At 73.6% G+C, this 56272-nt stretch carries 47 protein-coding genes and 3 tRNA genes (2 of these 50 only partly in view); 18 read left to right on the top strand and 32 right to left on the bottom strand.

Annotated features, from left to right (window positions below; translation table 11 throughout):
- Both AB0E83_RS02405 and AB0E83_RS02400 read left to right on the top strand, forming a co-directional pair.
- Window positions 1-961 carry the 3' portion of a sensor domain-containing protein gene (locus AB0E83_RS02405; protein WP_362104589.1) on the top strand. It extends 335 nt beyond the left edge of the window, so 961 of the gene's 1296 nt are visible here — the last part of the coding sequence; the start codon falls outside the window, past its left edge; it ends in the stop codon at window positions 959-961.
- Window positions 901-1554: a response regulator transcription factor gene (locus tag AB0E83_RS02400; protein WP_362104587.1), complete on the top strand. Its 654-nt coding sequence runs from the start codon at window positions 901-903 to the stop codon at window positions 1552-1554. The genes AB0E83_RS02405 and AB0E83_RS02400 overlap by 61 nt, the downstream gene beginning before the upstream one ends.
- A gap of 60 nt (window positions 1555-1614) precedes the next feature.
- Here AB0E83_RS02400 and AB0E83_RS02395 read toward each other — a convergent pair.
- Together AB0E83_RS02395 and AB0E83_RS02390 are read right to left on the bottom strand one after the other, a co-directional pair.
- Window positions 1615-1688: transfer RNA gene (locus AB0E83_RS02395), tRNA-Lys, on the bottom strand.
- Between the two features lie 75 nt (window positions 1689-1763).
- Window positions 1764-2522 carry an IclR family transcriptional regulator C-terminal domain-containing protein gene (locus tag AB0E83_RS02390; RefSeq protein WP_362104585.1) on the bottom strand — a complete coding sequence of 253 codons (759 nt, stop codon included), beginning with the start codon at window positions 2520-2522 and terminating at the stop codon, window positions 1764-1766.
- A gap of 375 nt (window positions 2523-2897) precedes the next feature.
- Here AB0E83_RS02390 and AB0E83_RS02385 point away from each other — a divergent pair, with 375 nt between their 5' ends.
- Both AB0E83_RS02385 and AB0E83_RS02380 read left to right on the top strand, forming a co-directional pair.
- Complete coding sequence (locus AB0E83_RS02385) at window positions 2898-4007, top strand: LLM class flavin-dependent oxidoreductase (protein WP_362104583.1); 1110 nt, start codon at window positions 2898-2900, stop codon at window positions 4005-4007.
- 254 nt (window positions 4008-4261) lie between these two features.
- The gene (locus AB0E83_RS02380; RefSeq protein ID WP_362104582.1) at window positions 4262-5938 is read left to right on the top strand and encodes a glycosyl hydrolase family 18 protein; all 1677 of its coding nucleotides are present in this window, start codon (window positions 4262-4264) and stop codon (window positions 5936-5938) included.
- A gap of 93 nt (window positions 5939-6031) precedes the next feature.
- Here the strand turns inward: AB0E83_RS02380 and AB0E83_RS02375 are convergent, their stop codons facing one another.
- Entirely contained in the window at window positions 6032-7927 is a 1896-nt protein-coding gene (locus tag AB0E83_RS02375) for an EAL domain-containing protein (RefSeq protein WP_362104580.1), read from the bottom strand.
- Between the two features lie 355 nt (window positions 7928-8282).
- On the opposite strand from AB0E83_RS02375, the gene AB0E83_RS02370 reads away from it, so the two are divergent.
- Window positions 8283-9533 (top strand): M6 family metalloprotease domain-containing protein, encoded by a 1251-nt coding sequence (locus AB0E83_RS02370; protein ID WP_362104615.1) that lies wholly within the window; start codon window positions 8283-8285, stop codon window positions 9531-9533.
- Window positions 9534-9607: 74 nt separating this feature from the next.
- On the opposite strand, the gene AB0E83_RS02365 is transcribed toward AB0E83_RS02370, so the two are convergent.
- From AB0E83_RS02365 to AB0E83_RS02350, 4 genes are all read right to left on the bottom strand, one after another.
- Window positions 9608-9681: transfer RNA gene (locus AB0E83_RS02365), tRNA-Lys, on the bottom strand.
- The gene (locus tag AB0E83_RS02360; RefSeq protein ID WP_362104578.1) at window positions 9672-10313 is read right to left on the bottom strand and encodes a hypothetical protein; all 642 of its coding nucleotides are present in this window, start codon (window positions 10311-10313) and stop codon (window positions 9672-9674) included. The genes AB0E83_RS02365 and AB0E83_RS02360 overlap by 10 nt, the downstream gene beginning before the upstream one ends.
- Window positions 10314-10620: 307 nt before the next feature.
- Window positions 10621-10977 carry a hypothetical protein gene (locus tag AB0E83_RS02355; protein ID WP_031014634.1) on the bottom strand — a complete coding sequence of 119 codons (357 nt, stop codon included), beginning with the start codon at window positions 10975-10977 and terminating at the stop codon, window positions 10621-10623.
- Between the two features lie 92 nt (window positions 10978-11069).
- On the bottom strand, window positions 11070-11684 hold the full coding sequence (locus AB0E83_RS02350) for a TetR/AcrR family transcriptional regulator (protein ID WP_362104576.1): 615 nt from the start codon (window positions 11682-11684) through the stop codon (window positions 11070-11072).
- Between the two features lie 81 nt (window positions 11685-11765).
- Here AB0E83_RS02350 and AB0E83_RS02345 point away from each other — a divergent pair, with 81 nt between their 5' ends.
- On the top strand, window positions 11766-12392 hold the full coding sequence (locus AB0E83_RS02345; RefSeq protein WP_362104574.1) for a peroxiredoxin-like family protein: 627 nt from the start codon (window positions 11766-11768) through the stop codon (window positions 12390-12392).
- Between the two features lie 31 nt (window positions 12393-12423).
- On the opposite strand, the gene AB0E83_RS02340 is transcribed toward AB0E83_RS02345, so the two are convergent.
- Window positions 12424-12840 carry an SH3 domain-containing protein gene (locus tag AB0E83_RS02340; protein WP_362104572.1) on the bottom strand — a complete coding sequence of 139 codons (417 nt, stop codon included), beginning with the start codon at window positions 12838-12840 and terminating at the stop codon, window positions 12424-12426.
- 143 nt (window positions 12841-12983) lie between these two features.
- Between AB0E83_RS02340 and AB0E83_RS02335 the strand changes: the two genes are divergently transcribed.
- Entirely contained in the window at window positions 12984-13985 is a 1002-nt protein-coding gene (locus tag AB0E83_RS02335) for a helix-turn-helix domain-containing protein (protein WP_362104570.1), read from the top strand.
- Window positions 13986-13987: 2 nt separating this feature from the next.
- On the opposite strand, the gene AB0E83_RS02330 is transcribed toward AB0E83_RS02335, so the two are convergent.
- The 3 genes from AB0E83_RS02330 to AB0E83_RS02320 are packed head-to-tail and all read right to left on the bottom strand — an operon-like array spanning window position 13988 to window position 18053.
- Window positions 13988-15319 carry an AAA domain-containing protein gene (locus tag AB0E83_RS02330; RefSeq protein WP_362104569.1) on the bottom strand — a complete coding sequence of 444 codons (1332 nt, stop codon included), beginning with the start codon at window positions 15317-15319 and terminating at the stop codon, window positions 13988-13990.
- Entirely contained in the window at window positions 15316-16905 is a 1590-nt protein-coding gene (locus AB0E83_RS02325) for a hypothetical protein (protein WP_362104567.1), read from the bottom strand. Before AB0E83_RS02325 ends, AB0E83_RS02330 begins: the two co-directional genes overlap by 4 nt.
- Entirely contained in the window at window positions 16896-18053 is a 1158-nt protein-coding gene (locus AB0E83_RS02320) for a hypothetical protein (protein WP_362104566.1), read from the bottom strand. The genes AB0E83_RS02325 and AB0E83_RS02320 overlap by 10 nt, the downstream gene beginning before the upstream one ends.
- A 135-nt stretch (window positions 18054-18188) precedes the next feature.
- Here AB0E83_RS02320 and AB0E83_RS02315 point away from each other — a divergent pair, with 135 nt between their 5' ends.
- Window positions 18189-18785 (top strand): histidine phosphatase family protein, encoded by a 597-nt coding sequence (locus AB0E83_RS02315; protein ID WP_362104564.1) that lies wholly within the window; start codon window positions 18189-18191, stop codon window positions 18783-18785.
- 259 nt (window positions 18786-19044) lie between these two features.
- On the opposite strand, the gene AB0E83_RS02310 is transcribed toward AB0E83_RS02315, so the two are convergent.
- Window positions 19045-20331 (bottom strand): tetratricopeptide repeat protein, encoded by a 1287-nt coding sequence (locus AB0E83_RS02310; RefSeq protein WP_362104562.1) that lies wholly within the window; start codon window positions 20329-20331, stop codon window positions 19045-19047.
- Between the two features lie 224 nt (window positions 20332-20555).
- Between AB0E83_RS02310 and AB0E83_RS02305 the strand changes: the two genes are divergently transcribed.
- Together AB0E83_RS02305 and AB0E83_RS02300 are read left to right on the top strand one after the other, a co-directional pair.
- The gene (locus tag AB0E83_RS02305) at window positions 20556-20996 is read left to right on the top strand and encodes a hypothetical protein (protein ID WP_362104560.1); all 441 of its coding nucleotides are present in this window, start codon (window positions 20556-20558) and stop codon (window positions 20994-20996) included.
- 42 nt (window positions 20997-21038) lie between these two features.
- Window positions 21039-21899, top strand: coding sequence for a fused MFS/spermidine synthase (locus tag AB0E83_RS02300; RefSeq protein ID WP_362104558.1), 861 nt, complete (start codon window positions 21039-21041; stop codon window positions 21897-21899).
- Between the two features lie 24 nt (window positions 21900-21923).
- Here AB0E83_RS02300 and AB0E83_RS02295 read toward each other — a convergent pair whose 3' ends face one another.
- On the bottom strand, window positions 21924-22514 hold the full coding sequence (locus AB0E83_RS02295) for a hypothetical protein (RefSeq protein WP_362104556.1): 591 nt from the start codon (window positions 22512-22514) through the stop codon (window positions 21924-21926).
- Window positions 22515-22593: 79 nt separating this feature from the next.
- Between AB0E83_RS02295 and AB0E83_RS02290 the strand changes: the two genes are divergently transcribed.
- The 3 genes from AB0E83_RS02290 to AB0E83_RS02280 all read left to right on the top strand — a co-directional run bounded on the left by AB0E83_RS02290 (window position 22594) and on the right by AB0E83_RS02280 (window position 26370).
- Complete coding sequence (locus tag AB0E83_RS02290; RefSeq protein WP_362104554.1) at window positions 22594-23295, top strand: response regulator transcription factor; 702 nt, start codon at window positions 22594-22596, stop codon at window positions 23293-23295.
- Between the two features lie 16 nt (window positions 23296-23311).
- Window positions 23312-24703 (top strand): HAMP domain-containing sensor histidine kinase, encoded by a 1392-nt coding sequence (locus AB0E83_RS02285; RefSeq protein WP_362104552.1) that lies wholly within the window; start codon window positions 23312-23314, stop codon window positions 24701-24703.
- A 137-nt stretch (window positions 24704-24840) separates the two neighbouring features.
- Window positions 24841-26370, top strand: a complete 1530-nt coding sequence (locus tag AB0E83_RS02280; protein ID WP_362104550.1) for a cellulose binding domain-containing protein — start codon at window positions 24841-24843, stop codon at window positions 26368-26370.
- Window positions 26371-26455: 85 nt separating this feature from the next.
- Here AB0E83_RS02280 and AB0E83_RS02275 read toward each other — a convergent pair whose 3' ends face one another.
- The 6 genes from AB0E83_RS02275 to AB0E83_RS02250 all read right to left on the bottom strand — a co-directional run bounded on the left by AB0E83_RS02275 (window position 26456) and on the right by AB0E83_RS02250 (window position 34823).
- Window positions 26456-28105, bottom strand: coding sequence for a bifunctional aspartate transaminase/aspartate 4-decarboxylase (locus tag AB0E83_RS02275; protein WP_362104548.1), 1650 nt, complete (start codon window positions 28103-28105; stop codon window positions 26456-26458).
- Between the two features lie 19 nt (window positions 28106-28124).
- On the bottom strand, window positions 28125-29828 hold the full coding sequence (aspT, locus tag AB0E83_RS02270; RefSeq protein ID WP_362104546.1) for an aspartate-alanine antiporter: 1704 nt from the start codon (window positions 29826-29828) through the stop codon (window positions 28125-28127).
- An 18-nt stretch (window positions 29829-29846) separates the two neighbouring features.
- A complete protein-coding gene (gene aspT / locus AB0E83_RS02265) occupies window positions 29847-31529 on the bottom strand; it encodes an aspartate-alanine antiporter (protein ID WP_362104544.1) in 1683 nt (560 codons plus the stop codon).
- A gap of 125 nt (window positions 31530-31654) precedes the next feature.
- The gene (locus tag AB0E83_RS02260) at window positions 31655-32503 is read right to left on the bottom strand and encodes a carbohydrate ABC transporter permease (protein WP_362104542.1); all 849 of its coding nucleotides are present in this window, start codon (window positions 32501-32503) and stop codon (window positions 31655-31657) included.
- Complete coding sequence (locus AB0E83_RS02255) at window positions 32500-33474, bottom strand: sugar ABC transporter permease (RefSeq protein WP_362104540.1); 975 nt, start codon at window positions 33472-33474, stop codon at window positions 32500-32502. The genes AB0E83_RS02260 and AB0E83_RS02255 overlap by 4 nt, the downstream gene beginning before the upstream one ends.
- A 5-nt stretch (window positions 33475-33479) precedes the next feature.
- Window positions 33480-34823, bottom strand: coding sequence for an extracellular solute-binding protein (locus tag AB0E83_RS02250; RefSeq protein ID WP_362104539.1), 1344 nt, complete (start codon window positions 34821-34823; stop codon window positions 33480-33482).
- A 192-nt stretch (window positions 34824-35015) separates the two neighbouring features.
- Here AB0E83_RS02250 and AB0E83_RS02245 point away from each other — a divergent pair, with 192 nt between their 5' ends.
- Entirely contained in the window at window positions 35016-37682 is a 2667-nt protein-coding gene (locus tag AB0E83_RS02245; RefSeq protein ID WP_362104537.1) for a cellulose binding domain-containing protein, read from the top strand.
- A gap of 57 nt (window positions 37683-37739) precedes the next feature.
- Here AB0E83_RS02245 and AB0E83_RS02240 read toward each other — a convergent pair.
- The 4 genes from AB0E83_RS02240 to AB0E83_RS02225 form a co-directional block, all read right to left on the bottom strand.
- A tRNA-His gene (locus AB0E83_RS02240) sits at window positions 37740-37812 on the bottom strand.
- Between the two features lie 120 nt (window positions 37813-37932).
- Entirely contained in the window at window positions 37933-38535 is a 603-nt protein-coding gene (orn, locus tag AB0E83_RS02235) for an oligoribonuclease (protein ID WP_362104535.1), read from the bottom strand.
- A gap of 117 nt (window positions 38536-38652) precedes the next feature.
- A complete protein-coding gene (locus AB0E83_RS02230) occupies window positions 38653-39822 on the bottom strand; it encodes a helix-turn-helix domain-containing protein (protein WP_362104533.1) in 1170 nt (389 codons plus the stop codon).
- Window positions 39823-40240: 418 nt separating this feature from the next.
- Complete coding sequence (locus AB0E83_RS02225; RefSeq protein WP_362104531.1) at window positions 40241-40636, bottom strand: hypothetical protein; 396 nt, start codon at window positions 40634-40636, stop codon at window positions 40241-40243.
- Window positions 40637-41024: 388 nt separating this feature from the next.
- Between AB0E83_RS02225 and AB0E83_RS02220 the strand changes: the two genes are divergently transcribed.
- Both AB0E83_RS02220 and AB0E83_RS02215 read left to right on the top strand, forming a co-directional pair.
- On the top strand, window positions 41025-41546 hold the full coding sequence (locus tag AB0E83_RS02220) for a universal stress protein (RefSeq protein WP_123452601.1): 522 nt from the start codon (window positions 41025-41027) through the stop codon (window positions 41544-41546).
- A 163-nt stretch (window positions 41547-41709) separates the two neighbouring features.
- A complete protein-coding gene (locus tag AB0E83_RS02215) occupies window positions 41710-42273 on the top strand; it encodes a GPR1/FUN34/YaaH family transporter (protein ID WP_362104529.1) in 564 nt (187 codons plus the stop codon).
- Between the two features lie 161 nt (window positions 42274-42434).
- On the opposite strand, the gene glmS is transcribed toward AB0E83_RS02215, so the two are convergent.
- Both glmS and AB0E83_RS02205 read right to left on the bottom strand, forming a co-directional pair.
- Window positions 42435-44252 carry a glutamine--fructose-6-phosphate transaminase (isomerizing) gene (glmS, locus tag AB0E83_RS02210; RefSeq protein ID WP_362104527.1) on the bottom strand — a complete coding sequence of 606 codons (1818 nt, stop codon included), beginning with the start codon at window positions 44250-44252 and terminating at the stop codon, window positions 42435-42437.
- A 58-nt stretch (window positions 44253-44310) separates the two neighbouring features.
- Window positions 44311-44586, bottom strand: coding sequence for a hypothetical protein (locus tag AB0E83_RS02205; protein WP_030324756.1), 276 nt, complete (start codon window positions 44584-44586; stop codon window positions 44311-44313).
- A 166-nt stretch (window positions 44587-44752) separates the two neighbouring features.
- Between AB0E83_RS02205 and AB0E83_RS02200 the strand changes: the two genes are divergently transcribed.
- Window positions 44753-46375, top strand: a complete 1623-nt coding sequence (locus AB0E83_RS02200) for a beta-N-acetylhexosaminidase (protein ID WP_362104525.1) — start codon at window positions 44753-44755, stop codon at window positions 46373-46375.
- 62 nt (window positions 46376-46437) lie between these two features.
- Here AB0E83_RS02200 and AB0E83_RS02195 read toward each other — a convergent pair whose 3' ends face one another.
- From AB0E83_RS02195 to AB0E83_RS02170, 6 genes are all read right to left on the bottom strand, one after another.
- Entirely contained in the window at window positions 46438-48225 is a 1788-nt protein-coding gene (locus AB0E83_RS02195) for an IucA/IucC family siderophore biosynthesis protein (protein WP_362104523.1), read from the bottom strand.
- Complete coding sequence (locus AB0E83_RS02190) at window positions 48222-48752, bottom strand: GNAT family N-acetyltransferase (protein ID WP_362104521.1); 531 nt, start codon at window positions 48750-48752, stop codon at window positions 48222-48224. The genes AB0E83_RS02195 and AB0E83_RS02190 overlap by 4 nt, the downstream gene beginning before the upstream one ends.
- Window positions 48749-50032 carry a SidA/IucD/PvdA family monooxygenase gene (locus AB0E83_RS02185; protein WP_362104519.1) on the bottom strand — a complete coding sequence of 428 codons (1284 nt, stop codon included), beginning with the start codon at window positions 50030-50032 and terminating at the stop codon, window positions 48749-48751. Before AB0E83_RS02185 ends, AB0E83_RS02190 begins: the two co-directional genes overlap by 4 nt.
- Window positions 50019-51458, bottom strand: a complete 1440-nt coding sequence (locus tag AB0E83_RS02180) for an aspartate aminotransferase family protein (RefSeq protein ID WP_362104517.1) — start codon at window positions 51456-51458, stop codon at window positions 50019-50021. The genes AB0E83_RS02185 and AB0E83_RS02180 overlap by 14 nt, the downstream gene beginning before the upstream one ends.
- Window positions 51459-51593: 135 nt before the next feature.
- On the bottom strand, window positions 51594-52475 hold the full coding sequence (locus tag AB0E83_RS02175; RefSeq protein WP_362104515.1) for a siderophore-interacting protein: 882 nt from the start codon (window positions 52473-52475) through the stop codon (window positions 51594-51596).
- A gap of 4 nt (window positions 52476-52479) precedes the next feature.
- A complete protein-coding gene (locus tag AB0E83_RS02170) occupies window positions 52480-53532 on the bottom strand; it encodes an ABC transporter substrate-binding protein (RefSeq protein ID WP_362104513.1) in 1053 nt (350 codons plus the stop codon).
- A 193-nt stretch (window positions 53533-53725) separates the two neighbouring features.
- Between AB0E83_RS02170 and AB0E83_RS02165 the strand changes: the two genes are divergently transcribed.
- Window positions 53726-55246: a hypothetical protein gene (locus AB0E83_RS02165; RefSeq protein WP_362104512.1), complete on the top strand. Its 1521-nt coding sequence runs from the start codon at window positions 53726-53728 to the stop codon at window positions 55244-55246.
- A 67-nt stretch (window positions 55247-55313) separates the two neighbouring features.
- Here the strand turns inward: AB0E83_RS02165 and AB0E83_RS02160 are convergent, their stop codons facing one another.
- Window positions 55314-56272 carry the 3' portion of an acyl-CoA dehydrogenase family protein gene (locus tag AB0E83_RS02160; RefSeq protein ID WP_362104510.1) on the bottom strand. The gene runs 202 nt beyond the window's last position, so only the last 959 of its 1161 coding nucleotides appear in the window; the start codon falls outside the window, past its right edge; its stop codon occupies window positions 55314-55316.

The raw sequence follows: 56272 nt of genomic DNA, 5'->3' as shown, positions 1-56272 counted from the left end.
CGCGTACGCGCTCCTCCTCGCCACCGTCCTGTGGGTGCTCGACGCCCTCGCGCTCGCCCTCGCCGCCGGCGTGCCCGGCGCGCTGCTCGCCACCCCGGTCCTGCTCGCCGCCGACGGCCACGAGACCAAGATCCTCAAGACGGTCCTGGTGACCTCGTACCCGCCGGCCCTCGCCGCCGCCGCGCTCGGCGCGCTCCTCCTCGTCGCCCTCGCCTACCCGCTCGGGCTGTACGCGGCCGGGCGGGCCGCGCTCACCCGGGCCCTGCTCGCACCCCGGGAGCGGGACGGGCTCGGCGAGGTCATCGCCTCCCGGGCCCGGCTGGTGGACGCCTTCGAGGCCGAGCGCCGCCGCATCGAGCGCGATCTGCACGACGGCGCCCAGCACCGGCTGGTCGCCCTCACCATGTCCCTGGGCCTGGCCCGGCTGGACGCCCCGCCCGGCGGCCCGCTGGCCGAGCGGCTCGCGCAGGCGCAGGAGGAGGCCGGGCAGGTCCTCGCCGAACTGCGCGAGCTGATCCACGGCATCCATCCGCAGGTCCTCGCCGACTACGGCCTCGGCCCGGCCCTCGCCGACGCCGCCGACCGCACCGCCGTCCCCGTCGACACCGACCTCGACGGCCTGCCCCGGCTGCCGGCCGCCGTCGAGAGCGCCGCGTACTTCACCGGCCGCGAGGCGCTCGCCAACGTCGACCGGCACAGCGGCGCCTCCCGCGCCCGCCTCACCGGCCGGCACGACGGCCGGGTCCTCGTCCTCACCGTCGAGGACGACGGGCGCGGCGGCGCCGACCCGGCCCGCGGCTCCGGGCTCACCGGACTCGCCGACCGGCTCGCCGTCCTGGATGGCACACTGACGATCACCAGCCCGCCGGGCGGGCCGACGGTCCTACGAGTGGAGATCCCGTGCCGCGTTCGCTCCGCGTCGTCCTCGCCGAGGACGGCGTCCTCCTCCGCGAGGGACTGATCGGGCTGCTGTCGCGTTTCGGCCACGAGGTGGTGGCCGCGGTCGGCGACGCGGAGGCGCTGCGCGCGGCGGTCGCCGCCCACGACCCGGACGTGGTCCTCACCGACGTGCGGATGCCGCCCGGCTTCCAGGACGAGGGGCTGCGGGCCGCCGTCGCCCTGCGCGCCGAGCGCCCCGGCCTGCCGGTCCTCGTCCTCAGCCAGTACGTGCAGCGGGACTACGCCTCCGACCTGCTCGACTCGGGCGACGGCGCCGGCGTCGGCTACCTGCTGAAGGACCGGGTGGGGCAGGTGGAGGAGTTCGTGGACGCCCTGGACCGGGTGGCCGCCGGCGGCACGGTCGTCGACCCGGAGGTCGTGCGGCAGCTGCTGCGCCGCCGCCGGGACCCCCTCGCGACGCTGACCCCGCGCGAGCGGGAGGTCCTGGCGCTGGTCGCGGAGGGGCACTCCAACGGCGAGGTGGCCCGGCGCCTGGTCGTCACCGAGGCGGCCGTCGGCAAGCACATCGGCAACATCCTGGCCAAGCTGGACCTGCCGCCGGCCGAGGACACCCACCGCCGGGTCCTCGCCGTCCTCGCCTACCTCCAGGCGTGACCCCCTAAGGGGGCATGCGGAAGAGGCCCCTCGCTCTCGCGAGGGGCCTCTTCCCGTCGGTGCGCCGCCAGGGACTCGAACCCCGGACCCGCTGATTAAGAGTCAGCTGCTCTAACCAACTGAGCTAGCGGCGCCTGCTGACAGAGAAAATACTACCTGGTCCCGGGGGGTGCTCGTGACCACCCCGCCGGGACCCCGCTCCGGGCGCCTCAGATCGCCAGCGACAGCACCACCGGGGCCGCCCGCCGGTTCAGCGTGTCGGCGGCCGAGCGCAGCCGGTGGGCGTGCTCGATCGGGAGGGAGAGCGCCAGGCAGCCCACGGCGGAGCCGGCCGTCAGCGGCACCGCGGCGCAGACCGTGCCGACCGCGTACTCCTGGAGGTCGAGGACCGGGACGGTCGGCGGCTGGCTGTCCAGCTTGGAGAAGAGCACCTTCTCGTTGGTGATCGTCCGGGAGGTCAGCCGGGCGATCTTGTGCCGGGAGAGGTGGTCGCGGCGCCCGTTGAGGTCGAGCTGGGTGAGCAGGCACTTGCCGACCGCGCTGGCGTGGGCCGCCGAGCGGAAGTCCACCCACTCGTTGACCTTGGGGGTGCGCGGGCCGTCGGCGAACTGGGTGATCTTCACCTCGCCGTCGATGTACCGGCTGATGTAGACGGCGGCGCCGACGGAGTCGCGCAGCTCGGTGAGGGTCTCCTGGAGCTTGGCCTCCAGGGCCTCCCGGCGGGTCGAGCCGGAGCCGAGGAGGACCAGGGAGTCCCCGGTGACGTACGCGCCGTCGGAGACCTGCTCGACGTACCCCTCGCGCCGGAGCATGAGGAGCAGCGAGGACAGGTGGGCGACGGGCAGGCCGGTCTCGCGCGCGATCTGCGCGTCCGACACCCCGCCACCGTGCCGCGAGACCGTCTCGAGCACGCGCAGGGCGTATTGCACCGAGTGGAACGGCGCGGTGGGCTCGGGCTTCAGCGCCACGGTTTCCCCCTACCAGGTTGTGACCGCAAGCTTCCGTACCACGATAGCCGCCAAGGGCCCTCCGCGGGGCGGCTGTTGGCGAGAATCATGCGGGGGATCCCGGCCCTGTACTGGGACGCGCCACCCTGGCATATGACGTGGGCATGGACGGAGGGAAGAGCCTCAGGTCAGGAGGGTGCGGACCGGCCGTCGCTCAGGCGTTCGGCTCGCGGGGAGACGGAGATTCCCCGGGGAGGAGAGGACCCGGAAGCAGTGCTTCCGGTGGCCGAAATGTGGCGCCGGTCACCCGAGGTGCTCCGTTCGCCCCGGAATAAGGGATCCCGCACCCCTGTTGCCGCTCCGGTGGACACATCCGCGCGGAGGAAGGACCGGACGGTGAGCGAGACCGGCACCCAGGCAGACGCAGGCACGGCGGACGACGCCGTACGAGGAGAGGCCCTGGGCACCGCACCCGTACCGCTCTCGGTCCTCGACCTCGTGACCGTGGGCAGCGGCTCCACCGCGAGCCGGGCCCTCGCCACCAGCGTGGAGCTCAGCCGGCTCGCCGAGCGGCGCGGCTACCACCGGCACTGGGTGGCCGAGCACCACTCGATGCCCGGCGTCGCCTCCTCCTCGCCGGCCGTGATCCTCGCCCACCTCGCCGCCCACACCCGCCGCATCCGCCTCGGCTCCGGCGGCGTGATGCTCCCCAACCACGCCCCGCTGGTGATCGCCGAGCAGTTCGGCACCCTGGAGGCGCTCGCCCCGGGCCGGATCGACCTCGGCCTCGGCCGCGCGCCCGGCACCGACGGCGCCACCGCCGCCGCCCTGCGCCGCACCGACACCCTGAACGAGGGCGCCGACAACTTCCCGGAGCAGCTCTCCGAGCTGACCCGGTTCCTCGACGACGACTTCCCGGACGCGCACCCGTACGCCCGGATCCACGCGGTGCCCGGGCCGGTGCAGGGTCCGAAGGGCCGCCCGCCGGTCTGGCTGCTCGGCTCCTCCGGCTTCAGCGCCCGGCTGGCCGGCCTCCTCGGCCTGCCCTTCGCCTTCGCCCACCACTTCTCGGCCCGCAACACGATCCCGGCGCTCGACCTCTACCGGCAGTCCTTCCGCCCCTCCGCGGTCCTGGACGCCCCCTACGCCCTGATCGGCGTCGCCGCCCTCGCCGCCGAGGACGGGACGGAGGCCCGCCGCCAGGTGCTCACGGGCGCCGTCTCGATGCTGCGGCTGCGCACCGGCCGGCCCGGTCTCATCCCCACGCCCGAGGAGGCGGAGGCGGTGGAGCGCGGATTCGCCCCGGCCGAGCGGGAGTTCGTGGCCGGCTGGCTCGGGAACGTGGTCCACGGCACCCCGGACGAGGTCCGGACGGGTCTGGACGAGCTCCAGAAGCGCACCGGGGCGGACGAGCTGATGATCACCGCCAACGCCCACGGCGGGGAGGCGCGGCTGCGGAGCTACGAACTGATCGCGGACGCCTACGGCTTGCCGCGGCTCTCCTGAATCCCGGGTTCCGGAAAGGCGGGTGGTTCCTCGCCGCTCCGCCCCGCCGGCTTCCCTAAGGGAACCTTAAACCGCTCGTCACGCATGGTGGCGGGCGGTTTCGTTTTGTGCTGCACACCTCTGACGAGGGGTTTCTCCTTCAAATTGGTCTAGTCCTCAATCTGGTTCAGACCATTGACGCGCCGTTCACACGGGGGCTATCACTTCTCCAACTCCTGTACGGCACCACCAGTACCCCCCATCGGAGGACGCTCGTGCACCCCCGTAAGTCATTGATCGCCGCGCTGCTCAGCTCGGCCCTCGCCGCCGGCGCCCTCGCCGCGACCGCGGGCCTCGGCTCCGCCCAGGCCGCCGACGCCTCGACCACCGCCTCCGCCGGCGGCGTGCGCATCGCGTACTACGACCAGTGGAGCGTGTACGGCAACGCGTTCTACCCGAAGCACCTCGACACGCGGGGCATCGCGAGCCAGCTCGACATCATCAACTACTCGTTCGGCAACATCCACCCGACGAACCTCACGTGTTTCATGGCCAACAAGGCCGCGGGTGACGACAACAACCCGAACGCGGGCGACGGCGCGGGCGACTCCTACGCCGACTACCAGAAGTCCTTCTCCGCGGCCGACTCCGTCGACGGCGTCGCCGACAAGTGGGACCAGCCGATCGTGGGCGTCTTCAACCAGTTCAAGGAGCTGAAGGCGAAGTACCCCCACCTGAAGATCAACATCTCGCTCGGCGGCTGGACCTACTCCAAGTACTTCCACGACGCGGCGAAGACGGACGCGAGCCGCAAGAAGCTCGTCTCCTCCTGCATCGACCAGTACCTCAAGGGCAACCTCCCGGTCGAGGGCGGCTTCGGAGGCCCCGGCACCGCGGCCGGCATCTTCGACGGCATCGACATCGACTGGGAGTACCCCGGCTCCTCCGGCGGCCACCTGGGCAACCACTACGGCCCCGAGGACAAGCAGAACTTCACCCTGCTCCTCGCCGAGTTCCGCAAGCAGCTCGACGAGTACGGCGCGGCCAACGGCGGCAAGAAGTACCTGCTGACCGCGGCCCTCCCGGCCGGCCAGGACAAGATCAAGCACATCGAGACGGACAAGATCGGCGCGTACCTCGACTACGCGAACATCATGACGTACGACATGCACGGCGCCTGGGACGGCGACGGGCCGACGTACCACCAGTCCCCGCTGTACTCCGGCTCCAACGACCCGACCGACGTCATCGCGCCGGGCCAGGAGAAGTACTCGATCGACGCCGCCATCGACTCCTGGATCGACGGCAACCCGACCTACGGCATCACCGGCGGCTTCCCGGCCAACAAGCTGACGCTGGGCTACGAGTTCTACTACCGCGGCTGGAAGGGCGTGCCCGCCGGCACCGCCAACGGCCTCGCGCAGCCCGCCACCGGCGGCTCCAACGCCCGCCCGCTCTCCCAGCAGGCCGGCATCGCGCACTACAAGGAGCTCGGCGGCATCGTCGACAACGCCGCGACCACCTTCTGGGACGACCAGGCCAAGTCCTCGTACTTCTACAAGGACGGCGAGTTCTTCACCGGCCTGAACCAGAAGTCCATCCAGGAGCGGGTGAACTACGGCAAGCAGCGCGGCCTGGCCGGCGCGATGATGTACTCGCTCCTCGGCCTGGACGAGAACGCCACCCTGCTGAAGCAGATCAACACCGCGCTCGGCGGCACCACCGTCCCGCCGACCACCCCGCCCACCACCACCCCGCCGACCACGCCGCCGACCACGCAGCCCCCGGCCGGCTGCGGCTCGCTCCCGGCCTACGTCGCCGGCACGGTCTACAACGCGGGCAACGAGGTCTCCCACAACGGCCGCAAGTGGAAGGCCAAGTGGTGGACCCAGAACGAGGCCCCCGGCACCACCGGTGAGTGGGGCGTCTGGCAGGACCTCGGCGCCTGCTGAGACCTGACCGCCCGCACCACCGCGCGAACCGCCGCCCCCGACCGGAATGTCCCTCCGGTCGGGGGCGGTACCGCGTCCGGCGCGCCCCGGGGCTCAGACCCGCAGCGGGGTGGTGCCCTCCAGCATCGCGGCGATGCGGTCCGGGGCCACCGCCCGCGAGTACAGCCAGCCCTGCCCCGTGTCGCAGCCGATCCGGCGCAGCCTCGCCGCCTGCCCGGCCGTCTCCACGCACTCGGCGGTCACCGTGAGGCCGAGCCGGTGGGCGAGCTGCACCAGCGCCTCCACGATCAGCTCGTCCGCGGGGTTGGGGTGCTCCTCGTCCTGGAAGCCGCGCACGAAGGAGCCGTCCAGCTTGAGGACGGAGACCGGCAGCCGGCTCAGATAGGCCAGGTTCGAGTAGCCGGTGCCGAAGTCGTCGATGGCGATCCGCACGCCCATGTCGCTGAGCGCCTGGAGCGCCTGGAGCGGCCGGCCGGCCGAGCCCATCACCGCGGACTCGGTCAGCTCCAGCTGGAGCAGGTGCGGGGCGAGGCCGGTCTCGGCGAGGATCCCCGCCACGTCCGCGACCAGGTCGGAGTCCCACACCTGGCGGACCGCCACGTTCACCGAGACGAAGAGCGGGCGCTCGCGCGGATGGTCCTTCTGCCACTGCCGGGCCTGCTCGCAGGCGGTCCGCAGCACCCACCGCCCCAGCTCGACGATGGAGCCGTCCTCCTCGGCGATCCCGACGAACCGATTCGGCGACAGCACCCCGAACCGCGGGTGGTGCCAGCGCACCAGCGCCTCCACCCCGCGCACCGCCCCGCCCGCCAGGTCGACCAGCGGCTGGTACTCCAGGGCGAACTCGCCGCGCTCCACCGCGGGCCGCAGCGTGGAGGAGAGCGCCTGCCTCGTCATCCGGTGGGCGTTGCGCTCGGGGTCGAAGAGCGTCCACCGGGCCCTGCCGTCGGCCTTCGCCCAGTACAGGGTGGTGTCGGCGGCCTGCATCAGTCCGGTGGCGGTGGTGCCGGCGGCGGCGCGCTCGACGACGCCGATCGAGGCGGAGACCGAGAGCCGCTGCCCGCCGAGGTCGAAGGGCCGCTCCAGCGCGGCGAGGACCGAGCGGGCCAGGTCGGCGAGCTGTTCCGTCCCGGTGGAGTCCTCGACGAGGACGGCGAACTCGTCGCCGCCGAGCCGGGCGACGAGGTGGCCGCCGCTGCGGGTGTAGCCGGCGCCGTCCGCGCACTCGGTGAGCCGGCCGGCGACAGCGGCGAGCAGCCGGTCGCCGACCCGGTGCCCCAGGGTGTCGTTGACCGCCTTGAAACCGTCGAGGTCCAGGTAGCAGAGGCCGATCCGCCCTGTTCTGCCATGCCCGTACGACTGGTACGACCGGTGCGGGCGGCCGGAGCGGTACGGCTCCGTGCCGTCGGCCGCGCCGAGCGGGCCGCCCGTGCCGCCGGCCGTCCCGGCGCCCTCGGCCGCCGCCGGCTCCAGCGCGGCCGACAGGCGCTCGAAGAAGAGCGCCCGGTTGGGCAGCCGGGTCACCGGGTCGTGCATCTGGAGGTGGCGCAGCCGGGCCTGGAGCTCGCGCCGGTCGCTGATGTCCGCGACGGAGAGCAGCACCCGGCCGGTGTCGGGGACCGGGGCGACGGTGACCTCGGCCCAGAGCTTGCGCCCGTCGGGGTGCTTGAGCCGGCGGGTGCAGCGGAAGCGGGAGCGGCGGCCGCGCAGCACCTCGCGGTAGGCGTGCCAGGTGCGGCCGTCGGCGGCGAGGTCCACGAGGTCGGCGGCGGCCTGCTCGCGCAGGGCGGTGCTGTCGGTGCCGAGGAGGGTGCCGAGGGAGTCGTTGGCGGCGACGACCAGGCCGTCCCGGTCCACGAGGGCCATGGCGAGCTGGGAGGTGCGGAAGGCGGCCCGGTAATCGCGGAGTTCACGCTCCGTGAGTGCCGGGCGGGCCGGCGGGGCGCCCTGCGGCTCTGGATGTACCGGTCCTTCGGGGGTTCCGCTCACCGCTCACTCCCGTTGTGCAGGGGGGCCGTTCACATGTGGTCGGAATGGTCGGCCTGGGACAAGTGTGCCGATCATAGAGCCAGGCCGGGGGAGCGTTCCAGCTCCCGGGCGGTCGGCCGGGGCCCCGGCCGGTGTGAGGCTGACCACCGCGCGCCGCCCCTGACCGTTTCCGCGCGGGTCTGACTCACGACGTCGGCGTGCTGATCGAATGTGACTTTCCGTGAGCTGGAGCGTGTCCGTCTCGCGTCGCCCGGGTGGCGCCCCCTCACCCGACCGGGGTAGCGGAAACGTGCGAAACACCGTGAACCGCCACAAGGTGGTGAAGGTGTCCCGCACTCGCGAACCGGAGGTCCACGTGGAGGGTCAGCAGCCACCCGGGGGAGTGGAGCGCTCCCGGCTGCGTGCCGGAGCCGCCGCGTTCACCGCGTTCGCCGCCCTCGCGGCCACCGGCCTGGTCGCCGGGCCCGCCGCGGCCGCGCCCCAGGCCGGACCCTGCGCCCTGCCCCGTACCGCCGCGCACCACTCGCTCGGCCTCGACAGCTGGAACGGCTCCTATCCGCGTCCCGAGCGCTCGCTCGACGCGGTCATGATCTTCCTGTCCTTCCCGGACGCCACCCCGGTGAACACGCCGGAGGAGCTGGCCGCCGACCACTTCCCGGCCACCACCGACTTCTTCCGGCGGGCCTCCTACGGCCGGTTCACCCTCCGCCCGCACCCCCGTGCCGTCTGGACGCCGATGCCCCGCCCGTCCACGGAGTACGCCATACGGCGCGACTGGGACGCCGGGAAGCGGGCCGCGTACCTGAAGGACGCGATCGCCGCCGCCGACGGCTCCGTGGACTTCTCCCGGTACGACATCGTCTACCTGGTCGCCGACCCGGACGCCCCCGGCGTGGACTCGGACGCCACCAAGGTGGTCAACCTGGAGAGCCCGCTGGAGGCGGACGGCGCGCGGATCCGCCGGGTCGTGACGGTCTTCGAGCGGCACCCGCCGGACCGGAACGTCCTCGCCCACGAGACCGGCCACGTCTTCGACCTGCCCGACCTCTACCGCCGCCCCGCCGACGGCAAGGGCGACTGGGACACCCACGTGGGCGACTGGGACGTCATGGGCAGCCAGTTCGGACTCGCCCCCGACCCCTTCGGCTGGCACAAGTGGAAGCTGGGCTGGCTCGACCGCTCCCAGGTGACCTGCGTCCAGGGCGGCGAGCCGCGCCTGGTCGGCCTGGAGCCCGTCTCGGCCGCCCCGTCGACCCCCGCCGCGCGTTCCACCCGGCTCGCCGTCGTCCGCACCGGCCCGGACACCGTCCTCGCCGTCGAGGCCCGCGCCGCCACCGGCAACGACGCCGACACCTGCACCGAGGGCGTCCTCGTCTACCGGGTCCGGGCCGGCGCGCACTCCGGCGACGGCCCGGTCGAGGTCGTCGACGGCCACCCGGAGACCGAGGCGTGCTGGGAGCGCTCGGTGTACCCGCCGCTCGCGGACGCGCCGATGGAGGTGGGTGAGACGCTCACGGTGCCCGGCACGGGCGTCCGGGTCGAGGTCACGGACCGCAGCGAGGCGGGCGTCTGGACGGTGAAGATCACCCCGCCCGGCCCGGCCTGACCCGCGGCGCACCGGGCGACAGGCCCCGTGACATGCGGAAAGCCCCTCGCTCTCGCGAGGGGCTTTCCGGTCTGTGCGCCGCCAGGGACTCGAACCCCGGACCCGCTGATTAAGAGTCAGCTGCTCTAACCAACTGAGCTAGCGGCGCCTGCTGACGTCGTAGACATTAGCACCCTGAGCGGCGGGAGCAAAAATCGATACCCGCACGTCGGCCGCGGAAACCGCCCGGGCCGCCCGCACACAGGCCCACAGCATCACCTCGGGGCCCGGCAGCCACGGGTTCCGGGTGTCCGGGGCGACCAGCCAGCGCGGCCCGGCGGACTCCTCGCCCGCCGGGACCAGCGGCGGCACGGTCACCGCGTCGCCCGTGCCGTGGCAGAGCGGCCGCGGCACGGCCCTCCCCCACTCCTCCCAGTCGAGCAGCGCGGGCAGCCGCTGGGCGGTGCCCGGCGCGGCGAAGAGCAGCATCCGGCCCCGGTGCGCCGCCACCGGGCCCGAGCCCGGCCCCTCCTCCCAGAGCCGGTCCAGCATCCGCCGCCCGAAGACCGGGTCCACGTTCACGACGTCGAAGACCGGCCCGCAGGGCAGCACCGCCGGGGCCTCCGGCCGCGCCTCCCAGCGCGCCAGGGCCGCCCCGGGCTCGCCGCCGGCGGCCGAGGCCAGCCAGGCGGCGCCGCCGCCGGTCACCCGGGCGGTCTGGTGCCGGTCCTCGTCACCCGTCCGCAGGAAGCGGAAGACGTCGTACGGGGTCTCGTCGCGCAGCCAGGTCGTCGTCGTCATGGAGAAAGGTCTACCGGGGGTGACGGAACGAACGCCGAGAGTTCCGCGAAACCCGGACGGGGCCGCGATCGGAGGGGTATCGTGCGCCCCGCATATGCCGAACGGTTGTTCCGTCGAGCCGCCGACCCACCCGCCCGACCGCTCTCGCCCGCCCGGCCGACCGCTCCCGCCCGGCCGACCGACCGCTCCCGCCCGGCCGACCGCTCTCGCCCGCCCGACCGCTCCGGTCCGCCCGGTCCCGACCGCTCCGGTCCGTTCCGGTTCGCCGGCCCGACTCCCGCCGGCCGGGTCCGCCCGGTCCGGCCCGTCAGTCCTCCGCCGGGCGTCCGTTCGTACGGATCAGGTCCCGGCCGAACTCGATCATCTTCCGCGCGTAGTCCTCGGTCCACGCCGCGCGCTCGGCGACGTCCGCCGCCGTCAGCCGGTCGAACCGCTTCGGGTCGGCGAGCTGCGCCGCCGCGACCGCCTGGAACTCGATCGCCCGGTCCGTCGCCGCCCGGAACGCGAGCGTCAGCTCGGTCGCCCGGGACAGCAGCTCCTTCGGGTCCTCGATCGACTCCAGGTCGAAGAAGTGCTCCGGGTCGGCGGTCGCCTCGGCAGGCTCGAAGATCAGGGGCGCCGGCCGCAGCCGCCGCTGTCCGCTCCGCTCCGCGGGTTCCGCCATCGTTCCGCTCCTCCTCGCGCACACCGGTCCGGACGCCCGGACCACCCCCCATTGTCCCGTGCCCCGCAAGACCGCCCGCGCCGCCGCCGGGCTCAGCCGCCCAGGCCCCGCAGCAGCAGCCGGAGCCCGCCGAAGAACTCCTCGTCGGGGGTGACCCCGCGGGCCTCCCGGGCGGTCTCGGTCAGGAGCGGGAAGCGGTCCCCGGGCAGCGCGGCGATCGCCTCCGTGCCCGGCCCGGCGAGCGGGCCCCGGTGCTCCAGCTGGATCGCCCCGGTCACGTACCCGTGCAGCGCCCGCAGGGCGACCACGCGCCGGGGCCCGTCGACGCCCGCCCCGGCGAGGATGCCGAGCACGGCCTCCGACCAGAGCAGCCCGCCGGGGGAGCGGTGGCGGTGGGTGAGGGCGAGCGGCACGGCCTCCGGGTGCCGGGCCACGGCCGCGCGCAGCCGCCCGACCATGACCTCGACCCGCTCGGTCCAGGGCGCGTCCTCCGGGGGCGGGGCGGTGTCCACGGCGTCGAGGATCCGGTCGACCACCAGCCGCTCCAGCTCCTCGCGGTCGGAGACGTACCGGTAGAGCCCCATCGGGCTCATGCCGAGCTCCTTGGCGACGGTGCGCATGGAGAGGGCCGCGAGCCCGTCGCGGTCGACGACGGCGAGCGCGGCGGCGGCGAGCCGGTCCGGGGTGAGGGAGCGGGGTCGTGGCATGGCGCTTGACAGCGTACGCCCTACGCCTACGCTTTTAGGAGTACGCCGTACGCCTACGGGCTCCCCAGCGGAAGGTGACCCATGCGCACGCCCCCGTCCCGCGATCTGCCGTCCCCCGCGCCCCCGCCCCGCGCCCCCTCGTCCCGGCTCGCGCCGGGCGACTCCGTCCCCGTCCGCACGCTCGTCCCGGTCACCGGCCCGCCGCTGGCCGTGCCGGACCCCGCGCGCGCCGTCCACGTGCAGTTCCGGCGCTTCGCCGGCTGCCCCGTCTGCAACCTCCACCTCCGCTCGGTCGTCCTGCGCCACGAGGAGATCGAACGGGCCGGGATCCGGGAGGTGGTCCTCTTCCACTCGCCGGCCGAGGAGCTGCGCGCGCACGTGGCCCACCTGCCGTTCGCCGTCGTCGCGGACCCCGCCAAGGAGCTGTACGCGGAGTTCGGCGTCGAGGCCCACCGCCGGGCCCTGCTCGACCCGAGGGGCTGGCCGGCGGTCGTCCGGGGCGTGGCCCGGAGCGCCGCGGAGCTGCTGCGGGGCCGGGGCCGGCTGCCGGCCGCGGCGCAGCCCGCCGGCCGGACCGGCCTCCCCGCCGACTTCCTGATCGCCCCCGACGGCCGGATCACCGCCGCGAAGTACGGCGAGCACGTCTACGACCAGTGGTCGGTCGACGAACTCCTCGCCCACGCGGCCGCGGCGGGACCGGTCCCGTGACCGGCCCCGCCGCGGACTCACGGGCGGGCGGTCAGGGGCACTTCGCGCTCTGGGGCAGGTTGGCGTACTTGTCCCCCGAGAAGTAGATGGCGCTGGAGTAGCCCCACCGGCCGCTGCCGTTCCTCGCGAGGATCCACACGTTGTTCGTGGTGCCCTCGGCGGTCACGCTCTCGCCGTACTTCCAGCAGCTGACCGCGTAGGAGTTGCCGGCGTAGAGCTTGCCGATGATCGAGTAGCTGCCGCTCGGACCGGTGCGGTGGTTCACGTCCTTCCAGACCTTCCGGCTGCCGTAGACGGGCGGCAGGGTCGGGTCCGAGAAGGCGGCCCGCGCGGTCCGGTCCGTCTCGGCGGGCGCGGCGGAGGCGGTGCCCGCCGCGCCCAGGACGCCGGCGAGCACCAGGGCTCCGGTGGTGAGGGCGACTGCCTTACGGCTCTTCGGAGTTCGCATGGTTCTTCCTCCCGTTTCGTGGTGGTCGGCGGCGCGGACACGCCCGTTGTCCTGCGCCGTCGGCCAACCATGACGGATTCCGGAAGGGCCCGGCCATGCTGTTACGGCTCACCGCAAATGCCGAGCTCACGAGGGGGAACGAGATGCTCCGCATCCACTTCGGGGACGCCGACCTGGCCGCGGTACGGGTCGCCGCCGCACCGAACCCGTTATGGGAGATCGCCACCAGCCTGCACCGCTTCCAGACCCGGGACGGCCGCTGGGCCTACGCGGACTGGCTCCGGACCGTACGGCTCCGGCTGCGGGAGAAGGGGCTCGAACGGGCGCTCCGCACGGTCCTCCTGCCGCTCTTCCCCCGGGCCGCCTACTTCCCGGACTTCCTGACCCCGGGGCGGGGCGTCGACGGGCTCGCGGAGGGGCTCGACGCGATCCTGGCGACCAGCCCCCGGCGGGTGACGAAGGAGCTGGCCCGCCTCGACCGCACGGTCGGCGCGCCCCCGTGGGTCGCGCGGCTCGCCGACCCGGAGGACCGCAAGGAGCTCGTGCGGCTGCTGCGCGCGTACCACGACGCCGTCATCGCCCCGTACGAGGAGACCGTCCGCTCCCACTTCGACGCCGAACGGGCCGCGCTCGGCCGGGAGTTCCTCGACGGCGGCGTCCACGGCCTGCTCGGCGGCAAGGGACCCGCGCTCCACTGGCGACCGCCGTCGCTGCACCTGGTCCTGCCACCGGCCGCCCGCGAGATCCGGTTGGACGGGCGCGGGCTGACCCTGCTCCCCACCTACTTCTGCTGGCGCACCCCGACCCGCCTCGCCGACCCCGCCCTCCCGCCCGTCGTCTGCTACCCGGTGCGCCGGGACGCCACCGCCCCGCCCCCGGACCACCCGCTCGCCGACGCGGCCTCCGCCCCCCTGACGGCGCTCCTCGGGCGGACCCGGGCGGTGGCCCTGCGCGCGGTCGCCGACGGCGCGACGACCGGGGAGATCGCCCGCGCGGCCGGCGTCTCCGCCGCCTCCGCCAGCCGCCACGCGACCGCCCTGCGCGACGCCGGCCTCATCACCAGCAGCCGCCACGCGGCCACCGTCCTGCACACCCTCACCCCCACCGGCGCCTCGCTCCTCCGCGCCGCCGCGCACCGCGCCTGACCTCAGGGCGCCCAGGCCACCCGGTGCTCGGCCAGGTGCGACAGGACCGCGTGGTTCGCCTCCCAGCCGTCCGGGAACTTCACGGTGACGCCGAGCTGGACCGGTTCCGTCGACGGGTGCTCGTCGAGGAGCTCCGTGACGCCGGCGCGGCAGACGACCACGCAGGCGTGGCGGTGACGGGAGGCGAGGACGCAGAGGCGGCCGGTCTCCAGGTGGAAGGCGGTGGCGTCGGGGCGGCCCGAGAGCGGGTGGAGGACGACCGTGACGTCGTACTCGCGGCCCTGGAGCCGGTTGGCCGTGTCGACCGTGACGCCCGACACGCCGAGCGCCGCCAGGGCCGCGCGGACGGCGGCCGCCTGGTCGCGGTGGGCGGTGCCCACCGCGATCCGGTCGGCGGTCAGCGGGACGGGCGCCTCCGCGCGCTCGCTCACCGCCGCGCCGCCCCGGTCCAGCAGCCGCCGCACCACCAGCGCCACCGCGTGGACGGCCTCCGGGTCGGTGCGCGGGGTGTGCCGGGCGGGCAGCTCCAGCAGGCCCCAGCCGGACTCGGCGGCCTCGTCGAGGACCCGGTCCGGCGCGGAACCGTCGGAGGGCACGCCGAAGGTGAGCCGGCGGTCGCCGGGACCGGTTCCGGAACGGAACGGCGTGTACGGGTAGAAGGCGTCCGACACCAGCGGCGCCGCCGACGCGGGCAGCCGCCAGGAGACCGGCAGCCGGTGCTGCGGCAGCTCCGGGTTGTGGGCGAGCAGCGTGGAGACCGCCGACGCCGACGGGTCGTACGACAGCCCCGCCCACTGCTCCGCGCCGACCACCGAGAACGGGTCGAGCTGCCCCGGGTCGCCCACGAACAGGGCCCGCTCGAAGAGGCCCGCCACGGCGAGCAGCGCGTCCGAGCGCATCTGGTACGCCTCGTCCACGATCGCGTGCGCCCACGGCTCCACGTTCTTCACGTGCGCCCACTTGGCGGCCGTCGAGACGACCACCGGCAGCCCCGCGAGGTCCCCGGCCTTCGCCGACTTCCGTACGTGTTCCAACGCGTCGAGCGCCCTGTCGTACGGGTCGCCGTCGCTGGAGTGCAGCCGGCCCACCTCCAGATCCGGCTCCTTCTCGGCGAGCCGCAGCACCAGGTCGTCGACCTGCGCGTTGGTCTGCGCCACCACCATCAAGGGGCGCCCGGCGGCGGCCAGTTCGAGCGCCGCCCGCACCACGAGGGTGGACTTCCCGGCGCCGGGCGGGGAGTCGACGACGACGCCCCGCGCGGTGCCGTGCAGGGTGTTGGCCAGGATCGCGGCCGTCGCCTCCGCCGCCGCGGAGGAAGGGTCGAACACGGTCACAGCAGGTCCTCGGGGGTCACGGCGTCGGGAAGTTCGCCTTCGGCGGCGCGCGGCGGGCCGCCGTGGGTCCACGGCGTCTCCTCCGGGTCGGGCAGCTTCGGCCCCACCCGCTGGTCGTGCTCGAAGAGGGTCCAGGCGATCCGCTCGCCCTTCTCCGGGACGGTGCCCTCCGCGGGCTCCTTCGACCGGCCCATCTTGTCGAGGAGCCGCAGCACCAGGGAGCCGTCCTCCTCCCGGGACACGAACTCGGCCGCCTGCGGCCTGCCGTCGAGCGAGCGCCACACCTTCACGCCCTCGTCCAGGTGCGGCCGGTCCTCGGTGCGGACCGTGAGCAGCGGGCGCGGCGCGGGCCGCTTCGACTCCGTCCACGCCATGGTCACCTCGGTGACCTCGCCGGTGAACGCCTCGCCCGCCAGCCGCCGTCCGGCGAGCACCAGCGGATCGTCCAGCGCCTCCTGGGCGTCGAGCTGCCCCTGGGCCTGCTCGCGCGCGGCGAGCTTGGCGGCGGCGGTCACGGCGTCGTCGCGGCGCGGCTGCGGCGGCTCCCCGGCGGTGATCCGGTCCCGGTGGGCGGTGAAGGACCAGCGGTCCCGGGTCCACCGGTCGGCGACCCGGGACCCCTCGGGCAGCTCCCGCAGCAGGCCGAGCGCCCGCCAGGTCGCCTCCCACGTCGGCCGCAGCTGGGAGACGACGAGCCGCCGGACCTCCCGCTCGGCCCGGTGCAGGACGGCGAGGGCCGCGTCGGCCGTCTCGCCGTCCTCGGCGGCGCCGACCGCCTGCCGGGCCCGGTCGTACGCCTCGATCGCCGGCGCCAGGAGCTGGTTGTCGAAGGCCGGGTCGGTCGCGGGCCCGGCCGGCGGGCACAGCAACTGCCCCCGCTCGTCCCGGCCCAGCTCGGCCCGGTACGCGGCCTCGGCGCCCGGCTCGTCGTCGTACGGATCGATCCAGGCGAGCAGCGCCCCCAGGTGCTGGTCCTCCAGGGACGACTGCCCGGTGGCCCAGTGCCGGTTCAGCAGGTCGGTCGCGGCGAGCAGCAGCGAGGAACCCGGCACCCGGGCCCGCTCGCCGTAGTGCGTCAGCCAGCGGCCGAGCAGCGGCACGCGCGGGGGTGCCGGGTACGGCGCGTCGGGGTCCTGCTCGGCGGTGCGCCGGAACCGCATCGACCGCCCCAGGAGCCGTACGTACTCGATCCCGGCCCGGCTCGGCACGATCAGCTGCGGCGCGTCCGCGCACAGTTCGACCTCGACCCGCGTCCGCTTCCCGGTCTCCGGATCGGTCTCGTTCCGCTCGACGAGCTCGACGACGTCCGTGTACCCGTCGACGTACGGCAGCACCTCCTCGGCCAGCTCGGCGAGGAACGCGAACCGCAGCTCGCGGTCCCGGGGCTGGGGGACCACCAGGAGCCGGGGCTCCTCCGGGTCGGTGCCGACCAGGGCGCCCAGCGGGGCGCCCGCCTCGCCGGCGGTGGTCAGCGGCACGAGGACGAGGGGCCGGTCGGAGAGGTGCCGGTGCCGGACGGTCGCCAGGGGCTGGGCCCGGCCCGCCGCCACGGCCTCCATCCGGGCCAGGTGCGCGATCAGCGACATGCGGCGGCCTCCGCGAGCGCTTCCCGGCGCAGCGCCCGGGCCCGGCGCAGCGCCGCCACGGCCGGGTCCTCCGGGTCGCCGTCCTCGCCGCGCGCGGCGGCGAGCACCGCGCCGACCGTGGTCAGCCCGCCGAGCTCGCCCCGCACCGAACGGCCCAGCGTCTGCACCGCGTCCGCCTCCCGGGCCCGCGACCGGCAGTGGAAGCCCAGCTCGCAGGCGGCCAGGCACTCCGGCGCGTAGGCGTGCGGGACCGCCTCGACGGCCGCCGCCAACTCCTGCGCCGAGCAGCCCTCCACGTCGAAGCTCAGCCCCTCCGGCAGGGCCTCGGCGATCTCGTCGATCCGGGTCAGCCGCGCCAACTGCCGCCGGGTGACCGCCCGCTGCTTGCGCACGTCCACCACGGACCCGGTCGGCAGGTTCGAGAAGTCCTTCGGGCAGACCAGCAGCACCGCGTGGTGCACGGCGGCGCCCTCGGTGAGCGCCGCCACCCGTTCGAGCGCCAGCACGTACACGGCCGCCTGCCGGGCCGCCGCGCCCACCTTCGCCGCGTCCGCCGCCCCGTCCACCATCGGGAACGACTTGATCTCCACGACCGTCCACCGCCCGGTCGGGTCCACCACCACCGCGTCCGGCTCCAGGTGCACGGGCGAACCGGCCACCTCCAGCGTCAGCAGCGGGTGGTCGAGCAGCGTCCATCCGCCGGCCGCGGTCGCCTCGCGCAGCGCCAGCGCCGTCCGCGCGGTCCGCCCCTCGGGCCCGGACGCCGACAGGTCGGGCACGGAGACGGTCCCCGGGTCCTCGACGCCGAAGAGGCGCAGCAGTTCGCGCCCGCCGTCCGCCTTCACCTTCGCCTCGAAGCTGTTGCCCCGCACGATCGCGAACTGCGACTGGCCGAACGGCGCCGGCGAACCCAACCGCGAGGCGAGCGCGCCCTTGTCGACCCCGGCGCCGTCGAGCAGCGCCCGGCGGCGGCACCCCGGGTTCGCGGCCAGCGCGGCCAGCGCCCGCGCGTCCAGCGGGCGTGGCGGGACCGCCGGCCCGCGCAGCTCGGCGAGTCTCTCCCGCGTCCTGCGCCGGCTCGCCGGGGTCGGGACGGGGTCCGTCGTCTGCGGCGGCCGGGGGCGGCCGCCGTCCAGGGATGCGCTCACCCGCGGAAGTCTCGCATCCGCCACTGACAACGCGGGAGCGTTCCGGCCCGGGACGCCGGGAGTTCGCGCTCCGGCCACCTGCGCGATGATGGAGGGGAGCCCCCGTATCCGCGCAATCTCTGGAGAGCCCCGCCCATGGCACCGCGCATCCTGCTCGCCCGACACGGCCAGACCGAGTGGTCGCTCCTCGGCCGGCACACCGGCAGGACCGACATCCCGCTCCTCGACGAGGGCCGGCGCGGCGCCAAGCTGCTCGGCGAGCGCCTGCACCGGGGCCCCTGGCAGGGCCTGCCCGGCGTCGAGGTGCGCACCAGCCCGCTGGTCCGCGCCAGTGAGACCTGCGACCTGGCCGGCTTCGGCGACCGCGCGCGGCCCTGGGACGCCCTCATGGAGTGGGACTACGGCGCCTACGAGGGCCTGACCCCGGCGCAGATCCAGGAGCTGCGGCCGGGCTGGCTGATCTGGCGCGACGGCGTCCCGGAGGGCGAGTCCATGGAACAGCTGTCGGCCCGCGCCGACGAGGTCGTGGAGTGGGCGCGCTCCGCCGACCGCGACGTGCTGGTCTTCGCCCACGGCCACATCCTGCGCTCCATCGGCGCCCGCTGGCTCGGCGAGCACGTCTCCTTCGCCGCCCGCATCCGCCTGGACCCGACGAGCCTGTCGGTCCTCGGCTGGGCGTACGGGGCGCCGGCGATCGAGCGCTGGAACGACACCGGGCACCTGGAGGGCTGAGCCGCCCTCCGGCCCGTGGATACCGGATCCGATGTCCGGTATCCACGCTCCGGGACATCGGATCCAATATCCGGCCCCTGGATCCTGGATTCTGGATTGTGGATCCGGGATTCTGGATCCAGAATCCCGGATCCGACCGCCGGGATACCGGATCCAATGTCCGGGATCCCGGATCCAAGATCCCGGATCCAAGATCCCGGATCCAAGATCCCGGATCCAAGATCCCGGATCCACAATCCTGGATCCGACCCCCGCCGATTCACGCACCCGTAAGGATGAGTCGCGTCTCGGCCAGCAGCCCCCGGATCCGGGCCGACGCGATCCCGTCCAGGGAGTTCTCCACCCGCCGCGCCTCGGCCTCGGCCTCGTCGCGGCGGCCGGCGCGGGCGAGGTTGCCGGCGAGCTGGGCGCGGTAGAGGGCGAGGTTGCGGGCGAAGCGGGGGTGCTGGAGGACGGTGGCCCGGTGCGCGTGGCGGGCGGCGCGGCTCCAGTCGCCGAGCGCGGCCCAGCAGTGGGCCTCCAGGGCCTCCAGTTCGGGCTCGCCGAAGAAGGACATCCACTCGGGGTCCTGGTCGGCGTGGCCGCGGGCGAAGTGCCCGTGGGCGCGGCCGAGGGACTCCTCGGCGGCCGAGCGGTCGCCGAGCCCGGCCCAGGCGGCGGCCTCCCGCAGGGAGAGCAGGGCGAGCAGCCGGTCGGAGCCGAGCGGGCCGGCGGCGCGCAGCCCCGCCTGGGCGGCGCGGACGGCCTCGCGGTAGCGGCCGGTGTCGCGGGCGAGGAACGAGGTGTTGCAGAAGGCGTGCGCCTCCAGGGCCGCGTTCCCGGAGACCCGGGCGGTGGCGAGGGCCTCGGCGTAGTGGGAGCGGGCGTCCTCGTGGCGGCCGGAGTCGTGGGCGAGCCAGCCGACGGAGAGGGACAGTTCGCCCGCGCCGGCGAGCAGCCGGTCCTCGGTGGAGCGGCGGGTGGCGGTGCCCCGGTCGAGCAGGGCGTAGGCGGTGCGGAGCGGCTGGGCGGCGCACTTGTAGAGGCCGTCGGCGCCGTGCCGGTCGTCGAGCACGCGGATGCGCCGTACGGCGTCCTCGACGGCGAGGACCTCGGCCTCGCCGATGCGGTGGGTGCCGCGGGGGCTGGGGATCGCGACGGCGGTGGAGCCGAGTCCCCAGGAGGCGGCCGCCAGGGTGGCGGTGCCGCTCGTCATGAATGCGCGACGCAGCACGTCGCTCTCCTCATCGTTCCGGGTCGGGAGGACGGGGGGCCCCGAGGCCCCGGCCGGGGCGGCCTGCCGTCGGCCGCGTACCGCCTCCCGCGCAGAGAAACCCAGGTCGGCAAGGGTCAGCCCGGGGAACATGTGCAGGAAGACCCGCTCGTACGCGTAGTTCGGGCAGCGGATCTCGCCCGCCTCCACGCGCCCGATGTAGCGGGCGTCGCACGCGACCTGTTCGCCGATCTCCCGTGCCGCCCGGCGGACCATGGCGGCGAACTCCGCCGGGGAGTGCTGCCCGCGGAGCCGTCGGAAGGCGAGATTGGGAACTGCCCGTGGCAGGGACATGGCCGAGCCCTCTCCTGGTGCTGCCGGGTGTTCCGGCGGCATGAACGTACCTGCTGTGACCGGATGCCTACGCTGAGTTTGGCTACAAATCGGATATCTCGCCTGCGATCTGCCATGAACTGCCATCCTTTGCGGCGGCGTGCCGCCGTAGCCGTTGACGCGCACGGGCGTTGAACCGTATGGAGAGACGGCACACGTCTCCTCCGGAAGCAGAGGAGGGGTCCATGTCCGAGAACGCAGCACGATGCGAGACGCCCGCCGAGACCGCCGGAGCCCCGGTCGGCGCCGGCGGCGTCGAACCCTGCGACCTGGTGACCGTGCCCGCCCGGCAGGGTCTGGAGGCCGTCGACATCCTCCGCCGCCGGGGCGCCCCCGTGGTCGGGCCCGTGCTCCACGACGGCGCCTGCGACACCCTCGGCTTCCTCGTCCCGCCCGGCACCGCCGCCGCCTGGGACCTCCCCGGCAGCGCCTGCACCCGCACCTCGGGGCGGGGCCTGCGCCTCCCGGAACTCCCCGAACTCCCCGAGCCCGCCGACGGCGCGCCCCGCCCGGCGGGCTGGCTGCTGCCCCCCGGCGACACCGGCCCGGTCACCGACCCGGCCGTCCTGCGCCGCGCGCTCGGCGAGGCGGCCCGCCTCATCGAGGCCGCCGACGGCTGTCACTGACCGCCGCCGACCGCCCCGGGCCGCCCGGCCGATAATGGACGGATGGCCAGGAACAAGCAGCGCGAGCGGGCGGCGGCCGCCGTCTCCGAGACCGTCGACGGCGGGCTCGCCGAACTGACCCCCGACCGCGACCGCCCCCGCGCCTGGACGCTGCTCCTCGACGGCGCCCCGCAGTCCCACGTGGACCTCGACGACCCCGCCGCCCTCACCTTCGAGTACCAGCGGCGGCTCGGCCACGTCGCCGACCTCGCCGCCCCGCCCGGCCGCCCCCTCCAGGCCGTGCACCTCGGCGGCGGCGCCTTCACCCTCGCCCGGTACGTCGCCGCGACCCGGCCCCGCTCCACCCAGCAGGTCGTCGAGATCGACGAACCCCTCGTCCGCTTCGTCCGCCGCGAACTGCCGCTCGACCCGGGCGCCCGGATCCGGGTCCGCGCCGCCGACGCCCGCGCCGGCCTCGCCAAGGTCCCGGACGGCTGGGCCGACCTGATCATCGCGGACGTCTTCCGCGGCGCCCGCACCCCCGCCCACCTCACCAGCACCGAGTTCCTGGAGGAGGTCCGGCGCGCGCTGCGGCCCGGCGGCACGTACGCCGCCAACCTCGCCGACGGTCCGCCGCTCGCCCACCTCCGCGGCCAGATCGCCACCGCCGCCGCCGTCTTCCCCGAACTGGCCCTGATCGCCGACCCGACCGTGCTGCGCGGCCGCCGCTTCGGCAACGCGGTCCTGGTCGCCTCCGAGCGCGCGCTGCCCGTCGCCGACCTCACCCGCCGGGTGGCCACCGACCCGCACCCGGGCCGGGTCGAACACGGCCGGCCCCTCGCCGACTTCACCGGCGGCGCCGCCCCGGTCACCGACGCGACCGCGAAGGCCTCCCCGGCCCCGCCGCCCTCCGCCTTCCGCTGAGGCCGCCGCCTCCCGGCGGGCGGGTCAGTTGACGCGTTCCTCGATCTGGACGCGGGGCGCCGAGTCGTGCCACAGGCAGAAGACCGACACCTCCCGGTCGCCCTGGGTGAAGGTCACCCGGATCCACGTGGGCTGCTTCCACACCTGCATCCGCCACCCCGAAGCGGGGGTCGCCGAGACCAGTTCGGCGGAGGTCTCCCCGAGGTCGAAGGTCACCCGGCCGCCCTCGGCCGTGTAGCTCCGCACCTGCGAGGAGGAGCCGGACGGGGCCGGCGGGGCGGTGGCCGGGGCGGGCGCGGTCCGCGACGGTCCGGCCGGGCGGCCGGCGGGCGGAGACGCGGACGCCGGGCCGGTCGCGGCCGGCGAGGACGACGGGGGAGCGGCCGGCGGCGTCGTGGCCGGACGGCGGGTCGAGGCCGTCACCGGGTCGCCGATCGCCGTCTCGGCGGGGGCCGCGCCGACGGGGGTGCCGACGGGCAGGGGCAGGGCGCGCGGCGGGTCGTAGACCGTGCCGGACAGCACCGTGTGCACCCCCCACCAGGAGAGCGTGACCGCCGCGCCGGTGGCGAGCGACCAGGCCAGGGCGTGAACGAGTCCTCTTCGCATCCCGGCCATACTGCACCACGCCCGGCCGGCGCGTACCGGAAGGTGGACCGTGACCGGGGCGTCCCCCGAATGGCGTACGGTGCGGGCCATGGCAAGTGTGCTCGTGGTCGAGGACGACCAGTTCGTGCGCTCCGCCCTCATCCGGCAGCTGACGGAGGCCTCCTACACGGTACGGAGCGTCGGCACGGCCCTGGAGGCGCTGCGCGAGGTCGCCCATTTCCGTTTCGACGTGGTCGTCCTGGACCTCGGTCTGCCCGATCTGGACGGGTCCGAGGCGCTGAAGATGCTGCGCGGCCTCACCGACGTACCGGTGATCATCGCGACCGCCCGGGACGACGAGGCGGAGATCGTCCGGCTGCTGCACGCCGGCGCCGACGACTACCTCGTCAAGCCGTTCTCCGTCGAGCACCTCACCGCCCGGATGGCCGCCGTGCTGCGCCGCGCCCGGTCGGCGTCCGGGGAGCCCGCGCCGGCCACCGCGATCCGGGTCGGCGGGCTCGCCATCGACCCGCTGCGCCGCCAGGCCGAACTCGACGGCGTCCCGCTCGACCTGACCCGGCGCGAGTTCGACCTGCTCGCCTTCCTCGCCGGCCGGCCCGGCGTCGTCGTCCCGCGCAAGGAGCTGCTCGCCGAGGTGTGGCAGCAGGCGTACGGGGACGACCAGACCATCGACGTCCACCTGTCGTGGCTGCGGCGGAAGCTCGGCGAGACGGCCGCCCGGCCCCGCTACCTCCACACCCTGCGCGGCGTCGGCGTGAAGCTGGAGCCGCCCCGGGAGCACCAGCCGTGAGACGGGAGCACCGGCCGTGAGATGGGCCCTCGTCAAGGTGTCGCTGGCCGTCACCGCCATGGTCGTCATCGCCTTCGCCGTCCCGCTCGGCCTCGTCGTCAAGGAGATGGCCCGCGACCGGGCCTTCTCCAACGCCGAGCGGCGCGGCGCCGGCCTCGCCCCGGTCCTCGCGATCACCACCGACCGCACGGAGCTGGAGAAGGCCGTCGCCACCACCGAGGACGGGGCGGCGGGCCGGCTCGCCGTGCACGTCCCGCCCGCCGCCGCGGACGGCCGGGCCCTGGAGATCGGCACCCGCCGGGCCGCCGCCGACGAGCTCGCCGCCACCCGGACCCTCGGCCGGGCCTCCATCGCCGAGGTCCCCGGCGGCTACGCCCTGCTCCAGCCCACCGCGCTCAGCTCCGGCGAGGTCGCCGTCGTCGAACTCTTCGTCCCCGAGGCCGAGGTGACCAACGGCGTCGCCACCGCCTGGCTGGTCCTCGCCGGTGTCGGCGTCGCCCTGATCGTCGGCTCCCTCGCCGTCGCCGACCGGCTCGGCGTCCGGATGGTCCGCCCCGCCCAGCGGCTCGCCGGCGCCGCCCACGAGCTCGGCGAGGGCCGGCTCGGCGTCCGGGTCCCCGAGGAGGGGCCGCCCGAGCTGAAGTCGGCCGCCGTCGCCTTCAACTCCATGGCCGACCAGGTCGTCCAGCTCCTCGCCAACGAGCGCGAGCTCGCCGCCGACCTCTCCCACCGGCTGCGCACCCCGCTCACCGTGCTCCGCCTCAACGCCGCCTCGCTCGGCTCCGGGCCCGCCGCCGACCAGACCCGGGCCGCCGTCGAGCAGCTGGAGCGCGAGGTGGACACCATCATCCGCACCGCCCGCGAGGCGAAGCCGCAGACCACCCCGCCGACCGGCCCCGGCACGGGCTGCGACGCCGCCGAGGTGGTCCGCGAACGGATGGCGTTCTGGTCCGCGCTCGCCGAGGACGAGGGGCGGCTGGTCCGCCTCGCCGGGGTGGAGCGCCCGGTACGGATCCCGGTGGCGCGCCCCGAGCTCGTCGCCGCCCTCGACGCCCTCCTCGGCAACGTCTTCCGGCACACCCCGGAGGGCACCGCCTTCTCCGTCGACGTCCACAACGGCGAGGACGCGGTCATCGTCCTCGTCTCGGACGCCGGGCCCGGCATCGCCGACCCGGACGCCGCGCTCGCCCGCGGCAACAGCGGCGACCGGGCCGGGTCCACGGGCCTCGGCCTCGACATCGTGCGCCGCATGGCCGAGTCCACCGGCGGCGACGTCCGCATCGGGCACTCGGTCCTCGGCGGCACCGAGGTGCGGATCTGGATCGGGCTGGGCGGCCACCGCCCCGGCGGCTCCGCGGGCCGCCGCTCGCACCGCCCGGCCGGCCGCCGCAAGGCCCCGAGGCGCTGAACCTTTGCCCGCGGTGATGGCTCCCTTAAGCGGATCCTAAGAATCCCGACCCGGGCCCGACGTAGGGCAATTGTCCGTTTCTCCGGCGCTAGCGTGCTGCCCGCACCCCACCCCCGTCCCACGGAGGCATCCCCAGCATGGGCAGCAACGCGCACCGGCGCAGGACCAGCGGCCGCACGAAGGCCGTCGGCGCGATCGTCGCGGCGGCGATCGCCGGCGGCGCGGCCTTCGCCCTCGGCGGCACGGCCCAGGCGGCGGGCGTCGGCGCCGCCTACACCCGGACCAGCTCCTGGACCGGCGGCTACACCGGCCAGTACGTGATCACCAACAAGAGCTCCGTCGAACGCTCCGGCTGGACCCTGGAGTTCGACCTGCCCGCCGGGACCGTGATCGGCTCCCTGTGGAACGGCGACCACACCGTCTCCGGCCGGCACGTCACCGTGAGGCCCGCGAGCTGGAACCGGACGCTCGCCCCCGGCCAGTCCGTCACCGTCGGCTTCGTGACCTCGGCGGCCGGAGCGGCCGGGGACCCGTCCGGCTGCCTCATCGACCGGGCCGCCTGCTCGGCCGGCGGCCCCGCCCCCACCCCCAGCGGCCGCCCCACCGACCCGCCGACCGCCACCGCGTCCCCGAAGCCGACCCCCACGGCCACCGCCACCGCGAGCCCGAAGCCCACCGCCACCGCCACGGCCACGACGAGCCCGAAGCCGACCCCCACCACCCCGACGCCCACCGCTCCTCCCACCACCGCGCCGCCCACCGCCCCGCCGGCCGCCGCCGCCCGCTTCGCCCCCTACGTCGACACCTCGCTCTACCCCGCGTACGACCTGCTCGCCACCGCCGACGCCACCGGCGTGAAGGAGTTCAACCTCGCCTTCATCACCTCCGGCGGCTCCTGCGCCCCCCTGTGGGGCGGGGTCACCGACCTCGCCTCCGACAAGGTCGCCGCCCAGATCGGCGCCCTGCGCGCCAGGGGCGGCGACGTGCGGGTCTCCTTCGGCGGCGCCGCCGGCCACGAGCTGGCGCTGAACTGCGCGACCGCCGCCGACCTGGCGAAGGCGTACGGCAAGGTCGTCGACCAGTACCGGCTGACCAAGGTCGACTTCGACGTGGAGGGCGCCGCCCTGCCCGACACCGCCGCCAACACCCGCCGCGCCCAGGCCATCGCCCAGCTCCAGAAGAGCCACCCCGGCCTGAACGTCTCCTTCACCCTGCCGGTGATGCCCGAGGGCCTGACCCAGCCCGGGGTGAGCCTGCTCGCCGACGCGAAGAGGAACGGTGTCCGGATCGACGCTGTCAACATCATGGCGATGGACTACGGCCCCGCCTACAGCGGCGACATGGGCACGTACGCGATCCAGGCCGCGACCGCGACCCAGGCCCAGCTCAAGGGCGTCCTCGGGCTCTCCGACGCGGCGGCCTGGAAGACCCTCGCCATCACCCCCATGATCGGCGTCAACGACGTCACGACCGAGATCTTCAAGGTCGACGACGCCACCCAGCTCGTCGACTTCGCGAAGGCCAAGGGCATCGGCTGGCTGTCGATGTGGTCCTCCACCCGGGACAAGCAGTGCGCCGCCGGAGCCGTGGGCTACGCCGACGCCACCTGCTCCTCGATCCTCCAGCAGCCGCTGGCGTTCACCAAGGCGTTCGCCGCCTACCGCTGAGCCGCTCCCGTCCCCCCACAGCGCGTGCCCCGGCCGGTGCCACCCCACCCCCGGCCGGGGCACGCCCCTGTCCGCGCGCGGCGGGTCAGGCCCGGGAGCCCTTCCACTCGTCCGCGTAGTCGTCGAAGATCGCCCGCAGGTGGTGGCCGATCTTCAGGTAGTCGAGGTCGTCCAGGTTGGCCAGGGAGACCCGGACCGACCATTCGGGGCCGTCGAAGCCGCCGCCGTTGAGGAGGACGACGCCGGTCTGCTCGGCGAGCCGGAACAGCGGGTCGACGGGCTCGTAGTTCTTCTCCAGGAAGTCGGCGAAGTCCTTCCCGTGGACCCGTTCGGCCTCGGCGAGCAGGTCCAGCTCGATGTAGTAGCCGGCCCGCTTGTCGTCGTCGGCGATCTTCATCTGGGCGCCTTCGAGGAGCAGGTCGAGCCGCTGCCCCACGATCGCCCGCAGCCGCTCCTTGTACGCCTGGCCCTCCGGGAGCATGTCGAAGAGCGAGAACAGCGCCATCATCACCTGCTGCGGCAGCGACAGGCCGGCGGTGTGGTTGAGGGCGACCTGCCGGGAGTCGGCGACCAGCCGGTCGATGAAGCGGATCTTCTCCGGCTCCAGGGTGAGCGTCCCGTACCGCTTGGCCAGGCGCTCCTTCTCGGCGGCCGGCAGTTCGGCGATCATGCGGTCGATGACGTTGTCGTCGTGGAGGCCGATGACGCCGAGGCGGTGTCCGGTGCAGCCGTAGTGCTTGGAGTACGAGTACACGAGCAGGGTGTTGTGCGGCAGGTCGGCGGCGACCGAGCGGAAGCCGGGGACGAAGGTGCCGTAGACGTCGTCGGTGACGATCACCAGATTCGGGTTGGGCCCGGCGACGATCTCCTTGAGCTGGTTCGCGACCCGCTGACTCAGCGCGAGGGACGGCGGGTTGGAGGGGTTGACCAGGCAGACCATCTTGACCGAGGGGTCGGCCAGCTTGGCGACCTCCTCCTCCGGGTAGCGCCACTCGCGGACGCCGGTCTCGGCGAAGAGGGAGGCGTTGACGTGCACGACGTCGAACTCGTACGTGTCGAGCTCGGGGATCTCGATGTACGGGGTGAAGACCGGCACCATGAGGGCGATCCGGTCGCCCTTCTTCAGGATCCCGTTCTTCATCAGGGAGTCGAAGATGTAGCACATGGCGGCGGTGCCGCCCTCGGTGGCGAAGTACGAGACGTTCCCCTCCGGCGGGCGCTTGTCGAACATCTCGTCCTCGACGTAGCCGCGGACGATCTGCTCGGTGTGGGTGAGGATGCGGTCCGGCACCGGGTAGTTGTCGCCGATGGTGCTGTCGGTCAGCTCGTGGACGAAGGCGTCCTTGTCGAAGCCGAAGCGCTCGACGGCGTACTCGACCGACCTCTGGAGCAGTTCGACGCCGGGCAGCTCCGGGTGCTGCCGGACGAAGGCGTCGAACCGGGCGCCGGAGCCCTTCAGTTCCGGCATGCCGCCGAGGTCGTCGGCGGTCCACACCCGGCGGGACTCGGCGAGGGAGAAGTAGCCGAGCGCGTAGAACGCCTCGCGGGGGCTGGTGGCGATCCAGTTCGGGTTGCCGCGGCCCGCGTTGAGCATCTGGACCGACGACTTGTCCTTCTGGCCGGGGCGGTCGGCCTGGGCCGCCCGGGCGAGGGTGATGAACTTGTCCTTCAGCTCGAACGGCGAGAGCTGGGCGAAGGACTTGATCTCCTCGCGGGTGAAACTGGTCTTGGGCATGGCGGACGTCCTTCGCGGGTCAGTGGTGGAGGATGACGATCACGGCGCCCCAGATGGTCAGCAGCACGTTGCCGACCGCGTAGGGGATCGTGTAGCCGAGGGTGGGGATCTGCGACCTGGACTGTTCGTTGATGGCGCCGATCGCCGCGGTCGTGGTCTGGCCGCCGGCCAGCACGCCCATCAGGATCGGGAAGCGGATCTTCTGCACGTAGTGGCCGACGAGGAAGCCGACGACCAGCGGGATCAGGGTGGCGACCGCGCCCCACAGCAGCAGCCCCCAGCCGGCCGTGGACAGGCCGCTGGTGAAGCTGGGCCCGGCGTTGATGCCGACGACGGCGACGAAGGCGCACAGCCCGAAGGTGTCCATGAACCACTGGGCGCCCGGCGGCACGTTCCCGTACGTCGGGTACTTGCCGCGGATCCAGCCGAAGACCAGGCCCATGATGAGCGCGCCGCCGGACGTCGACAGCGAGATCGGCACCCCGGAGACGGTCAGGGCCGGGATGCCGACGCAGCCGCCGAGGAAGACGCCGAGGCCGACCCAGAGCATGTCGGTGGCGAAGGAGGTCGGCACCGGCTTGCCGATGGCCTTGCCGGCCGGGTCCACGAGCCGCTTCGGGCCGGTGAGGACCACGGTGTCGCCGCGCTCGATCGTCGTCGACAGCCGGTAGGGGTACTCGGAGCCGGCGCGGTAGATCCTGTCGATGTAGACGCCGACCATGAACGGCTCGCGGCGCAGCTCGGCGACGGTCCTGCCGAGCTGCTCCTTGTTCGAGGCGACGACGTGCAGCGACTCGGTCTCGTAGCCGAGCAGTTCGACGTCGTCGGTCTCGGGGCCGATGTGGGTGCGGGCGTCGAAGTCGACGAGGGAGCCGCGCAGGGCGGAGACGGCGACGGTGTCGCCCTCGCGGAGCACGGTCCGCTGGTCGTGGTCGAGGACCGTGCCGTCGCGCCGCACCCGGGTGATGTAGATGCGGTGGCCGAGCTCCTTCTGCTGGTTCTCGAAGTCGTCGATGGTGCGGCCGACGAGGTCGGGGCGCCGGATCGTGTACGCGCGCAGGACGACCTCGTAGTAGCCCTCGGCCAGGTCGGGGTTGTCGCCGGGGGCGTCCAGCTCCTTGGCGAGGGCGGCGGACTCGGCGGCCAGGTCCCGCTTGTAGAGCCGGGGGAGGACGTTGGCGAGGAGGATGGCGCAGAGGATGGTGCCGAGCGGGTAGGTGACCGCGTACCCGATGGCGACCAGGTTCTCCTCGGTCTTCATCTGGTCGGCGGAGAGGCCGGGGAGGTTGCCGATGGCGTCCTGGGCGACGCCGATGACGGCGGACTGGGTGAGCGCGCCGCCGAGCAGGCCGGCCGAGAGGCCGGGGCCGTACCCCAGCATCGCGGCGAAGCCCCAGGAGACCAGCAGGCCGGTGACGCAGACGACGAGCGCGTTGACGACCTGCGGCAGCCCGTCCTTCTTCAGGCCCCGGAAGAACTGGGGGCCGACCTTGTAGCCGAGGGCGAAGAGGAAGAGCGTGAAGAAGAGGTTCTTCACCGTCGCGTCGACGGTGATCTCGAACTGGGCGCCGAGCAGCAGCCCCGCGACCAGGCAGCCGGTCACGGCGCCGAGAGCGATCGCCTTGTAGCGGAGCTTCCCGAAGAGGAAGCCGAGGGCGACGGTGAGGAAGACGAGCAGTTCGGGGTGGGGCTGGAAGATGTTCCGGTTCAGGAAGTCGATCATGGAGGGGGTGGCCGCCTCTCAGGCTCCGAGGAGGCCGACCAGCAGCGGGCCGGTCAGCGGGAGCAGGAAGTTGGAGAGGGTGTAGGTGATCGTGTAGCCGAGCATCGGGACCGAGCTCTGCGCGACCTGGGTGATCGAGGTGATGGCCGGCGTCGAGCACTGCTGGCCCGCGATGGCGCCGATCAGCAGCGGTTTCTCGATCTTCAGCAGCTTCCGGCCGACGACCAGCGAGATCGTGGCCGGTACGAGGACCATGGCGATGCCCGCGAACGGCAGCAGCGCCCCGTACTCCTTGAGCAGCGGCCCCGCCTGCGGGCCCGAGACCAGGCCGGTGCAGGCGATGAAGATGGCCAGGCCCATGTCCTTCAGGGTGGTCGCGGCCTGCGGCGGGAAGGCGCCGAAGGTCTGGGTGCGGGAGCGGAACCAGCCGAAGAGCAGCCCGGAGATGAGGCAGCCGCCGCCGGTGCCCAGCGACATCGGCACGTCGCCGAACTCCACCACCACCTGGCCGAGCAGCGAGCCGGCGGCGATGCCGAGGCCCAGGTAGATGAAGTCGGTGGCGTCGTTCTTCACGATCGAGCCGACCTTGGAGGCCAGCCTGCCGAGCGAGGAGCGCGCGCCGACCAGGGTGAGCACGTCGCCGCGGTGGACGACGGTCTCGGGGGTGGCGGGCAGGTGCGCCTCGTTGCGGAGCACGTCGGTCACGTACACGCCGCCGGAGGCGATCTCCGGGTGCTCGGTGGTCAGCTCGTCCAGGGACTTGCCGTCCGCCGCCTTGTCGGTGAGCGAGACCTGGGTGGTGGCGAGCGGGGTGTCCAGGCCGGGGACGGCCGGCGTCTCGGGGCCGATGAGCCGGCCGGCCTCGATGATGTTGGCCCGCCGACCGACGGTGAGGACGAGGTCGGACAGGGTCAGCGTGAAGTCGGGCGGGGGAGGGGTGAGGACCTTGCTGCCCCGCTTCACCGCCTCCACGGTGACCCGGTTGCCGAACTGCCGCTCCAGGTCCGCGACCCGGGCGCCGTCCGCCAGGGTGACGAGGAAGGTGCGGCCGACCATGCCGGGCAGCGCCACCCGCTCGTCGGCCTCCAGTCCGCCGCCGGAGCCCCGCATCCGCTCCCACAGCGCGCGGGAGGCGTCGCGGAGGTTGATCCGCAGCAGCATCGGCATGATCTGGCTGGTGTAGATCACGATGGTGACGAGCCCGAAGAGGTAGCAGACCGTGTACGCGGTGGCCACGTGGCCCTGGTACTGGGTGATCTGCTCCTGCGTCAGGTCGGACAGCTTGCCGATGGCCTCGGTGGCGGTGCCGACGACCGCGGACTCGGTGGCCGCGCCGGCCAGGATGCCGGAGGCGGTGCCGACGTCCAGGTCGAACGCCTCGGCGAGGCCGAGGGCGATGCCGACGACGCAGACGACCTCGATGAGGCAGAGCGCGAAGAAGCGCAGGCTCTTGCGGTTGAGGTTGGCGAAGAACTGGGGACCGGCGAGATAGCCGAGCGAGAAGATGAAGAGCGCGAAGAAGATCGTCTTGACGTCGTCGGAGACGGTGACCTTCGCCCAGGCGCCCATGAGCAGCGAGACGATCAGCGTCCCGCAGATGCCGCCGAGCGTGATCGGTCCGACCCGCAGCTTGCCGACGAGGTAGCCGGCGGCGAGGCAGACGAACAGGGCGAGTTCGGGATGGTCGCGCAGGACTCCCATCCGGCCTCACCCCACCCACATGGGGGAATAACCATTCAATGCGGACATAAGGGGACGCTAACAGTGGTGGATCGGCGAAGGACCGCCGCCACGCCCGTCCGGGTGAACACCCCCTCCCGGCCCCCTCACCCCTTCACCGCGCCCCGCATCACCCCGCCCACGATCTGCCGCCCGAACAGCGCGAGCACCACCAGCAGCGGCAGCGTCCCGAGCAGCGCCCCCGCCATCACCACCGACGTGTCCGGCACGTAGCCCCGCCCGAGGCCCGTCAGCGCCACCTGCACCGTCGGGTTCCCCGTCTGGGTCAGCGCGAGGACCGGCCAGAAGAAGTCGTTCCAGGCCGCCACGAACGACAGCATCCCCAGCACCGCCATCGCCGGCCGCGCCGCCGGCAGCACCAGGTGCCACACCGTCCGCAGCGTCCCCGCCCCGTCCATCCGTGCCGCCTCGAGGAGCTCCGGCGGCAGCGCCCGCAGCAGGTGCTGGCGCAGGTAGAAGACCCCGAAGGCGGAGACCAGCGAGGGCAGCACCACCGCCTGGAGCCGGTCGGTCCAGCCGAGCCGGGCGATCAGCAGATAGAGGGGGACGACCCCGAGCTGCGGCGGGATCAGCATCGTCGCCCCCACCAGGAGCAGCAGCGGCCCCCGGAAGCGGAACCGCAGCCGGGCGAAGGCGAAACCGGCCAGCGTCGAGAAGAGCACCGTCCCCGCCGCCACCGCCCCCGCCACCAGGGCGGTGTTCGCCAGCGCCTCGCCCATCCCGCCCTCGTCCCAGGCCACCGCCAGGTTCCGCCCCAGGTTCCGTCCGAACCAGAACGGCGGCGGACTCTCCGCGAGCCGCCCGCTCGTCCGCGAGGCGGCCACCGCCGTCCACAGCAGCGGGAAGACGGACACCGCCGTGAACAGGACCAGGAGCAGGTACGTCCCCCACCCCGCCCGCTCGTACGGCTCCGCGCCCGCGTCCCGTCCGCTCACCGCGCACCCCTTCCGCGGCGGACTCGCGCCAGCCGCACCAGCCCGAAGACCACCACCAGGAGCAGCAGCATCGCCCAGGCGATCGCCGCCGCCCGCCCCAGATGCAGGTTCACCCAGCCCTGCTCGTACAGGTACAGGCCCAGCGTCTGGTACTGGTGGTCGGCGCCGCCCGACGCCCCCGCCCCGCTGCTGAAGAGCAGCGGCTCGCCGAAGAGCTGCACCGCGCCGATCGTCGAGACGAGCCCGGTGAACGCCAGCGCCGGCCGCAGCCCCGGCAGCGTCACGTGCCACAGCCGCCGCCACCGTCCGGCCCCGTCCAGCGCCGCCGCCTCGTACAGCTCGTGCGGGATCGTCTGCATCGCCGCCAGGTAGATCAGCGCGTTGTAGCCGGTCCAGCGCCAGATCACGATCGACGCCACCGCGAACTTCGACGCCCACGGCCCGTTCTGCCAGTCCACCGGATCCAGTCCGACCAGCCCGATCGCCCAGTTCACCATCCCCTGGTCGCGCCCGTAGAACAGCGCGAAGACCAGCGTCGCCGCCGCCACCGAGGTCGCGTACGGGGCGAGCGCCGCCACCCGGAAGAAGAGCCGCCCGCGCAGCCGGGAGTCCAGCAGGTGCGCCGCGCCGAGCGCGAGCAGCAGCTGCGGGACGGTCGCGAGCACCCCGATCAGCACCGTGTTGGACAGCGCGTTCCAGAAGAACTCGTCGGTGAGCAGCCGGGCGTAGTTGTGCGCCCCCACCCACTCCCGGGCCTCCGGCGCCGTCAGCTCCACCCGGAAGAGCGAGGTCCACGCCGTCGCCGCCAGCGGGAACAGCCCGAAGGCCGCGAACAGCAGGAAGAAGGGCGCCACCAGCGCGTACGGCGCCGCCCGCGACCGCAGCCGGCCGAGCCGCTCCCGCCGCGCCCGGCCCGCCGGCACCACCGGCGCCGCCGGCGCGAGCACCCGCTCCCTCACGTCCTCGGTCATCCCGCTCACCGGTCCAGCGCGTTGTCGATCGCCTTCATCGCCGCCCGCCACGCCGACTCCGGCGACCGGCCCGTCTGGTCGACCTGGAGCATCCCCGTGTCGGAGAGGATCTGGTTCACCAGCCCGTCCTTCGGCCCGACCGGTGCCACCGGCACGCCCCTGGCCGCCGCCGAGTAGATCCGGCCGACCGGCGCGTCCCCGAAGTACGGGTGCCGGGCGTCCCGCACCTGTGGCAGGCCGAAGGCGGCCCGGGCGCTCGGGAAGCTGCCGCGCCGCTCGAAGAGGACCGCCTGCTGCTCGGGGGCGGTCAGCCAGGCCGCCAGCGCGGCCGCCTCCTCGGTGTGCTTCCCGGCGGCCGGGACGACCAGGAAGGAGCCGCCCCAGTTCCCCGGCCGGGGCGCCTCGGCGACGTCCCACTTCCCCTTCCCGTCCGGGCCGCCCTTGTCCTGGATGTAGCCGAGCATCCACGCCGGACAGGCGATCGAGGCGAACCGCCCGTGCGCGAAGCCCTGGTCCCAGTCGGGGGTGAACTGCTGGAGCCGGGCGGTCAGTCCGTGCCGGGCGAAGGCCGCGCCGAGCTCCCAGGCGGCCCGTACGGCCGGGTTGGACGCCACCACCAGCCGGCCCCCGGCGTCGTAGTAGCGCAGCCGCGCGCCGGAGATCGCGGCGGCCATCACCCCGGACGCGGAGTCGGTGAACGCCACGCCCTCGGGGGCCCGTTCGGCGAACCGCCGCCCCGTCTCCAGGTACTTCCGCCAGTCCCCGGCCCACAGCCGGCCGACCTCCTCCCGGTCGGTGGGCAGTCCGGCGGCGGCGAAGTGGTCCTTGCGGTAGCAGACGGCCAGCGGCCCGATGTCGGTGCCGAGCCCGAGGACCCGCCCGTCGTCCGTCCGCGCCTGCGCCCACTTCCAGGGCAGGAAGGCGCCCTCCGTCACCCCCGGCGCGCGCGCCAGGTCCACCAGCCGCCCGGCCTGGGTGTCGACCACCTCCGCGATGTTGCCGACCTCGACGGCCTGGACGTCGGCGAGGCCGGCGCCGGCGGTGAGGTGGGTGAGCAGCTGCGGGTAGTAGACGTCGGCGCGGGAGAGGGAGGTCTGCCGGATCGCGACGTCCGGGTGGAGCCGCATGTACGCGTCGTAGAGCCCGGCCTCCTTGAGCCCGAAGGTGCCGTAGACCCCGACGGTGAGCGTGACGGGCCGGCCCGACCCGTCCACGGCCTCCCCGGCGCCGGCGGCCGGCGGCGCCGGCGGGTCGGTGGCGCAGCCGAGCGGCAGCGCGGCGGCGAGCAGCAGGGCGAGGAGGCGGGCCCGGGTGCCGGTCCGCCGTCGTGTTCCGTCGCTCCGCCCCATGGGCCCGACCGTAGGCGGCGGGGGAGGGGCGGCCGGTGGGGCGGCGCCGGGCGGTGGGTCCGTCTCACCCGTTCGGCCCCGTGGGCGCGCGGAGCCGTCGAACGTCTTCGACGGCTCCCGTGTCTTGACCGTGTTCTGACAGGACTCGGATAGTGGGAGCGCTCCCATACTTCACTTCCCGACGGGATACCCATGCGCAGACCACGACTCCTCGCGGGGCTCGCGGGCCTGGCCCTCACGGCCGGGCTCCTCGCGGGCGCCCTCCCGGCCGGCGCCGCCGGGACCGCCCCGGCCGCCCCCGCCCAGGCCCCGGCCTCCGCCGCGTACACCTGGAAGAACGTCCGGATCGACGGCGGCGGCTTCGTCCCCGGCCTGGTCTTCAACCGGAGCGAGAAGGACCTCCTCTACGCCCGCACCGACATCGGCGGCGCCTACCGCTGGGACCAGGCCGCCTCCTCCTGGATCCCGCTCCTCGACCACGTCGGCTGGGACGACTGGGGCCACACCGGCGTCGTCTCCCTCGCCTCCGACGCCGCCGACCCCGACAAGGTGTACGCCGCCGTCGGCACCTACACCAACGACTGGGACCCCGGCACGGGCGCCGTCCTGCGCTCCGCCGACCGCGGCGCCACCTGGCTCCGCGCCGACCTCCCCTTCAAGCTCGGCGGCAACATGCCCGGCCGCGGCATGGGCGAGCGCCTCGCCGTCGACCCGCACGACAACCGGATCCTCTACCTCGGCGCCCCCAGCGGCAACGGCCTCTGGCGCTCCACCGACTCCGGCGCCACCTGGGCGAAGGTCACCTCCTTCACCAACCCCGGCGACTACCGGCAGGACCCCACCGACACCAGCGGCTACAACTCCGACGAGCAGGGCATCGTCTGGGTCACCTTCGACGAGTCCACCGGCACGGCGGGCACCGCCACGAAGACGCTCTACGTCGGCGTCGGCGACAAGGAGAACGCCGTCTACCGCTCCACCGACGCGGGCGCCACCTGGACCCGCCTCGCCGGCCAGCCCACCGGATACCTCGCCCACAAGGGCGTCCTCGACGCCGAGAACGGCCACCTCTACCTCGCGTACAGCGACACGGCGGGCCCGTACGACGGCGGCAAGGGCAAGGTGTACCGGTACGCGACCGCCACCGGCGCGTGGACGGACATCAGCCCCGTCGCCGAGGCCGACACCCACCACGGCTTCAGCGGCCTCACCGTCGACCGGCAGCGCCCCGGCACGCTCATGGTCTCCGCCTACAGCTCCTGGTGGCCCGACACCCAGATCTTCCGCTCCACCGACTCCGGCGCCACCTGGACCAAGGCGTGGGACTACACCTCGTACCCGAACCGGTCCAACCGCTACACCATGGACGTCTCCTCGGTGCCGTGGCTGACCTGGGGCGGCAACCCCGCCCCGCCCGAGCAGACCCCCAAGCTCGGCTGGATGACCGAGGCCCTGGAGATCGACCCCTTCGACTCCGACCGCATGCTGTACGGCACCGGAGCCACCGTCTACGGCACCACCGAGCTCACCCGGTGGGACGCGGGCACGAACTTCACCATCAGGCCCATGGTGAAGGGACTGGAGGAGACCGCCGTCCTCGACCTGGTCGCCCCGCCCTCCGGCGCCCCGCTGATCAGCGCCCTCGGCGACGTCGGCGGCTTCCGCCACACCGACCTGTCGGCCGTCCCCCCGATGATGTTCACCTCCCCGAACTTCACCTCGACGACCAGCCTCGACTACGCCGAGACCGAGCCGGACGTCCTGGTCCGCTCCGGTCACCTCGACGGCGGGCCCCGGGTCGCCTTCTCCACCGACAACGGCGCCCACTGGTTCGCCGGGAAGGAGCCCGCGGGCGTCACCGGCGGCGGCACGGTCGCCGCGGCCGCCGACGGCGGCCGCTTCGTCTGGAGCCCCGAGGGCACCGCCGGCGTCCACGCCGCCACCGGCTACGGCACCTCCTGGACGGCCGCCACCGGCATCCCGGCCGGCGCCGTCGTCGAGTCCGACCGCGTCGACCCGAAGACCTTCTACGGCTTCAAGGACGGCACCTTCTACGCCTCCGCCGACGGCGGCCTCACCTTCACCGCCAGGGCCACCGGCCTGCCCGCCGAGGGCGACGTCCGCTTCAAGGCCGTCCCCGGCAAGAAGGGCGACATCTGGCTCGCGGGCGGCGCCCCCGACGCCGCCTACGGCCTGTGGCACTCCACCGACGGCGGCGCCACCTTCACGAAGGTCCCCGGCGTCGACCAGGCCGACGCCATCGGCTTCGGCAAGGCCGCCCCGAACGCCGCCTACCCGGCGCTCTACTCCAGCGCGAAGATCGGCGGCGTCCGCGGCGTCTTCCGCTCCACCGACGCCGGCACCACCTGGGTCCGGGTGAACGACGACGCCCACCAGTGGGGCTGGACCGGCGCCACCATCACCGGCGACCCGCGCGTCTACGGCCGGGTGTACGTCGCCACCAACGGGCGCGGCATCCTCTACGGCGACACCGGCGAGACCGGCGGCGGCGACGGCGGCGGCCCCGGCCCCACGGACCCGCCCACCCCGCCCGGCCCGGCGGCCTGCACCGCCGCGTACGCCGTGCAGAGCCAGTGGGGCGGCGGCTTCACCGGCCAGGTCACCGTCCGCAACACCGGCACCGCCCCGCTCACGGGCTGGAAGGTCACCTGGGAGTACCCGGCCGGCCAGCGGATCACCCAGGCGTGGAACGCCGCCGTCACCCAGACCGGCACCGCCGTGACGGCGACGCACCTCTCCTACAACGGCACGGTCCCGGCCGGCGGCTCCGCCACCTTCGGCTTCAACGCCTCCTGGACCGGCGCCAACCCGCCCCCGGCCGCCCTCACCTGCGGCTGACGGGAGACGGAAACGACCGAGGCCCCGGTTCTCTCGAACCGGGGCCTCGGCCCTCAGGGTGAGTAACGGGACTCGAACCCGCGACATCCTGGACCACAACCAGGTGCTCTACCAGCTGAGCTATACCCACCACGACCGGCGGTTTTCCCGAAGGTTTCCCCGACCGGCCGAGAAGAAGTCTACAGGGTTCCGAGGGGTGCTCGCGCACACGTTTTCCCCCGGGTGCGCGAGCGGGCCCTCGACGGGGCGGCTACTCCGCCGCGACGACGTGCCGGGCCGCGATCTCCTTCGCCGTCTCCGCGTCCGGGCCGGGCTGCGGGACGAAGACCGCCTCGCGGTAGTAGCGCAGCTCGGCGATGGACTCGCGGATGTCGGCGAGCGCCCGGTGGTTGCCGTTCTTCTCCGGACTGTTGAAGTACGCCCTCGGGTACCAGCGGCGCGCCAGCTCCTTGACCGAGGACACATCGACGATCCGGTAGTGCAGGTGCTTCTCCAGGGCGGGCATGTCCCGGGCGAGGAAGCCGCGGTCGGTGGAGACCGAGTTGCCGCACAGCGGCGCCTTGCCGGGCTCCTTCACGTGCTCCCGGATGTACGCCAGGACCTGCGCCTCCGCGTCGGCCAGCGTGGTGCCGCCGGGCAGCGCGTCGAGCAGCCCGGAGGCCGTGTGCATCTGGCGCACGATCTCCGGCATGGTCTCCAGGGCGCGGTCCGGCGGGCGGATCACGATGTCCACGCCTTCGCCGAGCACGTTCAGTTCCGAGTCGGTGACCAGCGCGGCCACCTCGATGAGTGCGTCGTCCGTCAGCGAGAGCCCGGTCATCTCGCAGTCGATCCACACCATGCGATCGTTCATGCGTCCTACCTTAGGCGCGAAACACGGGGGAGAGACGCCCGCGGGCGCCCGGGGGAGGTGTCCCCGGACGCCCGCGGGTACCGCGTCACGCCGCTCGTGGCGGCGCGGGTCTCGGCGTCACGGCGCGCTGCGCTGGCCCGGGAGGGCGGGGCGGCCCGGCGTGTAGGCGTCGGACGCCGGTTTGCCCGGCTCCAGCGGCGTCCCGGGACGGCGGAGGCCCGCCGCGGCCTGCGCGGGCACCGCCGGCTCCAGGACGGCCGTGGCCGGCTCGCCCTGCGGCCGCCGGGCCCGGTACGCCGCCCGGTAGGCGGCCGGCGAGGAGCCGAGCTGCCGCCGGAAGTGGCCGCGCAGCGCCACCGGCGAGCGGAAGCCGCAGCGCCCGGCGACCTCGTCCACCGAGTAGTCCGAGGTCTCCAGGAGCCGCTGCGCCTGGAGCACCCGCTGGGTGATCAGCCACTGGAGCGGCGCGGAGCCGGTCAGCGAGCGGAAGCGGCGGTCGAAGGTCCGCCGTGACATGTACGCACGGGCCGCCAGGGTCTCCACGTCGAACTGCTCGTGGAGGTGCTCCAGCGCCCAGGCCACGACCTCGGCGAGCGGGTCGGAGCCGATCTCCTCGGGTAAAGACCTGTCGAGGTAGCGCTCCTGACCGCCGCTGCGCCGCGGCGGGACGACCAGCCGGCGCGCGAGCGCTCCGGCGGCCTCGGTGCCGTGGTCGGTCCGCACGATGTGCAGACACAGATCGATTCCGGCCGCGGTGCCGGCGGAGGTCAGCACGTCCCCGTCGTCGACGAAGAGCTCCCGCGGGTCCACGTGGACCGACGGGTAGCGCTTGGCGAGCGTCGGCGCGTACATCCAGTGCGTGGTCGCCGGGCGGCCGTCGAGCAGGCCGGCCGCGGCGAGGACGAACGCCCCGGTGCACAGGCCGACGATCCTGGCCCCCTCCTCGTGCGCCCGGCGGAGCGCTTCGAGCGCCTCCGGCGGCGGCGGCGAGGTGATCGAGCGCCAGGCGGGGACGACGACGGTCCCCGCGCGGCCGATCGCCTCCAGGCCGTACGGCGCGGTGAGTTCGAGCCCGCCCGTGGTCCGCAGGGGGCCCTCCTCGCCGGCGCAGACGAGCAGCCGGTAGCGCGGCACGCCGGCGTCCTGCCGGTCGATGCCGAACACGGAGAGCGGGATGGAGCTCTCGAAGATGGGGCCGCCGCTGAACAGCAGCACCGCGACGACTTCCCGACGGCGGCGCCCGGACAGCTTCCGTGCGACCTCCGGTGCGGCGGAGTCCTGGCTCATGGTGCTAAGCCCCCCTCGGTGTTCGCGTCTCCCTGGTCGTGTCGCTGTGCCACGTTTCCCCTCGGTTTTGCACGAGACCCCAGTCTTCGGTACCCATGATCGAATCTACTGGGTTCCGCGGCGCCGGCGTGACAAGTTCTCCATCCGGCACATTGTCGACATGGCAACTTGGCGTGAAGCGATCGATCGCCGGAAGATCGGCCCGCGCGGGCCCGTGCGGGCGCCCGCGGTGGCGAAGTGGCCGTACGCGTAGGGTACGACCCCGCGGAGCGGGGCTTTCCCGGGGGACCTCGGAAGGGTTGGCGTACCGTTTCGTCAAGGACGCGCCGGAAACTTCAAGTTGGCTGAAAACGTATGGGATCGGCTGTGCGAACCTGTCAACTCGACGGGGGTCCGCGGGGGCTTCCCGGCCCTCCGCTCAGCCGCGGCGCCCGCTCCCGGCGCCCTCCGCGCGCAGTCCGCGCTCCGCCCGGCGCAGCAGCAGCCGGCACGCGGCCGTCACCGAGACGAGCCCGAGCGCGGCCCCGCCGGCCCCGCCCAGCGAGGTCCCGAAGGCGACGAGGACCAGCGGGACCAGGACGCAGCAGAACACCGCCCAGCGGACCACGTCCCCCGCCGGGTCCGCGAGCCCCCCGCCGGCCCTCCCCGGCCCCGCGCCCGGCTCCGCCCCGGACTCCGCCGCCGGCCCCGCGGACCCGCCCGCCCCCGGGGCGGCGGGGGCCGCCGGGCCCGGCACCCGGGCGCGGCGGCGGGAGCGGACGGCGGGGACGGAGGGGGCGGACGCGGTGGGGGCGGAGGTGGACGGTGCGGGCACGGGCGGTCTCCCTGCGGCGGTGATCCGGACCTGTGGGGAACGAGGAACGGAACGCTCCGGTCACTCCGGGTGACGCCCGTTCGGCCTCCTGTCCGTCCCCCTCCCGGCCCTCGCCGGGCCGTCCGGGGGACGCCTGTAGGGCACATCCGGCATTGCCAGATGGTGAACCCCTCGTGCATGCTCCGGGGGACACCGCGCGCGCCGAGCCGCGCACGAGCGGTGAGCACGCCGGGCGCGGTACGGCGGGCCCTGGGCAGGAGAGGAGTGTCGCCGTACCCTTGGGGGTATGGGCTTGGGAAGATGATTCCCGGACACAGCTCCGCCGCCACCCGTTGTTCGCCCCCCTCCACCGTCCCTTCCCACGAGGACTTCCCTAGCCGAGACACCGATGGCCGGTCACGAATTCCCCGAACCCGCGGACCGCAAGCGCGTCGCCGACTCCACGGTCGACCCCCTCGCGGTGGAACAGCCACGCCACGCCTGCGACCCGGCCTTCCGGCACGGGGTGGTGGTCGGCTTCGACGGCTCCACGTCCAGTGAGCGCGCCCTGGCGTACGCCATCGGCATGGCCCGGCGCTCCGGCTCCGGCCTGATCATCGTCCACGTGGCCAACCGGCTCCCCACCACGGTGTGGGCGGGCTGCGAGCCGCCGGTCTTCGTCGACGTGCCGGACCACCGCACCGAGGTGCTGGGCCTTGAGCTGGCCTGCGCGGACCACCTCTCCGAGGTGCCGTGGATCCTGGTGGAGCGCGGCGGGGACATCTGCCACGAGCTGGAGGAGGTCGGCCGCGAGTACTCGGCCGACGCGATCGTGGTCGGCTCGACGCACGGGATCGTCGGCCGGATCTTCGGCTCGGTCGCCGGCCGGCTCGCGCGGCGCGCGCAGCGGCCCGTGATCGTCATCCCGTAGCCTCCCGGGCCCCCTCCGGAGCGCCGGACCCTCCGTCAACTCCCTTGTCACAGCGATAATTTCCGCCTGCCTCAGGTGATTTGTGCGCTTGTGAAGGGTAGTTAAAGGAGACCGGAACACAGCAGCTCACGCGGCAACACCGCTCGTTCGAAGGGAGCCCGTCGTGCACAAGGACGTCGCGTCGGGGAACGGCACCTCCACCCTCGGAAACCTCGCTCTCGGACTGACCCTCCTGGCCTTCGGCCTGGGCGGCACCGGGGTCATCGACAACGTCGCGGCAGCCGATGCCGCGGGCCTCGCCACCTGGGTCGGCGGCGTGGCGCTCTTCCTGGTCGGCCTGCTCGCCCTGCGCGCGGGCAGCACCGGCGACGGCACGGCCTTCGCGGCGCTCGGCGCCTTCTGGTTCACCTGGGGGACCGGAGTGGGCGGCGGCGCCTCGGCGGACGCGGCCGGTCTCTTCCTGCTCCTGTGGGCGCTGCTGGCGCTCACGCTGACGCTGGCCGCCAAGGGCGGCGGGGCCTTCGGGCAGGGCGTGTACGGCCTGCTGTTCGTCGCGCTGCTGCTCTCCGGCATCGCCGCGCTGGCGGGCAACGAGGGCCTGGGCAAGGCGGGCGGCTGGGTGGCCGCGCTCGCGGGCCTCGCGGCCTGGTACGGCGCCACGGCGGCGGTCGCCGGCTGGCCGACGGCCCTGGGCCGGGCGAGCGGCCGCAGCACGGCGGCGGCGTAACCGCGGCGGAACGGCGGAACGGCCCCCCGCGCTCCTGGGAAGCGCGGGGGGCCGTTCCTCGTGTCCGGTCGGTACCGCCGGGGGACAGGCCCGGCGTACGGCCCCGGGGGACAGGCCCGGGGCCGTGGCGTGCTCGGCGGGTGACAGGTCCCGCCGGGCGACTACTCGACCGTGACGGACTTGGCCAGGTTGCGCGGCTTGTCGATGTCGCGGCCCATGGCGAGGGCGGTGTGGTACGCGAAGAGCTGGAGCGGGATGCCCATGAGGATCGGGTCGAGCTCGTCCTCGTTCTTCGGCACGACGATGGTGTGGTCGGCCTTCTCCTGCGGCTGGTGCGCGACGGCGAGGATGCGGCCGGAGCGGGCCTTGATCTCCTCCAGGGCGGCGCGGTTCTTCTCCAGCAGGTCGTCGTCGGGGACGATCGCGACCGTCGGCAGGGCCGGCTCGATGAGGGCGAGCGGGCCGTGCTTCAGCTCGGAGGCCGGGTACGCCTCGGCGTGGATGTAGGAGATCTCCTTCAGCTTGAGGGAGGCCTCCAGGGCGACCGGGTAGCCCCGGACGCGGCCGATGAACATCATCGACTGGGCGCCGGCGTACTCGGCGGCGAGGCGCTTGATCTCGTCCTCGTCCTTGAGGATCTCCTCGATCTGCGCGGGCAGCTTGCGCAGGCCCTCGATGATCCGCTTGCCGTCGGTGACGGACAGGTCGCGGATGCGGCCGAGGTGCAGGGCGAGGAGCGCGAAGGCGACCACCGTGTTGGTGAAGCACTTGGTGGAGACGACGCAGACCTCGGGGCCCGCGTGGACGTAGACGCCGCCGTCGGCCTCGCGGGCGATGGCGGAGCCGACCACGTTGACCACGCCGAGGACGCGGGCGCCCTTGCGCTTGAGCTCCTGGACGGCGGCGAGCACGTCGTAGGTCTCGCCGGACTGGGAGACGGCGATGTAGAGGGTGTCGGGGTCGACGACCGGGTTGCGGTAGCGGAACTCGGAGGCCGGCTCGGCGTCGGCGGGGATGCGGGCCATGCCCTCGATGAGGGAGGCGCCGATCAGACCGGCGTGGTACGAGGTGCCGCAGCCGAGGATCTTGATGCGGCGGATGGTGCGGGCCTCGCGCGGGTCGAGGTTGAGGCCGCCGAGGTGCACGGTGGAGAAGCGGTCGTCGATCCGGCCGCGCAGCACGCGGTCGACCGCGTCGGGCTGCTCGGAGATCTCCTTGTGCATGTACGTGTCGTGGCCGCCCATGTCGTAGGAGGCGGCCTCCCACTCGACGGTCTCGGGGGTCGCCGTGGTGGAGGCGCCCGCGACCGTGTAGGTGCGGAAGTCGTCGGCCTTGAGGGTGGCCATCTCGCCGTCGTCGAGGGTGACGACCTGGCGGGTGTGGGCGATGAGCGCGGCCACGTCGGAGGCGACCAGCATCTCCTTCTCGCCGATGCCGAGGATGACCGGGGAGCCGTTGCGGGCGACGACGATGCGGTCGTTGAAGTCGGCGTGCATCACGGCGATGCCGTAGGTGCCCTCGATGACCTTGAGCGCGTCGCGGACCTTGTCCTCCAGGGTCTCGGCCTGGGAGCGGGCGACGAGGTGGGTGATGACCTCGGTGTCGGTCTCGGAGGCGAAGACGACGCCGTCGGCCTCCAGCTTGGCGCGGAGCTCCTGGGCGTTGTCGACGATGCCGTTGTGGACGACGGCGACCTTGTTCTCGGGGTCCAGGTGCGGGTGCGAGTTGTGGTCGCTCGGGGCGCCGTGGGTGGCCCAGCGGGTGTGCGCGATGCCGGTGGTGCCGGAGAAGCGCTTGGGGACGCGGGCTTCCAGGTCACGGACCCGGCCCTTGGCCTTGACCATCTTCAGCGCCGCGCTCTTCGGGCTGTTGATGACCATGCCGGCGGAGTCGTAGCCGCGGTACTCCAGGCGGGCCAGGCCCTCCAGGAGCAGCGGCGCCACGTCGCGCTTACCGATGTAACCGACAATTCCGCACATGTAGGAAACCCCTCCGGTTGGTGATGGTGGTGCTGCTCGGCCGTGGACGACAGCCGGACTAGCCGTAGACGATCCGGCGCAGCTGCCGGAGCGAGAGCTCCGGCGGCGCGACGGCCCGGTGCGGCAGTTCGGCCGAGATCCGTTCGAAGATCTCCGCGTTCACCGCTCCGCCGGACTGCAGCTCGCGGTGGCGGCGGCGGACGAACTCCTCGGTCGTCTCGTCGAAGTACGCCAGCACGTCGAGCACCACCCGGGCGGCCTCACCACGCTGGAGCGCGGTGCTCCGGACCAGATGGTCGATGAGGTCGTCATGGGACGGGCGGCGTTCGAGCACCCATGAATATTGAGGGGTGCTCGACGGTTCTCGCAAGAATCCTGCCCGAAATCGGGCAGGGACCGCATGATCATCGGCCCGGACACGCTTATTGGTCCATACCTTGACCCGGTGTGCGGGCGGCGGTACGCATGGTGACCCGCCCGTCACCGAAGGGGGCCCGCCCGTGAGACGGCACCTGATCACACCCGCGGTCCTGCTGCTCGCCGCCGCGCTCGGCTGCACGGAGGCGCCCCCGGCCGCCCCGGCCCAGGGCCCCGGACCGGCCGCCCCCGCCACCGAGCCCGACGTCCGCCCGCTCGGCCGGATCGTCCCGCTCCCCGCCTCCGTCACCCCCGGCGGCGCCCCCTACGCCCTCACCGCCGCCACCCGCATCGGCGTCCCCGGCGGCGACCCCGCCGTCCGGGCCGTCGCCGGACGGCTCGCCGCCCTGCTCCGCCCCGCCACCGGCTTCCGGCTCCCGGTCGTCACCGACCCGTCCGCGGACCTCGCCCTCCGCCTCGACCCGGCCGCCACCGCCCTCGGCGACGAGGGCTACCGGCTGCGCTCCGCGCCCGGCCGGCTCACCCTCACCGCCCGCACCCCCGCCGGCCTCTTCCGCGGCGTCCAGACCGTCCGCCAGCAGCTCCCCGCCGCCGTCGAACGGCGCACCGTCCAGCACCGGACCTGGAAGATCGCCGGCGGCACGATCACCGACGCCCCGCGCTTCCCCTACCGGGGCGCCATGCTCGACGTCGCCCGCCACTTCTTCACGGTCGACGAGGTGAAGGCGTACATCGACCGCATCACCCCCTACAAGTACAACGCTCTCCACCTCCACCTCACCGACGACCAGGGGTGGCGGCTCGCGATCGGCTCCCGGCCCGCGCTCACCGCCGTCGGCGCCGCCACCGAGGTCGGCGGCGGCCCCGGCGGCTTCTACACCCAGGACCAGTACCGCGAGATCGTCCGGTACGCCGCCGACCGGCACATCGAGGTGGTCCCCGAGATCGACATGCCCGGCCACACCAACGCCGCCCTCGTCTCCTACCCGGAACTGAACTGCGACGGGAAGGCCCCGAAGCCCCACACCGGCATCGAGGTCGGCTTCTCCACCCTCTGCGCCGGCAAGGAGGCCACGTACGCCTTCGCCGACGACGTCCTGCGCGAGGTCGCCGCCCTCACCCCCGGCCGGTACCTCCACATCGGCGGCGACGAGGCCAGGTCGACCGGCCCCGCCGACTACCGCACGATGACGGACCGCTTCCAGCGGCTCGTCACGGGGCACGGCAAGGAGGTCATGGCCTGGCACCAGCTCGCCGTCGACGCCGCCCCCGTCCCCGGCGCCCTGCTCCAGTACTGGGGACACGACCGCACCCCCGCCGGGGAGAAGGAGAAGGTCGCCGCCGCCGCGCGGGCCGGCGCCCGGATCGTCCTCTCGCCCGCCGACCGCGCCTACCTCGACATGAAGTACGCCGCCGACACCCCCCTCGGCCTGAAGTGGGCCGGCACCGTCTCCGTCCGCAGGGCGTACGAGTGGGACCCCGGCACCCACCTCCCCGGCGTCCCCGAGAGCGCCGTCCACGGCGTCGAGGCCCCGCTGTGGACCGAGACCCTCTCCACCCCCGCCCAGCTCGACACCATGGCCTTCCCCCGCCTCCCCGGCCTCGCCGAACTCGGCTGGTCCCCGGCCGGCGGCGGCGACTGGGAGGCGTACCGGGCGCGCCTCGCCGAACAGGCCCACCGCTTCGACGCCCTCGGCATCGCCTGGTACCGCGCGCCCGGGGTGCCCTGGCCGGCCCGGCCGTAGACGGATGCGAGCCCCGGCGGAGGACCGTACTCCGCCGGGGCTCGCACCGGTATGGGGGGGGATCAGGCGAACCGGGCGATCGGGTTCACCAGGTCGCCGACGAGCTGGAGCGCCGCCGACGGGTCCGCCAGGTCCACCATCTGCTTGTTGTTGCGCAGCTGGAGGCGGTTGAGCGCGGAGAGCGCGAAGGTCTCCGCGAACATGTCGTACTGCGCGAAGCGGTCCGCCAGCTCCGGCTTCGACTCCTGGTAGCCCTTCACGCAGTCGGCGACCGCCCGCCAGAAGACGTCCTCGGCGACCGTGCCCTCCGCCGCCAGGGTCGCGCCCATGAAGCGGAGGAAGCAGTCGAAGACGTCCGTGAAGACGGACAGCAGCTTCATGGACTCCGGGACCTCGGCGCGGATCCGCTCCACCGCCGGCGGCAGGACCGCGTCCGGGTCCATGACGCAGATCTCCTCGGCGATGTCCTTGAAGATCGCCCGGTCGACCGCGCCCCGCTCGTCCAGGACCAGGATCACGTTCTCGCCGTGCGGCATGTAGACCAGGTCGTAGGCGTAGAAGCAGTGCAGGACCGGCAGCAGGTAGGCGTCGAGGTACCGGCGCAGCCACTCCTCGGGCGCCAGGCCCGACTCCTTGATCAGCGCGCCCGCGAAGGACGCGCCCGCGTGGTCGACGTGGAGCAGCGAGGCCATCGTCGCGAGCCGCTCGCCCTCGGCGAGCCGCTCCACCGGCGACTCGCGCCACAGCGCCGCCAGCATCTTGCGGTACGGCGAGTAGCGGTCCGTCGCGGCCTCGTACTCCAGGTGCCGGTAGCCGACCGCCGCCCGCTCCCGGATGATCGAGAACCGGGCCGCCTTCAGCACGTCGTCCGCGTCGATCAGCTGCGCCAGCCAGTCGTTGATCGCCGGCGTCGCCTCCATGTACGCCGCCGAGAGGCCCCGCATGAAGCCCATGTTGAGGACCGACAGGGCGGTCTTCACGTAGTGCTTGGCCGGGTCGGCGGTGTTGAAGAAGGTGCGGATCGACTGCTGGGCCAGGTAGGCGTCCTCGCCCTCGCCCAGGTACACCAGGCGCTGCTGGGCCACCTCGGCGGCGAAGGTCACCGACAGCTTGTTCCACCACTGCCAGGGGTGGGCCGGCATGAGGAGGTAGTCGGCGAGGTCCAGGCCGCGCTCCGCGAGGATCCCGGCGAAGCGGTCCACGGCCGCGTCGCCCAGCTCGGCGCGGATGAAGGCGTCGTACTCGATGCCCGCGCCGGCCGTGAAGGCGGCCCGGTCGCGGCGGGCGGCCAGCCAGACCAGGCGGATCGGGCTCGCCGCCTCGGGGGCGTAGGCCAGGTACTCGTCGACGCCGAAGCCGAGGCGGCCGTTGTTGGCGACGAAGCAGGGGTGGCCCTCGGTCATCCCGGTCTCGATCGCCTGGAAGTCCGCGCGGGCCAGCTCGGCGGCGGTCACCCGGGGCTTGGTCGCCTTGTAGGCGGTGCCGGCCAGGGTGGAGGAGATCTCCTCCAGGTAGACCGGCAGGATCTCGTCGCTCAGGCCCAGCGCGCCGCGCAGCTCGGTGACGAACTGGAGGGCGTCCAGCGGCAGCTGCTCGTCGCCCCGGTGGCGGCTGATCGACTCGGGGTAGACCTGCCAGTGGTCGAGGGCGAAGCGGTCCGCCGTGAAGCGGTACTCGGTGACGCCGTCGTCGGCGAGCACCCGGTAGCGGGACTCGCCCAGCTCCTGGGGGTTCAGCAGCCGCTCGTGGGCGAACTCGGCGAGCCCCTTGCGGATCAGCGCGCGGTTGGCGTCGGCCCAGCGCTCGGGGGTGAGGTGGGCGACGGGGTCGGTGGCGACCGGGCGGCTCATATCGCGGCTCCCACGGCGGACTCGAACTGGGCGCGGGTGCAGAAGCTCAGCAGGGCCTTCTTCTCCGGCTTCTGGATCTCGCGCTCGGGCACGAAGCCGACGGCCTCGTTGAGCGCGTGCACGGCCTTGTTGCGGACGTCGGGCTCGACGACCACGCGGGCGGTCGCCGGGTCGGCGAACAGCTCGGCCATCACGGCGGTGATCACCGTGCGGGTGAAGCCGTGCACGGGGGTGTCGGTGGGCGCGACGAGGAAGTGCATGCCGACGTCGCCCGGCTGCGCCTCGTAGAGCCCGACCAGCTCCACCCGGGAGGGGTCGTACCGCTCCATGAGGAAGGCGGGCTCGCCGTCGACGAGGCCGATGAAGGCGTCGTGGTGCGGGTGGGCGGCGATCTCCATGTAGGCGCGCTCCACGTCCTGGAGCTTGGCGTCCTGCATCATCCAGAAGGCGGCCTTGGGGTGGGTCACCCACGGGTGGATGAGCTCCGCGTCCCGGAGCGGGTCGAGCGGGCGGATCTGGACGGTCATACGGCGAACTCCTGGAACGCGATGGTCTTCTCTACGGGGTAGTACTCGGTCCCCAGCATCGCCCCGATGATGTACGCGTTGCGGTACGCCCCCATGCCCAGGTCGGGCGAGGTGATGGAGTGGGTGTGGACGCCGGCGTTCTGGAGGAAGACCTCGCGGCCGGTGGTGTCGACCGCGTAGTTGCGGGCGACGTCGAAGCGGCCCTGCCCGTCGAAGCGGAGGCGGTCCCTCAGCGGCTCCAGGAAGGCGGGGACGGCGTACTTGTAGCCGGTGGCGAGGATCAGGCCCTCGGTCTCGATCTCGTACTCCTTCTCCTGCTCCTCCTGTCGGAAGCCGAGGGTGTACGTGCCGCTCGCCCCGTCGTACGAGGCGGTGTGCAGCGCGGAGTTGGTGAGGAGCCGGGTGGGGACCGGGCCGGCGAAGTTCTTCTGGTAGAGCAGGTCGAAGATGGCGTCGATGAGGTCGCCGTTGATGCCCTTGAAGAGGCCCTTCTGCTCGGACTCCAGGCGGTAGCGGGTCTCCTCGGGGAGCGCGTGGAAGTAGTCCACGTACTCGGGGGAGGTCATCTCCAGGGTGAGCTTGGTGTACTCCAGCGGGAAGAAGCGCGGGGAGCGGGTCACCCAGTTCAGCTTGTAGCCGTGGACGTCGATCTCGGAGAGGAGGTCGTAGTAGATCTCGGCGGCGGACTGGCCGCTGCCGACGATCGTGATCGACTTCTTGCGCTGGAGGGCTTCCTTGTTCGGCACGTAGCGCGAGTTGTGGATCAGGTCGCCGCCCAGCTCCCGGCAGGGGTCGGGGAGGTACGGCGGGGTGCCGGTGCCGAGGACGATCCGGCGGGCGCGGAACGTTTCTCCGGCCTCGGTGGTGACGACGTACACCTCGCCGGCCCCGTCGTACGAGACGGCCGAGACGGTGGTGGAGAAGCGGATCGAGGAGACCTTGGCGGCGGCCCAGCGGCAGTAGTCGTTGTACTCGGCGCGCAGCGGGTAGAAGTTCTCGCGGATGTAGAACGAGTACAGCCGGCCCTTCTCCTTCAGGTAGTTGAGGAAGGAGTACGGCGAGGTCGGGTCGGCGAGCGTCACCAGGTCCGACATGAACGGCGTCTGGAGGTGGGCGCCTTCGAGGAACATGCCCGAGTGCCACTCGAAGTCCGGCTTGGACTCCAGGAAGAGGCCGTTCAGTTCCTCGATGGGCTCGGTCAGGCAGGCGAGTCCGAGGTTGAACGGACCGAGCCCGATCCCGATGAAGTCGTGGATCTCAGCGATCTCAGGCGTGGACAAGGTTCTCTCCCAGGTACTGCTCGGCGTGGCCGGCGATCAGATCGAGGACGGCGGCGATGTCGGACGCCGTGGTCTCGGGGTTGAGCAAGGTGAACTTGAGGTACTGGCGGCCGTCGACCTTGGTGCCGGCGACGACGGCCTCGCCCGAGGCGAAGAGCGCCTTGCGGGCGTAGAGGTTGGCGCGGTCGATCTCGGCGGGCGAGGTCACGGCCTCGGGGACGTAGCGGTAGACGAGGGTGGACAGCTGCGGCTCCACGACCACGTCGTAGCGCGGGTCGGCGGCGAGCAGGTCGTACCCGGCGCGGGCCAGGTCGCAGACCTCGTCGAAGAGCTCGCCGACGCCGTCCGCGCCCATGACGCGCAGGGTCATCCACAGTTTGAGGGCGTCGAAGCGGCGGGTGGTCTGGAGCGACTTGTCGACCTGGTTGGGGATCTGCTCGGCCACGGTGCGCCGGGGGTTGAGGTAGTCGGCGTGGTAGGTGGCGTGGCGCAGGGTGGCCCCGTCGCGGACCAGCACGGCGGAGGAACTCACCGGCTGGAAGAAGGACTTGTGGTAGTCGACGGTGACGGAGTCGGCGTGCTCGATGCCGTCGAGGAGGTGGCGGCGCTTCAGGGAGGTGAGCAGGCCGCAGCCGTAGGCGGCGTCGACGTGCATCCAGGCGCCGTACTCCTCGGCGAGGGCGGCGATCTCGGGCAGCGGGTCGATGGAGCCGAAGTCGGTGGTGCCGGCGGTGGCGACGATCGCCATCGGGACGAGGCCCTCGGCGCGGCAGGTCTCCAGCTCGGCGGCGAGGACGACGGACTGCATCCGCCGGTTCTTGTCGACCGGGATCGAGATGACCGCGTCGCGGCCGAGGCCGAGGAGGGTGGCCGACTTCTGGACGGAGAAGTGGCTGCACTCGGAGGAGAAGATCCGCAGTTTCGACAGGTCGGCGGTGCCGGTCTCCTCGCGGGCGAGCAGCAGCGCCTGGAGGTTGGACTGGGTGCCGCCGCTGGTGAAGACGCCGTCGGCGAGCGGGCCGAGGCCGATGCGGGCGGCGGTCCAGTCGATCAGCTTGCGCTCGATGAGGGTGCCGCCGGCGGACTGGTCCCAGGTGTCCAGGGAGGAGTTGACGGCCGAGAGGACGGCCTCGCCGAGGACGGCGGGGATGACCACCGGGCAGTTGAGGTGGCCGAGGTAGCGCGGGTGGTGGAAGTAGACCGCGTCGCGGAGGTAGACGTCCTCCAGCTCGTCGAGGGCGGCGGAGGCGTCCCCGAGGGGGCGGTCGAGGTCCACGGCGTCGATCACGGGCGCCAGCTCCGCGGGGGTGACGCCGGTGAACGGGCCGCGCGTCGTGGCGAGTTTCCTCGCCACCCGCTCGACTCCTTCGGTGACGGAGCGCCGGTAGCTCTCCGCCGTCGTGTCGTTGAGCAGGTGCGAACGCATGTGGGGGCCCTTCCGGGACGGGGACGCGGAATACGCAACCGTTGGTGCTTAAGTAAGGTTAGCCTAACCTAATTTCTTATGACAACAGCCCCCCAACCGGTGAAGGTTGAGGGGCTGTGAGGTGAATCGTCCGATTCATGGAGCCGTGACGGACGTCTCGTCCCGCTCCGCGTCCTGCGCCGTCTCGTCCGGCACCTCGCGCAGGGCGTCCTCGGACAGGCCCTTGCGCCAGTAGCCCACGAACGTCACCCGGCGCCGGTCGAGCCCGCGCTCGCGCACGAAGTGCCGCCGCAGCGCCTTGACCGCGCCGGACTCGCCCGCGATCCACACGTACGGCGACTCCCCGGGCAGCTCCGCGCCCGCGACCGCCTCCGGGCCGGAGGGCGCGCCCTCCTCCCGGACCAGCCAGGTGACGGTGGCGTCCGCCTCCGTCGCCAGCTCCATCCGGTCGCCGGAGTACGGCACTTCGAGGTAGACCTGGGCGCGGGTCTCGGCCGGCAGCCACTCCAGGATCGCGGAGGCGGCGGGCAGCGCCGTCTCGTCCGCCCAGATCAGCACGGAGTCGGCGTCCTCCGGCAGCCGGAAGCGGACACCGGTGTTGTCCGCGACCGCCGGGCCGAGCACGACCACCCGGTCACCGGGCTTCGCGTGCTGCGCCCAGCGGCAGGCCGGGCCGCCGTCCTCGTGGACGGCGAAGTCGATGTCGACCTCGTTCACCGGCTCGGTGCGCTGCTCCCGGACCGTGTACGAGCGCATCACGGCCCGGACGTCGTCGGGCATGGCCCGCCAGGCGCCCAGGATCGCGTACATGTCCGGATTGTCCAGAGGCGGCAGGACCGGCGCCTCCTGGCCGGGGTGCGGCAGGAAGAGCGAGAGGGACTGGTCGCGCCCGCCGGCGGCGAAGCGCTTCAGGTCCTCCCCGGTGAAGGTGACGCGGACCAGCGACGGGCCGAGCCGCCGCGTCCGGTCGACCTGGAGGGAGAAGAACTGGAACGGGGCGGTCTCGGCGTTCGTCATGGGGTCAGGCCACCTTCTTCGCGTTCTCCAGGGCGGTCGCCAGGTCCTCCAGGAGCGGGGCGCACTTGGCGTAGGAGTAGACGGGCTCGGTCACGCGCGGGAAGACCTGGCCGGCCTTGACGGCGGGCAGCGCGGCCCAGGTCGGCTTGGCCTTCAGCTGCTCCGGCTGGAGGGTGCCGGTGCGGTTGTCGAGGAGGATGACGTCGGCCTTGTACTTGTCGACGTTCTCCCAGCTGAGGAGCTCGAACCAGCCGGACGGGTCCAGCTTCGTCGGGACGACGATGTTGATGCCCAGCTCCTGGAAGAAGAGCGTGTCGGTCGGGCGGACCGGGGTGGAGACGTAGAAGGTGTCCGGGGAGCCGGAGCCGATGAGGACCTTGATGTCCTTCTTGCCCTGGGCGACCTTGCGCAGGCGCTCGGCGGCGGCCTCGAAGCGGGCCTTGTCCTTCTTCACCCGCTCGCTGTTCACGTCGGCGCCGAGGGAGGCGGCCAGGTCGGCGTGGCGCTGGAGCACGGACGGCATCGTCCGGCCGGAGGCCCACAGGGCGACGCTCGGCGCGATCTTCAGGATCTTGGCCTTCTGCTCCTCCGGCACGTACCAGAGGGCGTCCTTCTCCCACATGTCGGTGATGAGGACCTCGGGCTGGAGCTTGAGGTACTCCTCGATGTTGAACTCGCCCCAGACGTTGCCGATGACCTTCACCTTGGCGATGTCGAGGTCGCCGGCCTGGACGTCGGGCTTCTTCGCCTTGGTCTTCGGGTCCTCGACGTAGGTCGGGCCGAAGACGCCGGTGACCTCGACGCCGAAGTCCTTGAGGGCGGCGGCCATGCCGGTGAAGGCGACGATGTTCTTCGGCACCGACTTCGTCTTCACGGTCTGGCCGCGGTCGTCCTTGAACTCCCAGGAGCCGGACTTGGCGGCGGACGAAGAGGAGCCGTCGCTCTTCTTCTTGTCGCCGTCGCCGCAGGCGGCGAGCACGGCGCCGAGCCCGAGGGCGCCGCCCGCGGCGAGGATGCCGCGGCGGGAGAGGGAGGTGGCTCGGGCGTTGCTGGGCATGGCGGAGTCGCTTTCGGTACGTGCCGGGGTCGGCCTGGGCAAGTCGAGGGTAGGTTAGCCTAACCTCATTCGGATCAACAGGGTCGGTCCCGCTTCCGCGGTGTGAGGAGCGCTACTCCTGACGAGGTGCCCGGCCCCCGCGGCGCGGCGCGCCGCCGCGCCCGTCCCCGGGCCCCGCCGCAGGGTTGACGGGGTGACGACCTCCGAAGCGAGAACCGGCCCGCGGCGCGGTCAGGGGCGGCCGGCCCCGGCCGGGCCGCGGCCCCGCACCGGCCCGTGGCCCCTCGTCGCCGTCGCGGCCGCCTTCGTCCTCGCCCAACTCGCCCTGTCCGTACCGGGAACCGGCCTCGGCTGGGACGAGGCGGTGTACGTCAGCCAGGTCGGCGGCAACGCCCCGCCGGCCTACTTCAGCGCGCCCCGCGCCCGGGGCGTCACCTACCTCGTCGCCCCCGTCGCCGCGTTCACCGCCTCCACCGCCGTCCTCCGCCTCTACCTCGCCCTGCTCTCCGGCGCCGCGCTGTTCGGCGCGCTGTGGGTGTGGCGCCCGCTGCTGCCCGCCCGGGTGCTCGTCCTCGCGGGCGCCCTCTTCGCGAGCCTGTGGGTCACCCTCTTCTACGGCCCGCGCGTGATGCCCAACCTGTGGTGCGCCTTCGGGGCCCTGGCGGCCGCCGGCTGCCTCCTGCGCGCGGCCGGCCCGGCGGCCCGCCCCCGGTGGGCGCTCGCCGGGCTCGGGGCCGCCGTCGCCGCCGTCACCCTGCTGCGGCCCGCCGACGGCCTCTGGCTCGCGCTGCCGCTCCTCGCCGCCGCGCTCCTCCTCCCCGGCCTCCGGCCGCGCCCCGCGGCCGCGGCCGCGACCGTCGCCGGGCTGCTGCTCGGCGCCGTCCCCTGGGTCGTGGAGGCGTACGCGTCCTACGGCGGGCTCGCCGCCCGGCTGCACCGGGCGGGGGAGATCCAGGGCACCCTGGGCTGGTACTTCTCCGTCGACGACCACGTGCGGGCGCTGGCCGGCCGCACCCTGTGCCGGCCGTGCGACATCCCCTGGGCGCACCCGGCGACGGCGCTGTGGTGGTTCGTGCTGCCGCTCGCGGTCCTCGGCGGCCTGGCCGGCGCGGTCCGGGCCGGCCGGGGGACCGCCGCCGTCCTCGCGACCGTCACCGCCGCCTCCCTCGCCTTCCCGTACCTCTTCACGGTCGGCTACGCGGCCCCCCGCTTCCTGCTGCCGGCGTACGCCCTCCTCGCCCTGCCCGCCGCCGAGTGCGTCCTGTTCCTGACCGGCGCGGTGCGCCCCGCCCGCCGGCCGCTCGTCGCGGGGCTGCTCGCCGCCTGCTTCCTCGCCCACGCCGCCGTGCAGTACGCCGTCCTGGCGCGGGCCGTCGGCTACAGCCGCTCCGTCCGCGCCCAGTTCACCGGGATCGCCGCCGCCCTGCACGACCTCGGCGTCCGGCCGCCCTGCACGGTCACCGGCCGCGAGTACGTCCCGATCGGCTACTACACCGGCTGTTCCTCCCGCCAGCCGCGCGGCCACGACGGCAGCATCACCGAGGCCGGCCTCGCCGAACTCGCCCGGCACCGGCCGCTCGCCGTCGTCGTCCACGCCGGCAAGGCCCCGCCGGCCTACGCCGAGGACTGGCCCGCCACCCGGCTGCCGTCCGCCCCCGGCTGGCGCGCCTTCGACGCCTACGTCTCGCCCGGCACGCGGCCGGGCCCCCGGTGAGGAACGGCCGGGCCCGCCACCCCGGGAGGGGGCGGCGGGCCTGGACGGTCCGCGGGGTGCCGTGCGGTCAGGCCGGGAGGCCCAGCTCCCGGGCGATCAGCATCCGCTGGACCTCGCTGGTGCCCTCGCCGATCTCCAGGATCTTCGAGTCGCGCCACATGCGGGCCACCGGGTACTCGTTCATGAAGCCGTAGCCGCCGTGGATCTGGGTCGCCTCGCGGGCGTTGTCCACCGCCACCGTCGAGGAGTACAGCTTCGCGATCGCCGCCTCCTTCTTGAACGGCTCGCCCAGCACCAGGCGGGAGGCCGCGTCCCGCCAGCCGATCCGGGCCATGTGGGCCTTCGTCTCCATGTCGGCGATCTTGAACTGGACGGCCTGGTAGGTGCTGATCGGCGCACCGAAGGCGTGACGTTCCTTCGCGTACTTCACCGACTCGTCCACACAGCCCTGCGCCAGCCCGGTCGCGAGCGCCGCGATCGCGACCCGGCCCTCGTCGAGGATCCGCAGGAACTGGGCGTAGCCGCGGCCCTCCTCGCCGAGGAGGTTCTCCACCGGCACGCGCACGTCGTCGAAGGAGAGCTCGCGGGTGTCCGAGGCGTTCCAGCCGACCTTCGAGTAGGGCGCGGCGACGGTGAAGCCGGGGGTGCCGGCCGGGACGATGATCGAGGAGATCAGCGGACGGCCGTCCGGCTTGCGGCCGGTGACCGCCGTGACCGTCACCAGACCCGTGATGTCCGTGCCGGAGTTGGTGATGAAGCACTTCGAGCCGTTGATGACCCAGTGGTCGCCGTCGCGGACCGCCGTGGTGCGGGTGCCGCCCGCGTCCGAGCCGGCGCCCGGCTCGGTCAGGCCGAAGGCGCCCAGCATCTCGCCGGCGCACAGCTTCGGCAGCCACGCGCGCTTCTGCTCCTCGGTGCCGAAGCGGTAGACCGGCATGGCGCCGAGCGAGACGCCCGCCTCCAGGGTGATGGCGACGGAGGAGTCGACCCGGGCCAGCTCCTCCAGGGCGATGCCGAGGGCGAGGT

Source organism: Streptomyces sp. NPDC035033 (assembly GCF_040636735.1).
Classification (GTDB): Bacteria; Actinomycetota; Actinomycetes; order Streptomycetales; family Streptomycetaceae; genus Streptomyces.
The sequence above is the reverse complement of the archived record's forward strand: the minus strand, read 5'-3'. Positions and strand labels throughout refer to the sequence as shown.

What these genes read in the sequence shown, in the direction of transcription:
- AB0E83_RS02360 (WP_362104578.1), bottom strand. Translation starts at nt 10,313, where the DNA reads ATGACGACGACGACCTGGCTGCGCGACGAGACCCCGTACGACGTCTTC.
- AB0E83_RS02355 (WP_031014634.1), bottom strand. Translation starts at nt 10,977, where the DNA reads ATGGCGGAACCCGCGGAGCGGAGCGGACAGCGGCGGCTGCGGCCGGCG.
- AB0E83_RS02350 (WP_362104576.1), bottom strand. Translation starts at nt 11,684, where the DNA reads ATGCCACGACCCCGCTCCCTCACCCCGGACCGGCTCGCCGCCGCCGCG.
- AB0E83_RS02345 (WP_362104574.1), top strand. Translation starts at nt 11,766, where the DNA reads ATGCGCACGCCCCCGTCCCGCGATCTGCCGTCCCCCGCGCCCCCGCCC.
- AB0E83_RS02340 (WP_362104572.1), bottom strand. Translation starts at nt 12,840, where the DNA reads ATGCGAACTCCGAAGAGCCGTAAGGCAGTCGCCCTCACCACCGGAGCC.
- AB0E83_RS02335 (WP_362104570.1), top strand. Translation starts at nt 12,984, where the DNA reads ATGCTCCGCATCCACTTCGGGGACGCCGACCTGGCCGCGGTACGGGTC.
- AB0E83_RS02325 (WP_362104567.1), bottom strand. Translation starts at nt 16,905, where the DNA reads ATGTCGCTGATCGCGCACCTGGCCCGGATGGAGGCCGTGGCGGCGGGC.
- AB0E83_RS02315 (WP_362104564.1), top strand. Translation starts at nt 18,189, where the DNA reads ATGGCACCGCGCATCCTGCTCGCCCGACACGGCCAGACCGAGTGGTCG.
- AB0E83_RS02310 (WP_362104562.1), bottom strand. Translation starts at nt 20,331, where the DNA reads ATGTCCCTGCCACGGGCAGTTCCCAATCTCGCCTTCCGACGGCTCCGC.
- AB0E83_RS02305 (WP_362104560.1), top strand. Translation starts at nt 20,556, where the DNA reads ATGTCCGAGAACGCAGCACGATGCGAGACGCCCGCCGAGACCGCCGGA.
- AB0E83_RS02300 (WP_362104558.1), top strand. Translation starts at nt 21,039, where the DNA reads ATGGCCAGGAACAAGCAGCGCGAGCGGGCGGCGGCCGCCGTCTCCGAG.
- AB0E83_RS02295 (WP_362104556.1), bottom strand. Translation starts at nt 22,514, where the DNA reads ATGGCCGGGATGCGAAGAGGACTCGTTCACGCCCTGGCCTGGTCGCTC.
- AB0E83_RS02290 (WP_362104554.1), top strand. Translation starts at nt 22,594, where the DNA reads ATGGCAAGTGTGCTCGTGGTCGAGGACGACCAGTTCGTGCGCTCCGCC.
- AB0E83_RS02280 (WP_362104550.1), top strand. Translation starts at nt 24,841, where the DNA reads ATGGGCAGCAACGCGCACCGGCGCAGGACCAGCGGCCGCACGAAGGCC.
- AB0E83_RS02275 (WP_362104548.1), bottom strand. Translation starts at nt 28,105, where the DNA reads ATGCCCAAGACCAGTTTCACCCGCGAGGAGATCAAGTCCTTCGCCCAG.
- aspT (WP_362104546.1), bottom strand. Translation starts at nt 29,828, where the DNA reads ATGATCGACTTCCTGAACCGGAACATCTTCCAGCCCCACCCCGAACTG.
- aspT (WP_362104544.1), bottom strand. Translation starts at nt 31,529, where the DNA reads ATGGGAGTCCTGCGCGACCATCCCGAACTCGCCCTGTTCGTCTGCCTC.
- AB0E83_RS02255 (WP_362104540.1), bottom strand. Translation starts at nt 33,474, where the DNA reads ATGACCGAGGACGTGAGGGAGCGGGTGCTCGCGCCGGCGGCGCCGGTG.
- AB0E83_RS02250 (WP_362104539.1), bottom strand. Translation starts at nt 34,823, where the DNA reads ATGGGGCGGAGCGACGGAACACGACGGCGGACCGGCACCCGGGCCCGC.
- AB0E83_RS02245 (WP_362104537.1), top strand. Translation starts at nt 35,016, where the DNA reads ATGCGCAGACCACGACTCCTCGCGGGGCTCGCGGGCCTGGCCCTCACG.
- orn (WP_362104535.1), bottom strand. Translation starts at nt 38,535, where the DNA reads ATGAACGATCGCATGGTGTGGATCGACTGCGAGATGACCGGGCTCTCG.
- AB0E83_RS02230 (WP_362104533.1), bottom strand. Translation starts at nt 39,822, where the DNA reads ATGAGCCAGGACTCCGCCGCACCGGAGGTCGCACGGAAGCTGTCCGGG.
- AB0E83_RS02220 (WP_123452601.1), top strand. Translation starts at nt 41,025, where the DNA reads ATGGCCGGTCACGAATTCCCCGAACCCGCGGACCGCAAGCGCGTCGCC.
- glmS (WP_362104527.1), bottom strand. Translation starts at nt 44,252, where the DNA reads ATGTGCGGAATTGTCGGTTACATCGGTAAGCGCGACGTGGCGCCGCTG.
- AB0E83_RS02195 (WP_362104523.1), bottom strand. Translation starts at nt 48,225, where the DNA reads ATGAGCCGCCCGGTCGCCACCGACCCCGTCGCCCACCTCACCCCCGAG.
- AB0E83_RS02190 (WP_362104521.1), bottom strand. Translation starts at nt 48,752, where the DNA reads ATGACCGTCCAGATCCGCCCGCTCGACCCGCTCCGGGACGCGGAGCTC.
- AB0E83_RS02180 (WP_362104517.1), bottom strand. Translation starts at nt 51,458, where the DNA reads ATGCGTTCGCACCTGCTCAACGACACGACGGCGGAGAGCTACCGGCGC.
- AB0E83_RS02175 (WP_362104515.1), bottom strand. Translation starts at nt 52,475, where the DNA reads ATGACGAACGCCGAGACCGCCCCGTTCCAGTTCTTCTCCCTCCAGGTC.
- AB0E83_RS02170 (WP_362104513.1), bottom strand. Translation starts at nt 53,532, where the DNA reads ATGCCCAGCAACGCCCGAGCCACCTCCCTCTCCCGCCGCGGCATCCTC.